46 protein-coding genes and 4 tRNA genes (2 of these 50 running past the window's edge) are annotated in these 57,671 nt (G+C 70.5%); 43 read left to right on the forward strand and 7 right to left on the reverse strand.

Annotated features, from left to right (window positions below; all coding sequences use genetic code 11):
• Positions 1 to 224, reverse strand: the start of a protein-coding gene (locus tag ACIQK6_RS17880; protein WP_329102066.1) for a GNAT family N-acetyltransferase. 322 nt of this gene lie to the left of the window's left edge; the window shows 224 of its 546 coding nt (coding positions 1-224); the start codon lies at positions 222 to 224; the stop codon falls past the left edge of the window.
• A 227-nt stretch (positions 225 to 451) separates the two neighbouring features.
• A tRNA-Gly gene (locus ACIQK6_RS17885) sits at positions 452 to 522 on the reverse strand.
• Between the two features lie 168 nt (positions 523 to 690).
• On the opposite strand from ACIQK6_RS17885, the gene ACIQK6_RS17890 reads away from it, so the two are divergent.
• From ACIQK6_RS17890 to clpX, 5 genes are all read left to right on the forward strand, one after another.
• Positions 691 to 767: transfer RNA gene (locus tag ACIQK6_RS17890), tRNA-Pro, on the forward strand.
• Positions 768 to 931: 164 nt separating this feature from the next.
• The gene (gene tig / locus ACIQK6_RS17895; protein WP_329102068.1) at positions 932 to 2,320 is read left to right on the forward strand and encodes a trigger factor; all 1,389 of its coding nucleotides are present in this window, start codon (positions 932 to 934) and stop codon (positions 2,318 to 2,320) included.
• A gap of 281 nt (positions 2,321 to 2,601) precedes the next feature.
• Entirely contained in the window at positions 2,602 to 3,219 is a 618-nt protein-coding gene (locus ACIQK6_RS17900) for an ATP-dependent Clp protease proteolytic subunit (protein WP_329102070.1), read from the forward strand.
• A gap of 46 nt (positions 3,220 to 3,265) precedes the next feature.
• Complete coding sequence (locus ACIQK6_RS17905; protein ID WP_150257432.1) at positions 3,266 to 3,931, forward strand: ATP-dependent Clp protease proteolytic subunit; 666 nt, start codon at positions 3,266 to 3,268, stop codon at positions 3,929 to 3,931.
• 153 nt (positions 3,932 to 4,084) lie between these two features.
• The gene (gene clpX / locus ACIQK6_RS17910) at positions 4,085 to 5,371 is read left to right on the forward strand and encodes an ATP-dependent Clp protease ATP-binding subunit ClpX (RefSeq protein WP_030008569.1); all 1,287 of its coding nucleotides are present in this window, start codon (positions 4,085 to 4,087) and stop codon (positions 5,369 to 5,371) included.
• 101 nt (positions 5,372 to 5,472) lie between these two features.
• Here the strand turns inward: clpX and ACIQK6_RS17915 are convergent, their stop codons facing one another.
• The gene (locus ACIQK6_RS17915) at positions 5,473 to 6,468 is read right to left on the reverse strand and encodes a hypothetical protein (RefSeq protein ID WP_329102072.1); all 996 of its coding nucleotides are present in this window, start codon (positions 6,466 to 6,468) and stop codon (positions 5,473 to 5,475) included.
• Positions 6,469 to 6,595: 127 nt separating this feature from the next.
• Here ACIQK6_RS17915 and ACIQK6_RS17920 point away from each other — a divergent pair, with 127 nt between their 5' ends.
• Both ACIQK6_RS17920 and ACIQK6_RS17925 read left to right on the forward strand, forming a co-directional pair.
• The gene (locus tag ACIQK6_RS17920; protein WP_329102074.1) at positions 6,596 to 9,217 is read left to right on the forward strand and encodes a valine--tRNA ligase; all 2,622 of its coding nucleotides are present in this window, start codon (positions 6,596 to 6,598) and stop codon (positions 9,215 to 9,217) included.
• Positions 9,218 to 9,396: 179 nt separating this feature from the next.
• Positions 9,397 to 10,545 (forward strand): sensor histidine kinase, encoded by a 1,149-nt coding sequence (locus tag ACIQK6_RS17925; RefSeq protein ID WP_402695064.1) that lies wholly within the window; start codon positions 9,397 to 9,399, stop codon positions 10,543 to 10,545.
• 6 nt (positions 10,546 to 10,551) lie between these two features.
• Here ACIQK6_RS17925 and ACIQK6_RS17930 read toward each other — a convergent pair whose 3' ends face one another.
• A complete protein-coding gene (locus tag ACIQK6_RS17930) occupies positions 10,552 to 11,601 on the reverse strand; it encodes a rod shape-determining protein (RefSeq protein ID WP_402695065.1) in 1,050 nt (349 codons plus the stop codon).
• Positions 11,602 to 11,717: 116 nt separating this feature from the next.
• Between ACIQK6_RS17930 and ACIQK6_RS17935 the strand changes: the two genes are divergently transcribed.
• The 18 genes from ACIQK6_RS17935 (at position 11,718) to galE (ending at position 35,888) form a co-directional block, all read left to right on the forward strand.
• The gene (locus ACIQK6_RS17935; protein WP_402695066.1) at positions 11,718 to 13,256 is read left to right on the forward strand and encodes a bifunctional folylpolyglutamate synthase/dihydrofolate synthase; all 1,539 of its coding nucleotides are present in this window, start codon (positions 11,718 to 11,720) and stop codon (positions 13,254 to 13,256) included.
• 3 nt (positions 13,257 to 13,259) lie between these two features.
• A complete protein-coding gene (locus ACIQK6_RS17940) occupies positions 13,260 to 13,628 on the forward strand; it encodes a DUF4233 domain-containing protein (RefSeq protein ID WP_329102080.1) in 369 nt (122 codons plus the stop codon).
• A gap of 64 nt (positions 13,629 to 13,692) precedes the next feature.
• Positions 13,693 to 14,103: a nucleoside-diphosphate kinase gene (ndk, locus tag ACIQK6_RS17945; RefSeq protein ID WP_329102082.1), complete on the forward strand. Its 411-nt coding sequence runs from the start codon at positions 13,693 to 13,695 to the stop codon at positions 14,101 to 14,103.
• A gap of 296 nt (positions 14,104 to 14,399) precedes the next feature.
• Complete coding sequence (locus ACIQK6_RS17950) at positions 14,400 to 15,419, forward strand: rod shape-determining protein (RefSeq protein WP_329102084.1); 1,020 nt, start codon at positions 14,400 to 14,402, stop codon at positions 15,417 to 15,419.
• A gap of 135 nt (positions 15,420 to 15,554) precedes the next feature.
• Positions 15,555 to 16,502, forward strand: coding sequence for a rod shape-determining protein MreC (gene mreC / locus ACIQK6_RS17955; protein ID WP_402695067.1), 948 nt, complete (start codon positions 15,555 to 15,557; stop codon positions 16,500 to 16,502).
• Positions 16,503 to 16,515: 13 nt separating this feature from the next.
• A complete protein-coding gene (gene mreD, locus ACIQK6_RS17960; RefSeq protein WP_402695068.1) occupies positions 16,516 to 17,223 on the forward strand; it encodes a rod shape-determining protein MreD in 708 nt (235 codons plus the stop codon).
• 13 nt (positions 17,224 to 17,236) lie between these two features.
• Positions 17,237 to 19,417 carry a penicillin-binding protein 2 gene (mrdA, locus tag ACIQK6_RS17965; protein WP_329102090.1) on the forward strand — a complete coding sequence of 727 codons (2,181 nt, stop codon included), beginning with the start codon at positions 17,237 to 17,239 and terminating at the stop codon, positions 19,415 to 19,417.
• 170 nt (positions 19,418 to 19,587) lie between these two features.
• On the forward strand, positions 19,588 to 20,787 hold the full coding sequence (gene rodA / locus ACIQK6_RS17970) for a rod shape-determining protein RodA (RefSeq protein ID WP_402695069.1): 1,200 nt from the start codon (positions 19,588 to 19,590) through the stop codon (positions 20,785 to 20,787).
• Positions 20,788 to 20,836: 49 nt separating this feature from the next.
• Positions 20,837 to 22,357: a CHAD domain-containing protein gene (locus tag ACIQK6_RS17975; RefSeq protein ID WP_402695070.1), complete on the forward strand. Its 1,521-nt coding sequence runs from the start codon at positions 20,837 to 20,839 to the stop codon at positions 22,355 to 22,357.
• 72 nt (positions 22,358 to 22,429) lie between these two features.
• Positions 22,430 to 24,355 carry a TIGR03960 family B12-binding radical SAM protein gene (locus tag ACIQK6_RS17980; protein WP_301371177.1) on the forward strand — a complete coding sequence of 642 codons (1,926 nt, stop codon included), beginning with the start codon at positions 22,430 to 22,432 and terminating at the stop codon, positions 24,353 to 24,355.
• Between the two features lie 63 nt (positions 24,356 to 24,418).
• Positions 24,419 to 25,561 carry a hypothetical protein gene (locus ACIQK6_RS17985; protein ID WP_402695071.1) on the forward strand — a complete coding sequence of 381 codons (1,143 nt, stop codon included), beginning with the start codon at positions 24,419 to 24,421 and terminating at the stop codon, positions 25,559 to 25,561.
• 110 nt (positions 25,562 to 25,671) lie between these two features.
• A complete protein-coding gene (locus ACIQK6_RS17990) occupies positions 25,672 to 26,451 on the forward strand; it encodes a TIGR03936 family radical SAM-associated protein (RefSeq protein ID WP_329102101.1) in 780 nt (259 codons plus the stop codon).
• 235 nt (positions 26,452 to 26,686) lie between these two features.
• Positions 26,687 to 30,583, forward strand: a complete 3,897-nt coding sequence (locus tag ACIQK6_RS17995) for an Rne/Rng family ribonuclease (protein ID WP_329102103.1) — start codon at positions 26,687 to 26,689, stop codon at positions 30,581 to 30,583.
• A gap of 283 nt (positions 30,584 to 30,866) precedes the next feature.
• On the forward strand, positions 30,867 to 31,187 hold the full coding sequence (rplU, locus tag ACIQK6_RS18000; protein ID WP_030013082.1) for a 50S ribosomal protein L21: 321 nt from the start codon (positions 30,867 to 30,869) through the stop codon (positions 31,185 to 31,187).
• A gap of 13 nt (positions 31,188 to 31,200) precedes the next feature.
• Positions 31,201 to 31,455 (forward strand): 50S ribosomal protein L27, encoded by a 255-nt coding sequence (gene rpmA, locus ACIQK6_RS18005; protein WP_030013081.1) that lies wholly within the window; start codon positions 31,201 to 31,203, stop codon positions 31,453 to 31,455.
• A 180-nt stretch (positions 31,456 to 31,635) separates the two neighbouring features.
• Positions 31,636 to 33,081 carry a GTPase ObgE gene (gene obgE, locus ACIQK6_RS18010; protein ID WP_329102105.1) on the forward strand — a complete coding sequence of 482 codons (1,446 nt, stop codon included), beginning with the start codon at positions 31,636 to 31,638 and terminating at the stop codon, positions 33,079 to 33,081.
• A 70-nt stretch (positions 33,082 to 33,151) separates the two neighbouring features.
• Entirely contained in the window at positions 33,152 to 34,774 is a 1,623-nt protein-coding gene (locus ACIQK6_RS18015) for a glycosyltransferase family 2 protein (RefSeq protein ID WP_329102107.1), read from the forward strand.
• Positions 34,775 to 34,874: 100 nt separating this feature from the next.
• Entirely contained in the window at positions 34,875 to 35,888 is a 1,014-nt protein-coding gene (gene galE, locus ACIQK6_RS18020; protein ID WP_402695072.1) for a UDP-glucose 4-epimerase GalE, read from the forward strand.
• Between the two features lie 98 nt (positions 35,889 to 35,986).
• On the opposite strand, the gene ACIQK6_RS18025 is transcribed toward galE, so the two are convergent.
• Both ACIQK6_RS18025 and ACIQK6_RS18030 read right to left on the reverse strand, forming a co-directional pair.
• Positions 35,987 to 37,159 carry a glycosyltransferase gene (locus ACIQK6_RS18025; protein WP_402695073.1) on the reverse strand — a complete coding sequence of 391 codons (1,173 nt, stop codon included), beginning with the start codon at positions 37,157 to 37,159 and terminating at the stop codon, positions 35,987 to 35,989.
• Positions 37,156 to 40,035, reverse strand: coding sequence for a CDP-glycerol glycerophosphotransferase family protein (locus tag ACIQK6_RS18030; RefSeq protein ID WP_402695074.1), 2,880 nt, complete (start codon positions 40,033 to 40,035; stop codon positions 37,156 to 37,158). The genes ACIQK6_RS18025 and ACIQK6_RS18030 overlap by 4 nt, the downstream gene beginning before the upstream one ends.
• A 188-nt stretch (positions 40,036 to 40,223) precedes the next feature.
• Between ACIQK6_RS18030 and ACIQK6_RS18035 the strand changes: the two genes are divergently transcribed.
• From ACIQK6_RS18035 to ACIQK6_RS18065, 7 genes are all read left to right on the forward strand, one after another.
• Positions 40,224 to 41,225, forward strand: a complete 1,002-nt coding sequence (locus ACIQK6_RS18035) for a glycosyltransferase family 2 protein (RefSeq protein ID WP_329102115.1) — start codon at positions 40,224 to 40,226, stop codon at positions 41,223 to 41,225.
• Complete coding sequence (locus ACIQK6_RS18040) at positions 41,222 to 41,653, forward strand: GtrA family protein (protein ID WP_266596542.1); 432 nt, start codon at positions 41,222 to 41,224, stop codon at positions 41,651 to 41,653. Before ACIQK6_RS18035 ends, ACIQK6_RS18040 begins: the two co-directional genes overlap by 4 nt.
• A gap of 106 nt (positions 41,654 to 41,759) precedes the next feature.
• Positions 41,760 to 42,887, forward strand: coding sequence for a glutamate 5-kinase (proB, locus tag ACIQK6_RS18045; protein ID WP_329102118.1), 1,128 nt, complete (start codon positions 41,760 to 41,762; stop codon positions 42,885 to 42,887).
• 34 nt (positions 42,888 to 42,921) lie between these two features.
• On the forward strand, positions 42,922 to 43,389 hold the full coding sequence (locus tag ACIQK6_RS18050) for a hypothetical protein (protein ID WP_402695140.1): 468 nt from the start codon (positions 42,922 to 42,924) through the stop codon (positions 43,387 to 43,389).
• A 234-nt stretch (positions 43,390 to 43,623) separates the two neighbouring features.
• The gene (locus ACIQK6_RS18055) at positions 43,624 to 44,907 is read left to right on the forward strand and encodes a glutamate-5-semialdehyde dehydrogenase (protein WP_329102123.1); all 1,284 of its coding nucleotides are present in this window, start codon (positions 43,624 to 43,626) and stop codon (positions 44,905 to 44,907) included.
• Positions 44,908 to 44,984: 77 nt separating this feature from the next.
• The gene (locus ACIQK6_RS18060) at positions 44,985 to 45,536 is read left to right on the forward strand and encodes a hypothetical protein (protein WP_329102125.1); all 552 of its coding nucleotides are present in this window, start codon (positions 44,985 to 44,987) and stop codon (positions 45,534 to 45,536) included.
• 68 nt (positions 45,537 to 45,604) lie between these two features.
• Positions 45,605 to 46,801, forward strand: a complete 1,197-nt coding sequence (locus tag ACIQK6_RS18065) for a hypothetical protein (RefSeq protein ID WP_329102127.1) — start codon at positions 45,605 to 45,607, stop codon at positions 46,799 to 46,801.
• On the opposite strand, the gene ACIQK6_RS18070 is transcribed toward ACIQK6_RS18065, so the two are convergent.
• A complete protein-coding gene (locus ACIQK6_RS18070) occupies positions 46,785 to 47,861 on the reverse strand; it encodes a M48 family metallopeptidase (protein ID WP_402695075.1) in 1,077 nt (358 codons plus the stop codon). The genes ACIQK6_RS18065 and ACIQK6_RS18070 overlap by 17 nt on opposite strands.
• Positions 47,862 to 48,001: 140 nt before the next feature.
• Here ACIQK6_RS18070 and ACIQK6_RS18075 point away from each other — a divergent pair, with 140 nt between their 5' ends.
• From ACIQK6_RS18075 to ACIQK6_RS18125, 11 genes are all read left to right on the forward strand, one after another.
• Positions 48,002 to 48,169 carry a hypothetical protein gene (locus tag ACIQK6_RS18075; protein ID WP_033224011.1) on the forward strand — a complete coding sequence of 56 codons (168 nt, stop codon included), beginning with the start codon at positions 48,002 to 48,004 and terminating at the stop codon, positions 48,167 to 48,169.
• A gap of 73 nt (positions 48,170 to 48,242) precedes the next feature.
• On the forward strand, positions 48,243 to 48,860 hold the full coding sequence (nadD, locus tag ACIQK6_RS18080) for a nicotinate-nucleotide adenylyltransferase (RefSeq protein ID WP_328790472.1): 618 nt from the start codon (positions 48,243 to 48,245) through the stop codon (positions 48,858 to 48,860).
• Positions 48,861 to 48,884: 24 nt separating this feature from the next.
• A complete protein-coding gene (locus tag ACIQK6_RS18085) occupies positions 48,885 to 50,630 on the forward strand; it encodes an LCP family protein (RefSeq protein WP_402695076.1) in 1,746 nt (581 codons plus the stop codon).
• Between the two features lie 119 nt (positions 50,631 to 50,749).
• Positions 50,750 to 51,196, forward strand: a complete 447-nt coding sequence (rsfS, locus tag ACIQK6_RS18090; protein ID WP_030008628.1) for a ribosome silencing factor — start codon at positions 50,750 to 50,752, stop codon at positions 51,194 to 51,196.
• Positions 51,193 to 51,849, forward strand: a complete 657-nt coding sequence (locus ACIQK6_RS18095; RefSeq protein WP_266602711.1) for a histidine phosphatase family protein — start codon at positions 51,193 to 51,195, stop codon at positions 51,847 to 51,849. Before rsfS ends, ACIQK6_RS18095 begins: the two co-directional genes overlap by 4 nt.
• Before the next feature lie 123 nt (positions 51,850 to 51,972).
• Positions 51,973 to 52,045: transfer RNA gene (locus ACIQK6_RS18100), tRNA-Ala, on the forward strand.
• A gap of 144 nt (positions 52,046 to 52,189) precedes the next feature.
• Complete coding sequence (locus ACIQK6_RS18105) at positions 52,190 to 52,423, forward strand: hypothetical protein (protein WP_008738908.1); 234 nt, start codon at positions 52,190 to 52,192, stop codon at positions 52,421 to 52,423.
• 131 nt (positions 52,424 to 52,554) lie between these two features.
• Positions 52,555 to 52,627, forward strand: a tRNA-Ala gene (locus ACIQK6_RS18110).
• 254 nt (positions 52,628 to 52,881) lie between these two features.
• On the forward strand, positions 52,882 to 55,752 hold the full coding sequence (gene leuS, locus ACIQK6_RS18115) for a leucine--tRNA ligase (protein WP_402695077.1): 2,871 nt from the start codon (positions 52,882 to 52,884) through the stop codon (positions 55,750 to 55,752).
• 130 nt (positions 55,753 to 55,882) lie between these two features.
• Positions 55,883 to 56,650: a hypothetical protein gene (locus ACIQK6_RS18120; RefSeq protein WP_402695078.1), complete on the forward strand. Its 768-nt coding sequence runs from the start codon at positions 55,883 to 55,885 to the stop codon at positions 56,648 to 56,650.
• A 379-nt stretch (positions 56,651 to 57,029) separates the two neighbouring features.
• Positions 57,030 to 57,671: the 5' portion of a DegV family protein gene (locus ACIQK6_RS18125; RefSeq protein WP_329102140.1), read on the forward strand. Its footprint extends 204 nt past the window's final position; 642 of the gene's 846 nt are visible here — the first part of the coding sequence; its start codon is at positions 57,030 to 57,032; the stop codon falls past the right edge of the window.

A 57,671-nucleotide genomic window follows, 5' to 3' on the forward strand; every position in this document is an offset into this window, starting at 1 on the left:
CGGAGGGACGGATCGGGAGCGTCGAGCAGCTCGGCGCGGGCCGTCTCGTAGTCCGATGCGGCCAGCGCTTCGTAGTCGCCGTGCCGGGTGAGGTGCTCGCGATTTCGATCGATGAGCCCGTAGTACTCATCGGCCTGTTCGACACTGAGCACACGCAAGGTCAATCCGGCGACTTCGGTCGTGAGCCCGGTTGCGACGCTCTGGTCGTGATGTCCACGAGCCATGCCGACCGACCCTACGGCAGGACCCTCCCGGACCGGGCCACACGTTCATGATCTTCGGCACACGGGCGGCGCGCCCGCCGCGTCAACGGGCTTCGGCACAAGGAGGTTGAAGACGCGCACGGGCCACGGCACTGCCCGCACCGATCGCGACCGGCTGATCGCGACCCCGGGAACGACGGAGGGCCAGGTCGAGGAGATGCCCTCTGACCTGGCCCTTCGTACTTCTGAGCGGGTGACGGGAATCGAACCCGCGTAGCTAGTTTGGAAGACTAGTGCTCTACCATTGAGCTACACCCGCAATGCGCGCGCCGCAGGTCCGGGGACCTCGGCACGGACAGCATCCTAGCGGGTCGCTCCCGGTGGGTGCACACCACATTCGGCGTCGTGGCGGAGGTCCGCCCGAAATGCCTTCGGAAACCCGGCGCATCAGAGTGTCTCCGGGCATGTACCCTACGTGTCGCACCGACGGGGTGTGGCGCAGCTTGGTAGCGCGTCCGCTTTGGGAGCGGAAGGTCGTCGGTTCGAATCCGGCCACCCCGACCAGCAGCAGTGTCTCCGCAAGATCGCGTTGTGGGCTGATTGCCGCTTGCGGTTACTATGCAAGCTGCGTGCCCGTGTGTCTGATGTACCGGGCCGAAGTCCGCTGAACCGCTGAATCACAGCGCGACGGCAGAATCCCCAGCAGTCAGCCACAAGGAGACCGAACCGTGAAGAGCGCCGTGGAGACCCTGAACCCGACTCGGGTTCGGCTCACTGTTGAGGTGCCCTTCGAGGAGCTCAAGGACAGCCTCGACGCGGCGTACAAGAAGATCAACCAGCAGGTCACGGTGAAGGGCTTCCGCAAGGGCAAGATCCCGGCCCGCGTCATCGACCAGCGCTTCGGCCGCGGTGCGGTGCTGGAGGAGGCCGTCAACGACGCGCTCCCGAAGTTCTACACCGAGGCCGTCAACGAGGCCGACCTGAACCCGCTGGGCCAGCCGGACGTGGACATCACCGAGCTGAAGGACGGCGAGGTCCTCGCCTTCACCGCCGAGGTCGACGTCCGTCCCGAGATCGAGATCCCGGACTTCTCCGGCATCGAGGTCGAGGTCGACGCCATCGAGGTCTCGGACGAGGACGTCGAGAAGTCCGTCGAGCAGCTGCGCGGCCGCTTCGCGTCCACCACGGACGTCGAGCGCGCCGCCGCCGAGGGTGACGTCGTCACCATCGACCTCGAGGCCAAGGTCGACGGCGAGGTGCTGCCCGACGGCGTCGCCTCCGACGTCTCCTACACCATCGGCTCGGGCGAGCTCCTCGAGGGCATCGACGAGGCCGTCACCGGCCTGGAGGCCGGCGGCGAGGCCACCTTCACCTCGCAGCTGAAGGGCGGCTCCGCCGAGGGCAAGGACGCCGAGGTCACCGTCAAGGTCACCAAGGTCTCCGCCAAGGAGCTCCCGGCGCTGGACGACGAGTTCGCGCAGCTCGCGAGCGAGTTCGACACCATCGAGGACCTCAAGGCGGACAGCCGCAAGCGCCTCGAGAACATGAAGCAGTACGACCAGGCCACGCAGGCCCAGGAGCGCGTCCTGGAGAAGCTGCTGGAGCTCGTCGAGGTCCCGATCCCCGAGAAGCTCCTCGCGGACGAGGTCCAGACCCGCAAGCACAACCTGGAGCACCACCAGCTCGGCCAGATGGGTCTGACCATCGAGAAGTACCTGGAGTTCCAGGGCAAGACGGTCGAGGAGTTCGACGCCGAGACCTCCGAGCAGGCGATCAAGGGCATCAAGACCCAGTTCGTCCTCGACGCGCTGGTCAACAAGGAGAAGCTGGGCGTCAACCAGGAGGAGCTCACCGAGCACCTCATGCGCCGCGCCGCTTCCTCCGGCATGTCCCCCGACCAGTTCGCCCAGGCCGTGGTCGAGGGTGGCCAGGTTCCGATGCTGGTCGGCGAGGTCGCCCGCGGCAAGGCCCTCGCGGTCGTCGTCGAGGCCGCCAAGGTCGTCGACACCAACGGCGAGGTCGTGGACATGTCCGACGAGGACGAGGAGCAGGCCGCCGAGACCGTCGAGGCCGCCGTCGACGGCGACGACGAGGTCAAGGCCGAAGAGGCCAAGTAACACCCCGGGCGAAGCCCACTGAGAAGTGCCCCGAAGGGCCCGGACGCAGTCGTGTCCGGGCCCTTCGGTATGGGCCCCGTAAGGCCCCCGGAGCTTGCGCTCCGAGCGAACAGTTCGGGAAGCGGGATGGCGTTGTCCTACCTGCGCGTTAGGGTCCATGAATACGAGGGCACGTGAGTACCCGGGCGCCGGCGGACCCGTCCGCTCCGGCCGGACCGGACCGGACCCCAGAACGAGACGCTGAGACGGCACATGGCCGTCGGAGACGAGCAGGTGGATACGTGACGAATCTGAAGCCTTACGCCGCGGGTGAGCCGTCCATCGGTGGCGGCCTCGGCGACCATGTCTACAACCGGCTGCTCGGCGAGCGCATCATCTTCCTCGGTCAGCAGGTCGACGACGAGATCGCGAACAAGATCACCGCGCAGCTCCTGCTCCTGGCCGCCGAGCCGGAGAAGGACATCTTCCTCTACATCAACAGCCCCGGTGGCTCGGTGACGGCCGGCATGGCCGTCTACGACACCATGCAGTACATCCCGAACGACGTCGTCACCATCGGCATGGGCATGGCGGCCTCCATGGGCCAGTTCCTGCTCACCGGCGGCGCCAAGGGCAAGCGCTTCGCCCTGCCGAACACCGACGTCCTGATGCACCAGGGCTCCGCCGGCATCGGCGGCACCGCCTCCGACATCAAGATCCAGGCCCAGTACCTGCTGCGCACCAAGCAGCGCATGGCCGAGATCACCGCGTTCCACTCGGGTCAGTCCGTCGAGGCGATCATCCGTGACGGTGACCGCGACCGCTGGTTCACCGCCGAGGAGGCCAAGGAGTACGGCCTCATCGACGACATCATGTCGGCCGCGTCCAACGTGCCGGGCGGCGGCGGCACCGGGGCCTGATCCCCCGCCCCGCAACGAAGCCGACAGCCCGCAGAACGCCACCAGGATGGTGAACACCCAGATGCAGAACAACTTCTCCGCGAGCGGCCTCTACACCGGCCCGCAGGTGGACAACCGCTACGTCATCCCGCGCTTCGTCGAGCGCACCTCGCAGGGCGTGCGCGAGTACGACCCGTACGCGAAGCTCTTCGAGGAGCGCGTGATCTTCCTCGGCGTGCAGATCGACGACGCGTCAGCCAACGACGTCATGGCGCAGCTGCTGTGCCTGGAGTCGATGGACCCGGACCGCGACATCTCCATCTACATCAACAGCCCCGGTGGCTCCTTCACCGCGCTGACGGCGATCTACGACACGATGCAGTTCGTGAAGCCGGACATCCAGACGGTCTGCATGGGCCAGGCGGCCTCCGCCGCCGCGGTCCTGCTGGCCGCCGGTACCCCCGGCAAGCGCATGGCCCTGCCGAACGCCCGCGTGCTGATCCACCAGCCCTCCGGTGGCACCGGCCGCGAGCAGCTCTCCGACCTGGAGATCGCGGCCAACGAGATCCTGCGCATGCGCGACCAGCTGGAGACCATGCTGGCCAAGCACTCGACGACGCCGATCGAGAAGATCCGCGACGACATCGAGCGCGACAAGATCCTGACGGCCGAGGACGCCCTCGCGTACGGCCTGATCGACCAGATCGTCTCGACCCGCAAGAACTCCCACTGATCCTTGCCACCAGTTGACACGGGCACATCGTCGGATTCGGCGATGTGAACCACGTCAAGGGGGCCCCGCACGGGGCCCCCGGCAAGGTACCGTCGGATATGAGGCACCAGGAGCGCTGAACCAGGCGTCTCCCAGGCGAAGGGGAAGCACCTCGTGGCACGCATCGGTGACGGCGGCGATCTGCTCAAGTGCTCGTTCTGCGGAAAGAGCCAGAAGCAGGTGAAGAAGCTCATCGCAGGACCCGGTGTTTACATCTGCGACGAGTGCATCGACCTCTGCAACGAGATCATTGAAGAGGAGCTCGCGGAGACCTCCGAGGTCCGGTGGGAGGAACTCCCCAAGCCCCGTGAGATCTACGAGTTCCTGGAGAGCTACGTCGTCGGCCAGGAGCCGGCGAAGAAGGCGCTCTCGGTAGCGGTCTACAACCACTACAAGCGCGTGCAGGCCGGCGAGAACGGCGGCGCGCAGGGCCGGGACGACGCGATCGAGCTCGCCAAGTCCAACATCCTGCTGCTGGGCCCCACGGGCTCGGGCAAGACGCTGCTCGCGCAGACCCTCGCCCGCATGCTGAACGTCCCCTTCGCCATCGCCGACGCGACGGCGCTGACGGAGGCCGGCTACGTCGGCGAGGACGTCGAGAACATCCTGCTGAAGCTGATCCAGGCCGCCGACTACGACGTCAAGAAGGCCGAGACCGGGATCATCTACATCGACGAGATCGACAAGGTGGCCCGCAAGAGCGAGAACCCGTCGATCACGCGCGACGTGAGCGGCGAGGGCGTGCAGCAGGCCCTCCTGAAGATCCTGGAAGGCACGACCGCCTCCGTACCGCCGCAGGGCGGACGGAAGCACCCGCACCAGGAGTTCATCCAGATCGACACGACGAACGTGCTCTTCATCGTGGGCGGCGCCTTCGCCGGCCTGGAGAAGATCATCGAGTCGCGTGCGGGCGCCAAGGGCATCGGCTTCGGGGCGACGATCCGCTCGAAGCGCGAGATCGAGGCCAGTGACCAGTTCCAGGAGGTCATGCCGGAGGACCTGGTGAAGTTCGGGATGATCCCCGAGTTCATCGGCCGCCTCCCCGTGCTGACCTCCGTGCACAACCTGGACCGCGAGGCCCTGCTCCAGATCCTGATCGAGCCGCGCAACGCGCTGGTCAAGCAGTACCAGCGGCTGTTCGAACTCGACGGTGTGGAGCTGGACTTCGAGCGCGAGGCGCTGGAGGCCATCGCGGACCAGGCGATCCTCCGCCAGACGGGCGCGCGCGGCCTGCGCGCCATCATGGAAGAGGTCCTGATGTCGGTGATGTACGAGGTCCCGTCCCGCAAGGACGTGGCCCGCGTGGTCATCACCTCCGAGGTGGTCCGCTCCAACGTCAACCCGACGCTGGTCCCCCGGATCGTCCCGAAGGACCAGGGCCCGCACGAGAAGTCGGCGTAGCCGCAACGAGCACCACACACAGCAGGGGCGCCCCGACCGGGGCGCCCCTGCTGCGTGTGGCGGGAAGCCGCAGGCACCGGCGGCCTCGGGTCCGCGGCCCGTCAGACCTTGGTGCGCGAGGTGTTGTAGAGCTTCGCCGCCACCTCGGACACCTCGTCAAGGGTGCCGCTGCTGCCGCCGGTGAGGCCCACGACCGGGTCGATGATGTTGACTCCGGTCACGGTGGAGTAGTCACCCCAAACGCAGCTGGGGATCTTCGCCTCCTTCGGCATCCCGGGCTTGGGTTCCTTGACCGCGGTCATCTTGATCTCGGCGCACTTCATCACGGCGCCCTTGAAACCGGTCGGGGTGAATTCCTTCGGCGTACCCACCAGCTCGTACTTGACGCCGAGCTTCTCGGCCTCCTTGTTCTGGCCGATACCGGCGTAGTACGTGTCGACGGCCTTCTCCGGGTCGTCCACCTCGCCCCACAGTCCGTTGGCGCTGAGCGACTTGCCCTTGCCGGTCGGGGAGTTCGAGTACGAAGCGGCCGAGTTGTGCGCGTTCTTCACGCCGATGGCCTCGGCCTTCGCCTTCGCCTCCCCGTCCAGCGGGGTTTCGGGCGACGGCTTCGCCTCCTTCGGCTGCGCATACGCATCGACCGTCGCCGGGAAGGCCAGCTTGTGGCCCTTGGTGTCCGCGGAGATGCTGCTGCCCGCGCCGCCGCCCAGGAAGTACCAGCCGCCGCCCGCGATCACCACGACCGCGACGACCGCGCCGATGATCATTCCGGCCTTGGACTTCTTCGGGGGCTGGCCGCCGTACGGGGCCTGCTGCTGCGGGTGGCCGTACGCCGGCGACGGGGGCTGCTGGGGGTGGCCCTGCGGGGGGACGCCCGGCTGCTGCGGGTAGCCGTAGCCCGGCTGCGGGGCCGTGGGCTGGCCGTACGGGTTGGACTGGGGGGCGGGCTGGGAGGCGGGCTGGCCGTACGGGTTGGACTGGGGGGCGGGCTGCGGGGTGGGCTGGCCGTACGGGCCGGGCGGCGGCGGGGGCTGCTGCCCGTACGGTCCCGGCTGCTGAGGCTGCTGTCCGTAGGGCCCTGGCTGGTTGTAGCTCATCCCGCGTCCCCCCATGAGGTTGTTTATGCGTTTCACACATCCTGACGGAAGTCAGGCGCGGGAACGGCGCCGGGCCCCGGGAATACCGGTTTCATGACTGGACTGTTACCGCTCTAAACTGTGCCCCGTGACCGAGAACACGCAGACACCCAGCAGCCCCACCTCCGAACTGCCGACCACGTACGCGCCGGCCGAGGTAGAAGGGAAGCTCTACGAGCGCTGGGTAGAGCGCGGTTACTTCGAGGCGGACGCCAAGAGCGAGAAGCCTCCGTACGCGATCGTCATCCCGCCGCCCAACGTCACCGGCAGCCTGCACCTGGGCCACGCCTTCGAGCACACGCTGATCGACGCCCTCACCCGCCGCAAGCGCATGCAGGGGTACGAGACGCTGTGGCAGCCGGGCATGGACCACGCCGGCATCGCCACCCAGAACGTCGTCGAACGCGAGCTCGCCAAGGAGGGCAAGTCCCGCCACGACCTCGGCCGGGAGGCCTTCGTCGAGCGCGTCTGGCAGTGGAAGGGCGAGTCCGGCGGTCAGATTTCCGGCCAGATGCGCCGCCTCGGCGACGGCGTCGACTGGTCCCGTGAGCGCTTCACCATGGACGAGGGCCTCTCCGAGGCCGTCCAGACCATCTTCAAGAAGCTCTACGACGACGAGCTGATCTACCGCGCCGAGCGCATCATCAACTGGTGCCCCCGCTGCCTGACCGCGATCTCCGACATCGAGGTCGAGTACCAGGACGACGAGGGCGAGCTCGTCTCGATCCGCTACGGCGAGGGCGACGCTTCCATCGTCGTCGCGACCACCCGCGCCGAGACGATGCTGGGTGACACGGCCGTCGCCGTCCACCCCGAGGACGAGCGCTACAAGCACCTCGTCGGCACCGAGATCGAGCTGCCGCTCACCGGCCGCCGCATCCCGGTCGTCGCGGACGAGCACGTCGACCCGGAGTTCGGCACCGGCGCCGTCAAGGTGACCCCGGCGCACGACCCGAACGACTTCGAGATCGGCCAGCGCCACAACCTGCCGAACCTCGCCGTCATGGACGAGCACGCGATCATCACCACGCACGGCCCCTTCCAGGGCCTGGACCGCCTGGAAGCCCGCTCCGCCATCGTCGGCGCGCTGCGCGCCGAGGGCCGGATCGTCGCCGAGAAGCGCCCGTACACGCACTCCGTCGGCCACTGCTCGCGCTGCAAGACCACCATCGAGCCCCGTCTGTCGATGCAGTGGTGGGTCAAGGTCGGCCCGCTCGCCCAGGCTGCCGGTGACGCGGTCCGCAACGGCGAGGTCAAGATCCACCCGCAGGAGATGGAGAAGCGGTACTTCGACTGGGTCGACAACCTCCACGACTGGTGCATCTCGCGCCAGCTGTGGTGGGGTCACCGCATCCCGGTCTGGTACGGCCCGAACGGCGAGGTCGTCTGCGTCGGACCGGACGAGCAGCCGCCCACCGGCGAGGGCTGGACCCAGGACACCGACGTCCTGGACACGTGGTTCTCCTCGGGGCTGTGGCCGTTCTCCACGCTCGGCTGGCCGCAGCAGACCGACAGCCTGGCGAAGTTCTACCCGAACGCCGTCCTGGTCACCGGTTACGACATCCTCTTCTTCTGGGTCGCCCGGATGATGATGTTCGGCCTGTACGCGATGGACGGCACCCCGCCGTTCCACACCATCGCCCTGCACGGCATGGTCCGTGACGAGCGCGGCAAGAAGATGTCGAAGTCCTTCGGCAACGTGGTCAACCCGCTGGACTGGATGGACAAGTACGGTTCCGACGCCGTCCGCTTCACCCTGGCCCGCGGCGCCAACCCGGGTGTCGACGTTCCGATCGGCGAGGACTGGGTCCAGGCCTCCAGCAAGTTCGCCAACAAGATCTGGAACGCCACCCGTTTCGCGATGATGAACGGCGCCACGATCGAGGGTGACCTGCCGCCCGTCGAGCAGCTGTCGGCCACCGACCGCTGGATCCTGTCCCGGCTGAACGAGACGGTCGCGCAGGTCGACGCGTACTACGAGGACTACCAGTTCTCGAAGCTCAGCGAGGCGCTCTACCACTTCGCGTGGGACGAGGTCTTCGACTGGTACGTCGAGCTGTCGAAGACGACCTTCTTCGCGGGCGGCGAGCAGGCCGAGGTCTCCGGCCGCGTCCTCGGCGAGGTCATCGACGTCATGCTGCGGCTGCTGCACCCGGTCGTCCCCTTCGTCACCGAGACGCTGTGGACCACGCTCACCGGCGGCGAGTCCCTCGTCATCGCCGACTGGCCGAAGGACAGAGGCTTCCGCGACGCGGCAGCCGAGGCGGAGATCGCTTCCGTCCAGTCGGTGATCACCGAGGTCCGCCGCTTCCGCAAGGAGCAGGGGCTGCAGGACGGCCAGAAGGTTCCGGCCCGTCTGGAGCTGGGCGCCACCGGGCTGGGCGCCCACGAGGCGGCCATCCGGCAGCTGCTGCGCCTCCAGCCGGAGGGTGACTCCTTCAGCGCCACCGCGACCCTCCCGGTCGCCGGCGGCACCGTCGCCCTCGACCTGTCCGGGACCATCGACGTCGAGGCCGAGCGCAAGCGCCTGACGAAGGACCTGGGCGCCGCCGAGAAGGAGAAGCAGCAGGCCGAGGCGAAGCTGGGGAACGAGGCGTTCATCGCCAAGGCCCCGGACAACGTCGTGGACAAGATCAAGGGCCGGCTCGCCAAGGCCGAGGCGGACATCGCCCGGCTCCAGGCGCAGCTGGCGGGCCTCCCGGCCGCCTAGCGTCCCCGCAGGTTCAGGCGAAGGCCCCCGCGCCGTCGGTCGACGCGGGGGCCTTCGCCGTATCCCTTCCCCGTGCGGGATCCGGTGTCACGGTGAAGACTGTCCGAAGTGCCCTAAATCACTACTTTTTCGGTTCCGGGTGATCCGAACCGCTGCGCTGACCACGGATGATGGAGGGCATGCGCGTCAAGCCCGTCGTCCCGGCCTTCGACCGGCTGGTGGCTCTCGGCCGCCGGCACACCGAGAGTTGGGCCGGGTCGCCGCGGGCCGTGGACGTGCTCACGGCGCTCGGCTGCCTCGGCCTGATGGCCCTCGACCTTCCGGGTCTGGCCGCCGCCGACAACTCGCTGAGCGGGCCCACCGCCGCCGTCGTGCTCGCCCTGGGCTGCGCCACCCTGCTGGTGCGCCGCCGGCAGCCCTGGATCTCGTACCTGGCCGCGCTGCTGTTCATCGGCTGGCTGCACGAGCTCACCCTGATCCAGTTCGCCCTCTACTCGGTCGGCCGCTACCGCGGGCGCCGGGCCGGGATCCTCGCCACGCTCGGCTACGTCGCCTTCGCGCTGGCCATGTTCGTCCTGCCGGGCTGGCCCGAGCCCGCGGGGCAGACCCTCAGCGGGTTCCTCAGCCTGGTCGTGCCCATCGGGGTGCTCGCCTCCGCGGTGGGCATCGCCGCCTACCGGCACGACCTGGTGGGGGAGCTGACCGCCCGGCGGGCCGAGTCGGCCGTGCTCCACGCCGTCCAGCAGGAGCGCACCTCCGTGGCGCGCGACGTCCACGACTTCGTGGGGCGCGAGCTGACCCTGCTCACGGTCCGCTCCGAGGTGCTGTCGATGCGGGCGCGCGAGACGGCGTACGGGCCTGACTTCGAAGAGCTGGCCGACACCGCTCGGCGGGCCCATCTGGTGCTCAACGAGATCATCGTGCAGCGCGGGGAGCGGGCCTCGACCCCGGGTGTGGACGGGCTGCCCGCGCTCGCCGAGGAGAGCGGGCGGGCCGGATCACCGGTCCGGCTCGCGATGGACCAGGACGTGCACAGGCTCTCCCCGCTGCGGCAGGCGGCGGTCTACCGGGTGGTGCAGGAGTGCCTGACCAATGCCGCCAAGCACGCGCACGGGGAGACCATCGACGTGTCGATCACGGCGGACGGCCCCCGGCTGCGGATAGCCGTCAGCAACGCCCTGCCGGCCCGGACCCCGGACCCGGCCCCCGTCTCGGCGGGCTCGGGCACGGCGAGCATGTCTGAGCGCGTGCGCAGCCTGGGCGGGACCCTGACGGCGACGCGCACGCGGGACGCGTACGAGGTCGTCGCCACCCTCCCGCGCGGCTGAAGCCCCCTACGCCTTCGCCGGGGCGAGCAGGCCGCCCAGGGCGTCCAGGTCCTCCACGCAGCGGCCGGAACCCAGCGCCACGCAGTCCAGCGGGTCGTCCGCGACGAAGACCGGGATGCCCGTGGCGGAGGCCATCCGCAGGTCCAGGCCGGGCAGCAGGGCGCCGCCACCGGTCAGCACGATGCCGTGTTCCATCACGTCACCGGAGAGTTCCGGCGGGCACTCCTCCAGGGTGGCGCGGACGGCGGCGATGATCGCCTCGACCGGCTCGTCGAGCGCGGCCCGGACGTCCTGGACGGTCAGCCGGAGGGTCTTGGGCATGCCGCCGACCTTCTCGCGGCCGCGCACGGTGAAGGTGCGCGTCTCCAGCTCAGGGCGGTCCGGGACCGGCCAGGCCGATCCGATGCCGAGCTTGACGTCCTCGGCGGTGCGCTCCCCGATGAGCAGCCCGTGTTCCTTGCGCACGTGGTCCATGACCGCCGCGTCGAGCCGGTCCCCGCCCACGCGCAGCGACCGGGACGTGACGATGCCGCCCAGCGAGATGACGGCGACCTCGGAGGTGCCGCCGCCGATGTCCACGACCATGGAGCCGCGGGGTTCGGCCACGGGCAGCCCGGCGCCGATCGCCGCGGCCATCGGCTCCTCGATCAGGTGCACGACCCTGGCTCCCGCCCGGGTGGACGCCTGGACGATGGCCCGCCGCTCGACCGGGGTGACTCCGGAGGGCACGCAGATCACCATCCGGGTGCGGGGCCGCCGGCCCGGTACGGCCTTGCGGACGAAGTGCCGGATCATCTCCTCCGCGGCCTCGTAGTCGCAGATCACGCCGCCCCTGAGGGGACGGATCGCGGTGATGGAGCCGGGGGTGCGGCCGATGGTCTCCTTGGCGTCCGTACCGACGGCCAGGGTGGTGGTGGTGCCCGCCTTCACGGCGACCACGGACGGCTCATTGAGGACGATCCCGTGCCCCCGTGCGTAGACGAGGGTGTTGGCGGTGCCCAGGTCGATCCCTATGTCGCGGCTGGATGCTGTCTTGTTACTGCTGGCCTGCGGCATTTATTCCCCTATCTCCTGTCGCAAGGCTTGCATAACGATCCGGTCGCTCCTGGGGTCGGAGGTCCCGAAACGGCCGGGCCGAAAGTCCTCCGGGTCCCCGTCCGTAGACTGGCCCTGTGAGTGACCAGCAGCCCGAGAGCCACGACCGCGACGACCACGACGACCTCGCCGCCCCCTTCGACGAGTTCGACCAGATTGTGGCGGAAGAGTCCGACCGCGACCCCGACCTGGCGGTGATCGAGGCCGGCAGCCGCACCCTGCGTGCCCAGGCCGGACCGCCCCAGGGCGACCCGGTACCCGCCCGGCCCGTCGACCCCGAGGTCGCCAGGGCGCTGTTGGAGGTGGAGCAGGAGCTCGCCACCCGTTGGGGCGAGACCAAGCTGGAGCCCTCGGTGTCGCGGATCGCGGCGCTGATGGACGTGCTGGGCGAGCCGCAGCGCGCGTACCCGTCCATCCACGTCACCGGCACCAACGGCAAGACGAGCACGGCCCGCATGATCGAGGCCCTGCTGAACGCCTTCGAGCTGCGCACCGGGCGCTACACCAGCCCGCACGTGCAGTCGATCACCGAGCGGATCAGCCTCGACGGGGCGCCGATCACCGCCGAGCGGTTCGTCGAGACGTACCACGACGTCAAGCCGTACGTGGAGATGGTCGACGCCGCCGAGGAGTACCGGCTGTCCTTCTTCGAGGTGCTCACCGGAATGGCCTACGCGGCCTTCGCGGACACCCCGGTGGACGTGGCCGTGGTCGAGGTCGGCATGGGCGGCAGCTGGGACGCGACCAACGTCATCGACGCGACCGTCGCGGTGGTCACCCCGATCAGCCTGGACCACACCGACCGGCTCGGCTCCACGCCCGGTGAGATCGCTGTGGAGAAGGGTGGCATCGTCAAGCAGGACGCGACCGTGATCCTGGCCCAGCAGCCGGTGGACGCGGCGCAGGTGCTGCTGAAGAAGGCCGTCGAGGTGGACGCGACGGTGGCCCGCGAGGGCATGGAGTTCGGGGTCGTCTCCCGCGAGGTCGCGGTCGGCGGCCAGCAGCTGACGCTGCGCGGTGTGGGCGGCGAGTACGACGGCATCTTCCTGCCGCTGTACGGCGCGCACATGGCGCACAACGCGGCGGTGGCGCTGGCCGCCGTCGAGGCCTTCTTCGGGATCGGCCAGGAGCACGCCCGGGTCCTGGACGTGGACACCGTGCGCAAGGCCTTCGCCTCGGTGTCCTCGCCGGGCCGCATGGAGGTCGTGCGGCGCAGCCCGACGGTGGTCCTGGACGCGGCGCACAACCCGGCGGGCGCGGCGGCCACCGCGGAGGCGGTTACCGAGTCCTTCGGCTTCAGCCGGCTCATCGGTGTGGTCGCCGCGAGTGCGGACAAGGACGTACGCGGGGTGCTGGAGGCCTTCGAGCCGATCCTCGCGGAGGTGGTGGTGACGGAGAACTCCAGCCACCGCTCGATGGGCGCGGACGAGCTGGCGGCCGTCGCGGTCGAGGTCTTCGGCGCGGACCGGGTGCAGGTGGAGCCGCGGCTGGACGACGCCCTGGAGGCGGCGATCACCCTGGCGGAGGAAGAGGCCGAATACGGAGGGGCCGGGGTCCTGGTGACCGGTTCCGTGATCACGGTGGGCGAGGCCCGCCTGCTGCTGAAGAGGGGCTGAGGGATGCGCACGCTGTGTGCGAGCACGCTGATCGGCGAGTTCTTCGTGATCGGCTTCGCGGGGCTGGTGGCGATGAAGAACCCCGATCTGACCCAGGCCACGGTCTGGACGGTGTGCGGGATCACCATGCTGCTGTCGGTGCTGCTGTGCGGGATGTTGTCGCGTCCCGGGGCGGTCCAGCTCGGTTGGGCCCTGCAGATCGGCCTGATCGCGAGCGGGTTCGTCGTGCCGACGATGTTCTTCCTCGGCGCGGTGTTCGCCGGGCTGTGGTGGTGTTCCGTGCACTACGGCCGCAAGATCGACACGATCAAGGCGCGCTGGGCGGCCGCGCAGGAGGCGCAGGGGGCACCCGGGGCGCCTGACGCTGCCTGACGGGTCCCCTGGTCGGCCCTGTAGATTCGCCCTACCGCACCCGTTTGCCGCAAGGAGCCGCAACATGACCCAGCGCACCCTCGTCCTGCTCAAGCCCGACGCCGTCCGTCGTGGTCTGGTCGGCGAGATCATCGGCCGCATCGAGCGGAAGGCCGGCTGGACCATCCCCGCGCTGGAGCTGCGTACGCTGGACCAGGAGATCCTGGAGGCGCACTACGGCGAGCACAAGGGCCGGCCGTTCTACGAGCCCCTCATGGGCTTCATGGCGAGCGGCCCCGTCGTCGCCCTGGTGGTCGAAGGCGAGCGGGTGATCGAGGGTGTCCGCCAGTTGGCCGGACCCACTGACCCGATCGCGGCGGCGCCCGGCTCCATCCGGGGTGACTTCGGCACGATCACGCGTGAGAACCTGATCCACGCCTCGGACTCGGAGGAGTCCGCCGAGCGTGAGCTGAAGCTGTTCTTCCCGGCGCTCTGAGCACTCTTTCCTGACGGAACATCAGCCGAATAGCGCTCACGACCTGGGGCGACCGAAGTAATTTCGGTCGCCCCACGGTATTTCCGGGCCGCAGCGGGAACGCCTGGGCAGGACACGTCGTCACCACTGAGGGGGCGGGTATCCATTCCGGCGGGATTGCCGGAGTCCCGTCGCGCGGTCTTCGTACTTGCGGCACTACGATGGGGCCTCCACCCACACACCCACCTCGCCGACCTGACAGCAGCCGCTATCAACTGGAAGGCCAGACGCTCCTCATGGGGAACAAGGGGAACAAAATGTCGTTCATCGGCCGTGACATGGCGATCGACCTCGGGACCGCCAACACGCTGGTGTACGTGAGGGGCCGGGGGATCGTCCTGAACGAGCCGTCCGTGGTCGCCATCAACACGAACACCGGTGGCATCCTGGCGGTCGGCTCGGAGGCGAAGAAGATGATCGGGCGCACGCCCGGCAACATCGTCGCCGTACGGCCCCTCAAGGACGGAGTCATCGCCGACTTCGAGATCACCGAGCGCATGCTCCGGTACTTCATCCTTAAGATCCACAAGCGCCGCTACCTGGCCCGCCCGCGCGTGGTGGTCTGCGTTCCCTCCGGGATCACGGGAGTGGAGCGACGCGCCGTCATCGAGGCGTCCACGCAGGCCGGCGCCCGCCAGGTGCACATCATCGAAGAGCCCATGGCCGCCGCCATCGGCTCGGGCCTGCCCGTCCACGAGGCCACCGGCAACATGGTCGTGGACATCGGCGGCGGCACCACGGAGGTCGCCGTCATCTCCCTCGGCGGAATCGTCACGGCACAGTCCATCCGAGTGGCCGGCGACGAGCTCGACAACGCGATCATCCAGCACATCAAGAAGGAGTACTCGCTCCTCCTCGGTGAGCGCACGGCCGAGCAGATCAAGATCACCATCGGGTCGGCGTACGACCTCGACCAGGACGAGCACACCGAGATCCGCGGGCGTGACCTCGTCTCGGGCCTGCCCAAGACGGTCGTCATCTCGGCCGCCGAGGTGCGCAAGGCCATCGAGGAGCCGGTCAACTCCATCGTCGACGCGGTCAAGACCACGCTCGACAAGTGCCCGCCTGAGCTCTCCGGCGACATCATGGACCGCGGCATCGTCCTGACCGGCGGCGGCGCGCTGCTGCGCGGCCTCGACGAGCGGCTGCGCCGGGAGACCGGCATGCCGATCCACATCGCGGAGGACCCGCTCGACTCGGTCGCCCTCGGCTCCGGCAAGTGCGTCGAGGAGTTCGAGGCCCTCCAGCAGGTCCTGGACGCCCAGCCCCGTCGCTGACAGACGCCCCTCCCTGCCGGAGGGGCCATGCGGAACACACAAGGATCCGCCGTACGGGTGCTACCGGGCCCGTGCGGCGGATCGTTGATATACAGGCAAAAGAGAAATCCGACGAGGAAGGCACGGCCGCCGCACGTGAGGGACACACGAGAAAGCCGGCTGCTCCTGGTGCTTCTGATCGCCATCGCGTTCGCATTGATCACGGTGGACATCAGGGCAGGCGAGGAGTCGCCGGTCGACGGTGCCCGGCAGGCCGCCGCAGCGGTCTTCGGCCCGGTCGAGGAAGGTGTGGCGACCGCGGTCGATCCGGTCGCCAACGCCATAGGGGCGGTACGGGACTCCGGCGAGCGCCACAACCGCATCGCCACGCTGGAGCGCGAGAACGCGGCGCTGAAGGCCAAGCTGGGCAGCGAGGACCAGACCCGCAGCCGCATCCACGAGCTCGACGAGATGCTCAAGCGGGCCGGCGCCGGGCAGTACGGCATCAAGGGTGCCGAGGTCATCGCCATAGGAGCGGCCCAGGGCTTCTCGTGGACCGTCACCATCGACGCCGGCAGCAAGGACGGCATCGAACGCGACATGACCGTCCTCAACGGGGACGGACTCGTCGGACGGGTCAGCACCGTCGGCCCCGACACCGCCACCGTCGTCCTCGCCAACGACCCCGACTTCACCGTCGGCACCCGGCTGGAGAAGACCGGTGAACTGGGCTTCGCCACCGGCCAGGGCGACCGCCCCCTGTCCGTCCAGATGCTCAACGGCAAGGCCAAGGTCAGCCCCGGCGACCGGCTCGTCACCTTCGGCTCGCGCGGCAACAAGCCCTTCGTGCCCGGCGTGCCGATCGGCGAGGTGGTCAAGGTCGACCCCTCGCGCGGCGACCTGACCCGCACCGTCTGGGTGCGTCCGTTCGTCGGCTTCTCGCGCCTGGACATCGTCGGCGTCGTGGTGATGCCGCCGCGCGAGGACCCCCGCGACGCGGTCCTGCCGCCCAAGCCCGAGGCCCCCAAGCCCACCCCGACGGTCACCGTCACGGTCACCCCGTCCGGGTCCGCCAGCGTGCCCGCCAAGCCGGCCGACGACTAGGAGCAGACCCCGCATGCGCTTCAACCGGATCCTGCTCTCGGCCACGCTCCTCGTGGTCGCGCTCGTCATCCAGGTCACCGTCCTGGGCCGACTCCAACTGCCGGGCGCCGTGCCCGACCTGCTGCTCCTCACGGTCGTCTCGCTCGCCCTCGTGTACGGGCACGTCAGCGGTGCGCTCATCGGCTTCGCCGCCGGTCTCCTCGCCGACCTGGCCCCGCCCGCCGACCACGCCGCCGGGCGGTACGCGCTCGTCCTGTGCGTCATCGGCTACGTCGCCGGACTGACCCGCCCCGACGGCGGCCGGTTCCGTTCCGCCTGGGGCCCGATGCTCACCGTCGTCGCCGCCGCGATCGCCTCCACCCTGCTCTACGCGGGTGTGGGCGCCCTCGTCGGTGACACCGCCGCCCGCCACGTCGGTCTGACCGGGCTGCTGTTCACCGCGACCCTCTACGACCTGCTGCTCGCGCCGTTCACCGTGCCGTGGATCATGGCGCTGGCGCGGAAGGCCGAGAACGACCCGATGGCCGTCGAGGCCGGCGGCGGACCCGCCAACAAGGCCGCCGACGTGTCCGCCGGCTGGCTGGCCGGAGGTACGGGCCTGCGCATCGGCAGCCAGCGCGGCGGCCTGCGCCTGAAGACCGCGCGCTCGCGGGCCAACAAAGCCGTCCGTATAAAGGGGGTCAAGGCGGTCAAGGGTGTGAAGAGCGTCAAAAAGCTGTGAGGGAGGAGCAGTCGTGACCAACGTTCCGGAGACCGGCCGAACCTCCCGGGTGCAGATCAGGCTCGTCATGATCCAGGTGCTCGTCCTCTCGATGTTCCTCACCCTCGGCGGACGGCTCTGGTACCTCCAGATCCGCAACGGCGACGAGTACTACCACGAGGCGAAGAGCAACCACGTCCAGCGGGTCGTCCAACCCGCCGTGCGCGGCTCGATCCTCGACGCCCGCGGGGTCCCGCTCGCCGACAACGAGACCCGCCTCGTCGTCTCCGCCAGCCGTACCGCGCTGATGAAGATGAAGGACAAGGGCAAGGGAGTCATGGCCCGCCTCGCCGACGTCCTGGACATGACCCCCAAGGAGGTCATGGACAAGGTCCGGCTCTGCGACTCCCAGACCCCCGCGCCCTGCTGGAACGGCTCCCCCTACCAGCCGATCCCGGTCACCCTCGAAGCCACCACGCAACAGGCGCTGCAGCTGCGCGAACGCCCGGAGGACTTCCCCGGCATCACCGCCGAGCCCACCGCCGTCCGCCGCTACCCGGCGCCCGGCGGGGCCCGCACCGCACAGGTGCTCGGCTACCTCTCGCCGGTCACCGACGAGGAGATCCAGAAGGCCAAGGACTCCGACTCGCCGCACCTGCGTTCCGACCAGGTCGGGCGCTCCGGCATCGAACGCACCTACGACAGGCAGCTGCGCGGCAAGGCGGAGGTCACCTCGTACGAGGTCGACAACCTCGGCCGGGTCATGGGCCAGACCAAGTCCGACCCGGGCGTGGCCGGATCCACCCTCATCACCAGCATCGACGCCCGGGTCCAGGCCGTCGCCGAGTACGAGCTCCAGGACGCGATGAAGGTCGTCCGCAACGAGACCGACAACATCACCGGCCGCAAGTACGAGGCCGACTCGGGAGCCGTCGTCGTCATGGAGGCCAAGACCGGCCGCATCGTCGCGATGGCCTCCCAGCCCGACTACGACCCCAACACCTGGGTCGGCGGCATCTCCGGCAAGGACTACGCCAAGCTCACCAGCAAGGGCTCCAACTACCCGCTGCTCAACCGGGGCATCCAGGGCATGGCCCCCGCGGGCTCCATCTTCAAGGTGGTCTCCGCGAGCGCGGCCGTCCGGGCCGGCTACAAGTTCGACGACAAGTACAACTGCAGCAGCTCCTACAGCCTCGGCGGCCGGAGCTTCGCGAACTTCGAGTCCAAGGGGCACGGCCCCATCACCCTCGGGGACGCCCTCAAGTTCTCCTGCAACACCGTCTTCTACGCCCTGGGCCACAAGGAGTGGCAGCGCGACGGCGGCCTCAGCCCGAAGAAGGACGCCCACGACTGGTTCTACCGGACCGCGCGGGAGTTCGGACTCGGCTCCGAGACCGGGATCGACCTGCCGAACGAGGTCACCGGCCGGATCCCCGACCGGAAGTGGAAGCAGAACTTCTGGAAGGCCAACAAGAACGCCTGGTGCAAGCAGGGCAAGCGGGGCGGCACCTACGTCGAGCAGATCGCCTACGAGAGCTGCCTCGAAGGCAACCAGCTGAAGGCCTACGACAGCATCAACTTCGCCATCGGCCAGGGCGACGTCCTCGTCACCCCCATCCAGATGGCCACCGCGTACTCCGCCATCAGCAACGGGGGCACCCTCTACAACCCCACGGTCGGCAAGGCCGTGATCAGCCCCGACGGCAAGCACATCGAGATGATCAAGCCCCAGTCGCACGGCCGGCTGCCGATCGACGCCAAGACCATCAGCGACCTCGACGGGGGCCTGCGCTCGGTCGTCGAGCCCGGCGGCACCGCCGCCTGGCGGTTCGGCGGCTGGCCGATGGACAAGATCCCGATGCACGCCAAGACCGGCACCGCCCAGGTCTACGGCAAGCAGACCACGTCATGGCTGGCGACCTACACCAAGGACTTCACGATCGTCATGACGATCTCCCAGGGCGGCACCGGCTCGGGTGCCTCCGGCCCCGCCGTCCGCAACCTCTACAACGCCATCTACGGTCTGACCATGGACGGGAAGCAGGACCTCAAGAAGGCCCTGCTGCTGGGCCCCGAGGCGAAGCTGCCCCGGATCGAGCCCGACGGCTCCATCATTTCCCCGGAGATCCGGCCGTACGTGCCGGCGTCCCCGGAGGATCTGGAACCGGCCGTGCTCGCAGGGCCGCCCGCCCCACCCGCGGCACGCCAGGATTAGGGGGTGTCTTGCCGATCCGGGCGGGCTCGCGGTGGCCGGTGCCGCACCGCGCCGCGTTGTCCTCGGTCGGCGACGCTCCGCGTCGCCTCCCTCGTCCGCCTTGCGCTGCACGGCACCGGCCACCGCTCCCCGATCCGCCCTGATCGACAAGACACCCCCTAAGGGAAGACATGCCGACCGCCAACAAGTTCTCCGTCTCCCGGTACGCGCCCGAGCGCGGGGCGATGGCCAAGCTCACCGCCCGCGACTCGGTAGTGCGCCGGCTCGACTGGCCGATACTCCTCTCCGCGACCGCCCTCTCCTGCATCGGCGCCCTGCTGGTGTGGTCGGCGACCCGCAACAGGACCACGCTGAACCAGGGGGACCCGTACTACTTCCTGGCCCGGCACGCCCTGAACACCGGCATCGGCCTCGTGCTGATGATCGGCACGATCTGGCTCGGCCACCGCACCCTGCGCGGCGCCGTGCCGGTCCTCTACGGGCTCTCCCTGGTGCTGATCCTCGCCGTGCTGACCCCGCTCGGCGCCACCATCAACGGCGCCCACGCGTGGATCGTCATCGGCGGCGGGTTCTCCCTCCAGCCGTCCGAGTTCGTGAAGATCACGATCATCCTGGTGATGGCGATGCTGCTGGCCACCCGGGTGGACGCGGGCGACCTCGCCCACCCCGACCACCGCACGGTCGTCAAGGCGCTCTGCCTGGCCGCGGCCCCGATGGGCATCGTCATGCTGATGCCCGACCTCGGCTCCGTGATGGTCATGATCGTGATCGTGCTCGGCGTGCTGCTGGCCTCCGGCGCCTCCAACCGCTGGGTGCTCGGCCTGCTCGGCGCCGGCGCCGGCGGCGCCGTCCTGATATGGCAGCTCGGCGTGCTCGACGAGTACCAGATCAACCGCTTCGCCGCCTTCGCCAACCCCGAGCTCGACCCGGCGGGCGTCGGCTACAACACCAACCAGGCGCGCATCGCGATCGGCTCGGGCGGTCTGACCGGCTCGGGGCTGTTCAAGGGCTCGCAGACCACCGGCCAGTTCGTGCCCGAGCAGCAGACCGACTTCGTCTTCACCGTGGCGGGGGAGGAGCTCGGCTTCGTCGGGGCGGGACTGATCCTGCTGCTGCTCGGCGTCATCCTGTGGCGGGCCTGCATGATCGCCCGGGAGACCACCGAGCTGTACGGGACGATCGTGTGCGCCGGGATCATCGCCTGGTTCGCCTTCCAGTCCTTCGAGAACATCGGGATGACCCTCGGGATCATGCCGGTGGCCGGGCTCCCCCTGCCGTTCGTGTCGTACGGAGGATCGTCGATGTTCGCCGTGTGGGTGGCGATCGGACTCCTACAGTCGATCAAGGTGCAACGGCCATTGTCAGCCTGATGTTCCGTTCACCCTGCCGACGTGATCCGTTCAGGACTAAGTTCGGTCTATGGCGGACACCAAGCGCGAAATCGAGCGGAAATTCGAGTTCTCCAAGGCCAAATCTGCCCGGCGCGGGGTGCCGGACCTGACGGGCACGGCCGCCATCGCGGCCGTCTCCGACCAGGGCACCATCGACCTCGACGCCGTCTACTACGACACCCCCGATCAGCGGCTCGCCGCCGACGGCCTCACCCTGAGGCGCAGAACCGGCGGCGCGGACGAGGGCTGGCACCTCAAACTGCCCGTCTCCCCGGGCGTGCGCGACGAGATCGGGGCCGCGCTCAGCGACACGGTCCCGCCCTCCCTCGCCGCCCTCGTCCGCTCCCGCGTCCGCGGCGCCGGGCTCCAGCCGCAGGTCAGGCTGGTCTCCTCGCGTCGCGTCAGCCACCTGCTCGACGCCGACGGGGCCCTGCTCGCGGAACTGAGCACCGACGCCGTCCTGGCCGAGCGCGGCGAGAGAACAGCCACCTGGACCGAGGTCGAGGTGGAACTCGCCGACGGCGTCGACCCCGAACTGCTCGACGCCGTGGAGAAGACCTTCCGCAAGGCCGGACTCCGGGTCTCCGACGCCCCCTCGAAGCTCGCCCGGGCCCTCGCCGAGACCGCGGGCGAGCCCCCGGCCCGGCCCGGGGGCGGCGGCCCCGAGGGCACCGCGGGCGCGCACGTGCTCGCGTACCTGCGCGAACAGCGCGACGCGCTCGTCGCCCAGGACCCGGCCGTGCGCCGCGGACTGCCGGACTCCGTCCACCAGATGCGGGTCGCCAGCCGCCGGATCCGCAGCGCCTTCAAGACGTACCGCAAGGTCATCGACCGGGCCGCCACCGACCCGATCGGCGAGGAGCTGCGCTGGCTCGCCGCCGAGCTCGGCGTCGACCGCGACCAGGAGGTCCTGCTGGAGCGGATCCAGACCCACCTCGGCGAGCTGCCCCGCACCCTCCTGATCGGCCCGGTCCGCAGCAGGCTGCGCGTGTGGAACACCGCCCGCCGCTCCGGCTCGCGGCGCCGGGCCCTGGCCGTGCTCGACAGCGCGCGCTACCTGGCCCTGCTGGACTCCCTCGAGGCCCTGCTGGAGGCGCCGCCCCTGCTGACGGGCGCCGCCCGACCCCCGGAAGCGGTCCTGCCGAAGGCGGTGCTCCGCGACTACGCGCGCCTCGCCGTCCGGGTCGAGAGCGCCCTCTCGCTCGCCGAGGGAGAGCAGCGCGACCTGGCCCTGCACGACGCCCGCAAGGCGGCCAAGCGGGTCCGGTACGCGGCCGAGTCGGCCGTTCCCGTGCTCGGCGGACCGGCGAAGAACCTGGCCAAGGCGGGGAAGGCGGTGCAGAACCTGCTCGGCGACCACCAGGACAGCGTGGTGGCCCGCGGCGCCCTGCGCGGCCTCGCCGTCCAGGCGACGGCCGCCGGGGAGTCCGCCTTCACCTGGGGCGTGCTCTACGCACGCGAGGAGGCCCTGGCGGAGCGGCGCGAGAGGGAGCTTCCGGACGTCTGGGCGACGTTCTCCGACCCGGCGCTCCGGGCCGGCCTGGGATGATCATGCGGGTGGGGGCGGCTGAGCCTCAAGGTACGCTTGAGAGCTGCCCCCCGCCCGCTTCACGAAAGTCGCGTGATGACCGAGTCGGTCTTCCCTCAGCTTGAGGCCCTGCTTCCGCATGTGCAGAAGCCCATCCAGTACGTCGGCGGTGAACTCAACTCCACGGTCAAGGAGTGGGAGAGCTGCGACGTCCGCTGGGCTCTCATGTACCCGGACGCGTACGAAGTCGGGCTGCCCAACCAGGGCGTCATGATCCTGTACGAGGTGCTCAACGAGCGCGAGGGCGTCCTCGCCGAGCGCACCTACAGCGTGTGGCCCGACCTCGAAGAACTGATGCGCGAGCACAAGGTGCCGCAGTTCACCGTGGACAGCCACCGCCCGGTCTCCGCCTTCGACGTGTTCGGCCTGTCCTTCTCCACGGAGCTGGGCTACACCAACATGCTCACGGCCCTGGACCTCGCCGGCATCCCGCTGGAGGCCCGCAACCGTACCGTCGACCACCCGATCGTCCTCGCGGGCGGCCACGCGGCCTTCAACCCCGAGCCGATCGCGGAGTTCATCGACTGCGCGGTCATCGGCGACGGCGAGCAGGCCGTCCTCGACATGACCGAGATCATCCGCACCTGGAAGGCCGAAGGGCGGCCGGGCGGGCGCGAAGAGGTCCTCCTCCGTCTCGCCAAGACCGGCAACGTCTACGTGCCGGGCTTCTACGACGTCGAGTACCTGCCGGACGGTCGCATCGGCCGCGTCGTGCCCAACCGCTCCGGCGTGCCGTGGCGCGTGTCCAAGCACACGGTCATGGACCTCGACGAGTGGCCGTACCCCAAGCAGCCCCTGGTCCCGCTCGCCGAGACCGTCCACGAGCGCATGTCCGTGGAGATCTTCCGCGGCTGCACCCGCGGCTGCCGTTTCTGCCAGGCCGGCATGATCACGCGCCCCGTGCGGGAGCGAAGCATCACCGGCATCGGCGAGATGGTGGAGAAGGGTCTGAAGGCCACCGGCTTCGAGGAGGTCGGTCTCCTCTCGCTGTCCTCCGCGGACCACACCGAGATCGCCGACATCGCCAAGGGCCTCGCCGACCGCTACACGGACGACAAGGTGGGCCTGTCCCTGCCGTCGACCCGCGTGGACGCGTTCAACGTGGACCTGGCCAACGAGCTGACCCGCAACGGCCGCCGCTCCGGCCTGACCTTCGCCCCCGAGGGCGGCTCCGAGCGCATGCGCAAGGTCATCAACAAGATGGTCTCGGAAGAGGACCTGATCCGTACCGTCTCCACGGCGTACGGCAACGGCTGGCGGCAGGTGAAGCTGTACTTCATGTGCGGCCTGCCCACCGAGACCGACGAGGACGTGCTCCAGATCGGCGACATGGCGGTCAACGTCATCGCCAAGGGTCGCGAGGTCTCCGGCCAGAACGACATCCGCTGCACGGTGTCCATCGGCGGGTTCGTGCCCAAGCCGCACACCCCGTTCCAGTGGGCGCCGCAGCTGTCGGCCGAGGAGACGGACGCCCGCCTGGGCAAGCTCCGCGACAAGATCCGCGGCGACAAGAAGTACGGCCGCTCCATCGGCTTCCGCTACCACGACGGCAAGCCGGGCATCGTCGAGGGCCTCCTCTCGCGCGGTGACCGCCGCATCGGCGACGTCATCCGCGCCGTGTACGAGTCGGGCGGCCGCTTCGACGGCTGGCGCGAGCACTTCAGCTACGACCGCTGGATGGAGGCGGCCGAGAAGACCCTGCCCGCCTACGGCGTGGACGTGGCCTGGTACACGACCCGCGAGCGCACCTACGAGGAGGTCCTGCCCTGGGACCACCTGGACTCCGGTCTCGACAAGGACTGGCTCTGGGAGGACTGGCAGGACGCCCTCGACGAGACCGAGGTCGACGACTGCCGCTGGACCCCGTGCTTCGACTGCGGCGTGTGTCCTCAGATGCAGACCGAGATCCAGATCGGCCCCACCGGCAAGAAGCTGCTGCCGCTGTCCGTCGTGAAGTAACCCTTGGGTCACGAGAGGCCCCCGCCCGCAACGGGTGGGGGCCTCTGCCGTGTCCTTCCCTGCATGGAAACAGACAAGCGGCCTCCGTCCGGCGGTGGCGACGGGTGCCTGGTGGGTGTCATCAGGATCCCCGTGAAGATCGTCGCCGTACTTGTCGTACTGCCCGTACGAGTGGTCTGGGAACTGCTGGTCGCCGGGGGCCGGGCCGTGCACCGGCACGTCCTCGCGCCGCTGTACGTCCATGTCCTCGCGCCGCTGCTCCGCGCCCTGGGGTGGCTGCTGACCACCCTCCTCAAGCTGGTCTTCGTCTGGCCGTGGGTCGGGCTGTGGCGGTACCTGATCGTTCCGGTCGGCCAGGGGCTCGCATGGGGGTGGCGGGGTCTGTACGACCAGGTGCTGGCGCCGGCCGGGCGGTTCCTGATCGCCTACCTGCTGCGTCCGCTCGGCGCGGCGCTGGCCTGGGTCGGCCGGGGCGGCATGCGCTACCTGCTCGCGCCCCTCGCCAAGGGCGTCGGTTGGATCGGATGGGCCCTGGGCATGACGCTGTTCGTGTGGCCGTGGGTCGGGCTGTGGCGCTACCTGCTCGCGCCCGTCGGCCGCGGGATCGGGTGGCTCGCCGCCGCGGTCTACCGGTACGTGCTGACCCCCGTCGGGCACGGCCTCGTATGGCTGGCGGTCTCGGTGTTCCGGTATCTGTTGCGGCCGGTCGGGCTGGGTCTCGTGTGGTTCGTGGTCGCGGTGTACCGGTACGTGCTGACTCCCGTCGGGCACGGTCTCGTATGGCTGGCGGTCTCGGTGTCCCGGTATCTGTTGCGGCCCGTCGGGCTCGGCATCGTGTGGCTGGCCGTCGCCCTGTACCGGTACGTGCTCGCTCCCGTCGGACGGGTCCTCGTATGGGCCTGGCACGTGGCCGGGCGGATCGTCGGCGCCCTGTGGCGCGGGCTCAAGCGGGTCGGCTGGGTGTTGGTCGGATGGCCCGCCTCCCGGGTGTACCGGCACGTGCTCACCCCCGTCGGGCATGCCGTGCGCGAGGTCTGGCGGACCGGGCGCGCCGCGGTCCGCGAGGCGCGCGCCACCGTACGCCGCGCGCTGTTCGGTGCTCCTCCCGTGGAACCGTCGAGGTCACGGGCGCGTACTCTGGGTAGTACGACAGCCGCCGACGCGGCACCCGCTGACGAGATCTCCCTGCCCCGACGGCAGGGGTGAGCCGGAGCGGGTCGACAGACCTCAGGGCGACGTGCGAGCCGCGGAGCCCCGCACAAGGAGAAGAACCACTGGGCAAGCGACAGCCCGAAGGCCCGCCTCCCGCACCGGTGGTGCAGCGCATCCGACTGCGCTACACCAAGCGCGGCCGCCTCCGGTTCACCAGCCACCGTGACTTCCAGCGTGCCTTCGAGCGGGCCCTGCGCCGCGCCGAGGTGCCGATGGCGTACTCGGCCGGCTTCACCCCGCACCCGCGCGTCTCGTACGCGAACGCCGCCCCGACCGGCACCGGCAGCGAGGCCGAGTACCTGGAGATCGCCCTCGCCGCGCCCCGCGACCCGCAGAAGCTCCGGGAGCTGCTCGACGAGTCGATGCCCACCGGACTCGACATCATCGACGCCGTCGAGGCCCGCACCTCGGGCCTCGCGGACCGGCTGACCGCCTCCGTGTGGGAGCTGCGCCTGGACGGAGTGGAGCTCGCCGAGGCCGAGCGGGCCGTGGAGGTCTTCCTCGCCGCCGAGACCGTGGAGGTGCAGCGCCGGACCAAGAACGGAATGCGGACCTTCGACACGCGTGGCGCGGTCGTCAGTCTCGAAGCGCTTCCCGCCCCGGCTGATAGGCCGCTGGACAATGCCTGTGCGATACTGCGCCTGGTTGTTCGGCATCTGACACCTGCCGTGCGACCCGACGACGTCCTGTCCGGTCTCCGAGCTGTGGCCGACCTGGCGCCGCCGGTCCCCTCAGCGGTGACCAGGCTGGCGCAGGGGCTCTTCGACGAGGAGTCCGGCACGGTGACCGACCCGCTCGCGCCCGACCGCGAGGCTGACACGGCCGCTCCACCCACGGCCGCCGTAGCAGCCGACGCGAAGGCGCCGGAAGGTCCCGCCGCGTAAGGAACGCCGTCGTCGCGCAGCCCTGGTACTCGGGAGCCACCTGGGTCGGGCCGCGCACAGACCTGAAGACTTCCGCCAGGCCGTACGGACAAGACGTACGGAACCGGCGGCCATGGACTACAGCTCCCGTGTGGCGAACGCGCCCCGGAGGCCGGTTCCGCGCTCATTGCGCGGAGCCGTGCCGGACCGGAAGTCAGCCGCGGCGCCCGGGAGCGTGACGGGAGAACCGCCCGCAATGCTCAACAACGAAAACGACATCACTCCTGCTGGTAGCGCCGACAACGGCAGCCCCAGCGACAACCTGCCGCCGCGCCGTCGCCGCCGTGCCGCCTCCCGGCCCGCGGGCCCGCCCGGTGGCGCCGTCGCCGAGACGGCCCCGGTGACCGAGGCCGCCCCGGCCTCCCCCGCAGAAGAGGCCGCTCCGGCCGCCGCCCCCGCTCGCCCCCGCCGCCGCGCGACCCGCGCCGTGGCCGCCCCGGCGACCTCGGCCGCCGAGGCCGTCGTCGCCGAGACCCCGGCCGCCGAGCCCGTGGCCGCGCCGGTCGTCGAAGAGGCTCCGGCCGCTCCGGCCCCGCGCACCCGCCGTCGTGCCACCCGCGCCGTCGCCGCTCCGGAGGCTCCCGCCGCCGAGGCTCCGGCGCCCGTGGTCGAGGAGGAGGCTCCGGCTGCTCCGGCGCCGCGTGCCCGTCGTCGTGCCACCCGCGCTGTCGCGGCTCCGGACACTGAGGCTGCGGCCGTGGTCGAGGCTCCGGCAGTCGAGGTTCCGGCGCCCGTGGTGGAAGAGGCTCCGGCTGCTCCGGCGCCGCGTGCCCGTCGTCGTGCCACCCGCGCCGTCGCCGCTCCGGCCACCGAGGCCGCTGCCGTGGCCGAGGCTCCCGCCGCCGAGCCGGCGCCCGTCGTGGAGGAGGCCCCCAAGGCCGCCCGCGCCGTGACCGTCGCCGACGCCGTGGACTCGCCCAAGCGCGGCGGCCGCCGCCGCGCCACCCGCTCCGCCGCTCCGGCCGCCGCCCCGCAGCCCGTCGCCGAGAGCGCCGAGCCCGCTGCTCCGGCCCGCGCCCGCCGCGCCGCTCGTCCCGCCGTGGCCGTCTTCCAGGCCCCGGTCTTCGCCGAGCCGATGTTCCAGACCCCCGAGACCGCTGCCATGGCCGCCGCTGCCGCTCGCGCCGCCGCCCCGGCCGAAGAGGTCGAGGAGGAAGAGGAGACCGAGCTCGAGGCCGAGGTCACCGCGGCTCCCGTCGCACAGCCCGCCGGTCGCCGCCGGCGCCGTGGGCGCGGCGCCGCCGAGGCCGCTCCGGTCGCCGAGACCGCCCCGGTCTCCCTCCCCGAGGTGCTCGCGGAGGAGCCGGAGGCCGAGGCCGCCGAGCTCGACGAGGAGTCCGCCGAGTTCGAAGAGGGCGACGAGTCGGGCGAGCGCCCGTCGCGCCGCCGTCGTCGCGGTGGCCGTCGTCGCCGTCGCGGTGAGGCCGCCGACCTCGACGAGTCCGCCGAGGACGAGGCCGAGGCCGCCGAGCAGGAGACCGCCGAGCGGGACGCCGAGGAGGAAGAGGACGAGGAGGCCGACGAGGCCCTCGGCTCCAGCTCCAGCCGCCGTCGCCGTCGCCGCCGTCGCCGTAGTGGCGAGGGCCCGGCCGAGACCGCCGAAGCGGGCGACGAGGACGGCGTGCGCACCGTCGTCAAGGTCCGCGAGCCGCGCCCCGCGCGGGAGAAGACCGAGTCCTCCGACGAGGTCCAGTCCATCAAGGGCTCGACCCGCCTGGAGGCGAAGAAGCAGCGCCGCCGCGAGGGCCGCGAGCAGGGCCGCCGCCGGGTGCCGATCATCACCGAGGCCGAGTTCCTGGCCCGCCGCGAGGCCGTCGAGCGCGTCATGGTCGTCCGCCAGGCCGGCGAGCGCACCCAGATCGGCGTCCTCGAGGACAACGTGCTCGTCGAGCACTACGTCAACAAGGAAGAGGCCACCTCGTACGTCGGCAACGTCTACCTGGGCAAGGTCCAGAACGTGCTGCCGTCCATGGAGGCCGCCTTCATCGACATCGGCAAGGGCCGAAACGCCGTCCTGTACGCCGGTGAGGTCAACTTCGAGGCGCTCGGCATGGCCAACGGGCCGCGCCGCATCGAGTCCGCCCTCAAGTCCGGCCAGTCGGTCCTGGTGCAGGTCACCAAGGACCCGATCGGCCACAAGGGCGCCCGCCTGACCAGCCAGGTCTCGCTGCCCGGCCGCTACCTGGTCTACGTGCCCGAGGGCTCGATGACCGGCATCAGCCGCAAGCTGCCCGACACCGAGCGCGCGCGTCTGAAGACCATCCTCAAGAAGATCGTCCCCGAGGACGCGGGCGTCATCGTGCGCACCGCCGCCGAGGGCGCGAGCGAGGACGAGCTGCGCCGCGACGTCGAGCGTCTGCAGGCCCAGTGGGAGGACATCCAGAAGAAGTCGAAGCAGATCTCGACCTCTTCGCCGAGCCTGCTGTACGGCGAGCCGGACATGACCGTCCGCGTCGTGCGCGACATCTTCAACGAGGACTTCTCGAAGGTCATCGTCAGCGGCGACGGCGCCTGGGAGACCATCCACGGCTACGTGAACCACGTGGCCCCGGACCTGGCCGACCGGCTGTCCCGCTGGACCTCCGAGGTCGACGTCTTCGCGACGTACCGGATCGACGAGCAGCTCGCCAAGGCGCTCGACCGCAAGGTGTGGCTGCCCTCGGGCGGCTCGCTTGTGATCGACAAGACCGAGGCGATGATCGTCATCGACGTCAACACCGGCAAGTTCACCGGTCAGGGCGGCAACCTCGAAGAGACCGTCACCAGGAACAACCTGGAGGCGGCCGAGGAGATCGTGCGCCAGCTGCGGCTGCGCGACCTGGGCGGCATCGTCGTCATCGACTTCATCGACATGGTCCTGGAGTCCAACCGCGACCTGGTCCTGCGGCGCATGCTGGAGTGCCTGGGCCGCGACCGTACGAAGCACCAGGTGGCCGAGGTCACCTCGCTGGGCCTGGTCCAGATGACCCGCAAGCGGGTGGGCCAGGGTCTGCTGGAGTCCTTCTCCGAGACCTGCGTCCACTGCAACGGCCGCGGTGTCATCGTGCACATGGAGCAGCCGACCGCGATCGGTGGCGGTGGCAACGGCAAGCGCTCCAAGCGCCGCGGCGGCCGTGCCGAGTTCGACCAGCACGACCACGAGGTCGAGACGGTCGAGGCGGTCGAGCCCGAGGCCTTCGAGTCCGAGGCGGAGGTGGCTGCCGAGGCGGCCGCGCCGCGCGCCCTGCCCGAGCCGGAGTTCGTCGCGGACGAGGAGCTCTACAGCAGCCCGGCCGAGGCCGAGGCCGCTGCGGGCATCAGCGGTCGCCGCAACCGGCGCCGTGCCACCCGTAAGGCCACCGCTCCGGCGGGCGCCCCGCGCGGTGCGGTCGCCCCGGCCCAGGCTCCGGTGCAGGCCCCGGCCCCCGTGGTCGTGGACGAGCCGGTGACCGAGCCGGCCGAGACGGTGCTGGAGCCCGCTCCCGAGTTCGTCGCCGAGACCGCCCCGGCCGCCCCGGTCGCGGAGGTCGTGGAGACGGTCGAGGAGGCCGCGCCGAAGGGCCGTACCCGTCGCCGCGCGACCCGTAAGGCCACCGCGCCGGCGGGCGCCCCGGCCCCCGCGGCCGAGGTGGCACCGGAGCCGGAGCCGGTCGTCGTGCCGGAGCCGGAGCCCGTCGTCGAGCCGGAGCCCGAGGCCGTCGCCGTCGCCGAGGTCGAGGAGGCCCCCGTCGCGGAGGCCGCTCCGGCCCGTCCGCGCCGTCGTGCCACCCGCAAGGCCACCGCGCCCGCCGGTTCCCCGGCCGGCGCGGCAGAGGCCGCCGTGGTGGTCGTCGAGGCCCCGTCGCCCGCCGAGGAGGCAGCCGAGGCGCCCGCCGAGGAAGCCGCACCGGCGGTCGAGGAAGCCGCACCGGCCAAGAAGGCCGCCAAGAAGGCCCCGGCCAAGAAGGCGACCGCGGCGAAGAAGGCCCCGGCCAAGAAGGCGGCGGCCGCCAAGAAGACCGTGGCCAAGAAGGCGGCCACGACCAAGAAGACCGCGGCGAAGCGGGCGACGAAGAAGACCGCGGCGGCGGAGCAGCAGACGCCTCCGTCCGTGTCGGCTCCGACCGAAGCCTGATCCACCGCTGAGTGACACAGCGTCCGTGGGCCCCGCCGAGTGGCGGGGCCCACGGCCGTACGGGCCCGGTTTGACCCTCCGGAACCGGCCCCGTAACCTAGACCGTCGGCGTGTCTTAGAGAGCGCCGCGCTCCTGAGCACCTTCCTCACGTTCCGCACGCGCAAGCGGCGGGCGCGAGAGGCCGCTCGTCCAATCCGGATCGGTGCGGTTCCGTCTTCTCGGCGGGGCTTGCCTGAGCGGCTGGCTTCAGGAGCATCCGTCCCGAGTGAGAGAGAGATCCGCGTGTACGCCATCGTGCGCAGCGGTGGTCGCCAGCACAAGGTTGCTGTCGGCGACATCGTTGAGGTTGACAAGATTTCCACTGCCAAGGTTGGCGACACGGTCGAGCTCTCGACCCTGCTCGTTGTCGACGGCGAAGCCGTGACCAGCGACCCGTGGGTCCTGGCCGGCATCAAGGTCACGGCCGAGGTTGTGGACCACCACAAGGGCGCCAAGATCGACATCCTGCGCTACAAGAACAAGACCGGCTACCGCCGTCGCCAGGGTCACCGCCAGCAGTACACGGCGATCAAGGTCACCGGTATCCCCGCGGCTGCGAAGTAAGAGGGACTGAGACATGGCACACAAGAAGGGCGCATCGTCCACCCGGAACGGGCGCGACTCCAATGCCCAGCGGCTCGGCGTGAAGCGCTTCGGCGGTCAGGTCGTTTCCGCTGGTGAGATCCTCGTCCGCCAGCGCGGCACCCACTTCCACCCGGGTTCGGGTGTCGGTCGTGGTGGCGACGACACGCTGTTCGCGCTGCAGGCCGGTTCGGTCGAGTTCGGCACGCACCGTGGCCGCAAGGTCGTCAACATCGTTCCGGCCGCCTGATCCAGCTCCTGCTGATCTAGCGCGTTCGTAACTTCCCGAGGGCGGATCTCAGCTCTTCCCGGCGCAAGCCGGGAAGAGAGGTCCGCCCTCGGCGCGTTGTCATACAGACCACGTTTTAATGGGCAGGGGTAGTCATACGTCCTGCCCGGGACATTCCCGTATGTATCTGGAGGAACACCCATGACCACCTTCGTGGACCGCGTCGAGCTGCACGTCGCCGCGGGTAACGGGGGCCACGGCTGCGCCTCCGTTCACCGGGAGAAGTTCAAGCCGCTCGGCGGCCCCGACGGTGGAAACGGCGGCCGTGGCGGCGACGTCATCCTGGTGGTGGAGCAGGCGATCACCACGCTGCTGGACTACCACCACAGCCCCCACCGCAAGGCCACGAACGGCAAGCCCGGCGAGGGCGGCAACCGCTCCGGCAAGGACGGCCAGGACCTGGTCCTGCCCGTGCCGGACGGCACCGTCGTCCTCGACAAGGAGGGCAACGTCCTCGCGGACCTGGTCGGCCAGGGAACCACCTACGTGGCCGCCGAGGGCGGTCGCGGCGGTCTCGGCAACGCCGCGCTCTCCTCCGCCCGCCGCAAGGCCCCCGGCTTCGCGCTCCTCGGTGTCCCCGGCACCACCGGCGACATCGTCCTGGAGCTCAAGACCGTCGCCGACGTGGCGCTGGTCGGCTTCCCGAGCGCCGGCAAGTCCTCGCTGATCTCGGTGCTCTCCTCCGCCAAGCCGAAGATCGCGGACTACCCCTTCACCACCCTCGTCCCGAACCTGGGCGTCGTCACGGCCGGTTCCACGGTCTACACGATCGCCGACGTCCCGGGCCTGATCCCCGGCGCCAGCCAGGGCCGTGGCCTGGGCCTGGAGTTCCTGCGGCACGTCGAGCGCTGCTCGGTGCTGGTGCACGTCCTGGACACCGCCACGCTGGAGTCCGACCGCGACCCGATCGCCGACCTCGACGTCATCGAGGAGGAGCTCAAGCTCTACGGCGGCGGCCTGGAGAAGCGTCCGCGCCTCGTCGTCCTCAACAAGGTCGACATCCCGGACGGCCAGGAGCTCGCCGACATGGTCCGCCCGGACCTGGAGGCCCGCGGCTACAAGGTCTTCGAGGTCTCCGCGGTCGCCCGTACGGGTCTGAAGGAGCTTTCCTACTTCCTCGCCGAGGTCATCGCCAAGGCCCGCGCCCGCAAGCCGAAGGAGGAGGCGACCCGCATCGTCATCCGCCCGAAGGCCGTGGACGACGCCGGTTTCACCGTCACCTACGACGAGGTCGAGGACGTCTACAAGGTGCGCGGCGAGAAGCCGGAGCGCTGGGTCCGCCAGACCGACTTCAACAACGACGAGGCCGTCGGCTACCTGGCCGACCGCCTCAACCGCCTCGGTGTCGAGGACGCGCTCAAGAAGGCCGGCGCCCGCGCCGGTGACGGCGTGGCCATCGGCTCCGACGAGAACGCGGTCGTCTTCGACTGGGAGCCGACCATGATGGCCGGCGCCGAGATGCTGGGCCGCCGCGGCGAGGACCACCGGATGGACGCGCCGCGCCCGGCCACGACGCGCCGCAAGGAGAAGGAAGCCAAGCGCGGGGACTCGGCGCAGCAGGAATACGACGAATTCCGGCCGTTCTGATCCCCTCGCGAGGGACTTGTGCCCGGAAGGTTTGAATGCGCCTTTACGTGGGTCGCCTAGGATCTTCCGGGTGAACAGCAGCAACCTACCCACCGTGTCCGTCGTGGTCATCGCGTACAACGACGCCGGTCTCGTGGGCGAGGCCGTTTCCTCGGCCCTCGCCCAGGGCCCGGTGGTCGCCGAGGTCATCGCGGTGAACGACGCCTCGTCCGACGGCACCGCACGGGTGCTGGACGAACTGGCCGCAGAGCACCCCCGCCTCAAGGTCGTGCACCGGACGGAGAACAGCGGGGGGTGCGGCACCCCGCGCAACGACGGGATCGCGACTGCTTCCGGCCGGTACGTGCTCTTCCTCGACAGCGACGACGTCCTGCCGCCGGGGGCCGCCGAAGCCCTCGTGCGCACCGCCGAGGAACACCGCGCCCCGGTCACCGTCGGCGCGGCGGTACGGCGCGAGCTACCCCAGCACCACGACGTCCCGTGGATGCCGGGGCTGCACACGCCGGGCGAGGTGATCGAGCGGCCGGTGGACCGGCCCGAGCTCGTCCGCGACACCCTCTGCGTCAACAAGCTGTACGAGCGCGCCTTCCTCCAGGAGCACGGCCTGCGCTTCCCCGATGGCCGGTTCATCTACGAGGACTTCGTCTTCACCGCCCGCGTGCTCGCCGCGGCCCCCCGCATCGCCGTCACCGGCGACCTCGTCTACGTCTGGCACGTGCGCCGCAGCGCGGCCCAGGTGTCGATCTCCCTGGACCGCAAGGACGTCGGGAACTGGCGCTCCCGCATCGAGGCCCACCGCACGGCCGCCCGGATCCTCGCCGAGGCCTCCCCGGTGCTGGGCAGCGCCTGCCGGGTGAAGTTCCTCGAGTACGACCTGCGCATGTACCTGCGCGAGCTCGGCCGGGACCCCGAGTACCAGGCCGCCTGGTGGACCCTGACCCGCGAATACGTCGACACCTTCCCCGAGGCCGACATCGAGTCCGCCGCGGCCCACGCCCGCTGGATCGTTTCCGTGCTGCGCGCCACCGCGACCCCGCCCGCCGATGTCGAGCGGCTCACCCGGCTGGCCGCCGAACCGCCGCGGCTGCTGCCCCCGTACGCGACCGGTCCCACCGGAGTTCCGGTGTGGAGCGAGGAGCTCCCGGTCGAGCTGGCGGGTCTCTCCGCGCTGCCGGTCGGCGAGCTGCCCGTCACCGTCGACGCCGAACCGGCCGGCCGCGCCGCCGTCCGGATCCGCGTGCACGACCTGTACGGGCGCCTCGCCGAGGCCGGGCCCGTCACCGCGCAGCTGAGCTTCAAGCTCCGTGCGGGCGGCGAGGCGGTCTTCGCGCAGCCGGTCGAGCTGCACTCCGACCCCGACCGCAGCGGCGGCTGGATCGCCGTGTTGCCGTTCCGCCTCGCCGATTTGGCCGTCACGGGCCGCCGCCAGGGGGTGCGCAGGATGCAGGCGTGGAACGTCGGGGTGGGCGTGCAGTGTGCCGACGGGAGCTCGGTGTTCACCTCCTTGCGCCCCCGGGGCCGACTGCTTCGCCGTCGGGCGCTGCCCAGCAGCCGGTACGGTGTGCTGCTGGCGCAGCCCTACCGGACGGGGGCCGGCGCCCTCGCGCTGCGCCTCGCGCCCGGCGCCGAGGGCGCGCTGTACCTCGTGCGCAACCGCCTCGACCGGGCCCGGGCGGGCCGTGGGGCGGGCTGAGGCCCCGTAGGCGGTCCCGGCCGCAGGCCTGCACACCGCCGCGCCCTCGATCCCGAAGTCGGACAGGACCAAGAAGTCGGACAGGACCAAGGAGACACACATGACGTTTCTGATCACCGGTGGCGCCGGATACATCGGCGCGCACGTCGTCCGCGCGATGCGGCTCGCGGGGGAGGAGGTCGTCGTCTTCGACGACCTCTCCACGGGCGACGAGGACCGCGTACCGGAAGGCGTCCCGCTGGTGGTCGGCTCCGTCCTCGACCGGCTGGCCGTGGAGGAGGTCATCCGCAAGCACAAGATCACCGGCGTGGTGCACCTGGCGGGCAAGAAGCAGGTCGGCGAGTCCGTCGAGAAGCCGATGTACTACTACCACGAGAACGTGCAGGGCCTGGCCGTCCTGCTCCAGGCCGTGGCCGACGCGGGCGTCCGCAACTTCCTCTTCTCCTCCTCCGCCTCCGTCTACGGCATGCCCGACGTGGACCTGGTCACCGAGGACACCCCGTGCAAGCCGCTGAGCCCCTACGGCGAGACCAAGCTGGCCGGAGAGTGGCTGGTGCGCGCCGCGGGCAGGGCGCACGGCATCTCCACCGCCTGCCTGCGCTACTTCAACGTGGCGGGCGCCGCGACCCCCGAGCTCGCCGACACCGGCGTCTTCAACCTGGTCCCGATGGTCTTCGAGCGCTACGACGCCGGCCAGGGCGCCAAGATCTTCGGTGACGACTACCCGACCCCCGACGGCACCTGCATCCGCGACTACATCCATGTCGAGGACCTCGCGGAGGCCCACGTGGCGGCCGCCCGCAAGCTCGCCGAGTGGGCCGCGGCCGGCGACTACAAGGACCTCACCGTCAACATCGGGCGCGGCGAGGGCGTCTCGGTCGCCGAGATGGTCGCGCTCATGAACAAGAGCACCGGGCACGACATCGCCCCCGTGATCAGCCCGCGCCGCCCCGGCGACCCGGCGAAGGTCGTGGCCTCGGCCGACAAGATCACCGGGGAGCTGGGCTGGAAGGCCCGGCACGACGTCCGCGAGATGGTCGTCTCCGCCTGGGCGGGCTGGGAGGCCAACAAGGTGGCCCGCAAGGACGTCCACCGGGACGTCCACAAGCCCTGACCGGCCGGGAAGACGAACCGCACGTGCCGTATGTGAAGCAGCCCGCCCCGGACGCGTCCGGGGCGGGCTGCTTCACATCGGTGCCGTGGAAGGTGCGGTCAGCGCTCCAGGAAGGAGAACAGCTCTTCCCACCGGTCGGTGATCTCGGGGCTGGAGTAACGCTTGACCGAACGGAAGGCGTTGTCCCCGAGCCGGTCGCGCAGCTCGCGGTCGGCCATCAGCTCGCGCAGGTGCCCGGCCAGCTCCATCGTGTTGCCCAGCCGGGCCAGCAGCCCGTCCTCGCCGTGCTCGACGATCTCCCGTACGCCCGGCGCGCAGTCGAAGGCGGCCGGCGGCACGCCCGCCGCCATCGCTTCCAGCAGCGTGATCGGGAAGCCCTCGGCCCGTGAGGCCTGGGCGAAGACCGAGGCTCCGCGCAGGGCGCCCAGTACGTCGGCGGTGCTTCCCATCCACTCCACGGAGTCGTCCAGGCCCAGCGAGGTGCAGTACGCCTTCAGCGTCGCCTCCTCCGTGCCCGCCCCGTAGATCCGCAGGGTCCAGTCGGGGTGGTGCGGTGCGACGTCCGCCCAGGTGTCGAGCAGCAGGTCGACGCCCTTCTCGAAGGCGAGGCGGCCGACGCACGCCACGACCTTCTCCGTGCGGGGCGCGGGGGAGTCGGGCATGAAGGGCAGCGGGTTCGGCATGCTCCCCACGTTCTCCATGCCGGCCCGGATCCACAGGTCCGCGTCCTCGGCGGTGAGCACCAGCAGCCGGTCGACCTGCGGGTAGAAGCGGCGGACCCGCTCCCCGCGGGTGGACTTCTGGCTGGCCTCGAAGGACTCGTGGCTCATCCCGATGACGGTGAGCCCCTTGGTGTCGGCGAGCGCCACCCACTCCATCGCCCAGACCTGGGTGACGATGACGACACCGCCCGGACGGGCTGCCCGCAGCAGTTCGCTCAGCCGCTCCGCCTTGACCCGCATCTGCGCCCGCCGGGCTGCCTGGCGGCGCCGCTCGGGCGCGTTCAGCCGGCCCTTGATCCCGCGCAGCCGGCGGGCCGACGGCGGGTGTGCGTCGTAGAGCGTGGTCATCTCGTACGGCAGACCCTGCGGCAGCTTCTGCCGGATGTCGTCGGCGACCGGGGCGATGCCCACGATGTGCACCCGGTGGCCGCGGTCGGTGAACTGCCGGGCCATCTGGTGCGACCAGGTGGTCACGCCGCCGATCTCGTCGACGTTGTTGGAGACGATGAAGATGTCACGGCCGCCCGGGGTGGCGGTCTGCTGGCTCACTTGCCGCTCCTGGTGAAGAACTTCTCTACGATCTGGCGGGCTGCGTCCCCGCGGTCGTACTCGCCGAACTCGGCGAGGAAACGCTGCCGTGCCTGGGCGTACTTGACGTCGGCCTCCTCGAAGGCCGCGAGGGCCTGGAGGAGTTCGTCCGCCGTGGCCACCACCGGGCCCGGGGCCTTCTCCTTCAGGTCGAAGTACGTGCCGCGGATGTCGGTGGCGTACTTCTCGTAGTCGTACGCGAAGAACAGCATCGGCCGGTCCAGGACCGCGTAGTCGAACATCACGGACGAGTAGTCGGTGATCAGACCGTCGGCGAGGGCCAGCAGCGGGGTGATGTCGTGGTGCCGGGACACGTCGATGACGCGGCCCGCGACGGACGGCGGCAGCGAGACGCTGTTGAGGTAGTGGGTCCGCACCAGCAGCGTGAAGCGGTCGCCGAGCCGGTCCGCGAACTCCTCCACGTCGAAGGGGAAGGCGAAGCCCTCCACCGCGCCGTCCGCGCCCGCCCGGAAGGTCGGCGCGTACAGCAGCACCTTCTTGTCCGGGTCGATGCCGAGCTCGCCCGCGAGGGGCCCGCGCACCCGCTCACCGCTGTTCGACTCGGCCCGGTGCACCTCGACGAGGGCGTCGTTGCGCGGGTAGCCCGTGCGCAGCAGCACCTCGTCGCGCAGCCGGAAGCCCTTGGCGAGGGTGCGGGTGTCGTGCTCGGAGCGGATCAGGAAGTGGTCGAAGCGGTCCACGGCCGCCTGGAAACGGGCCTGGCCGGCCCGGCCCTGCGCCTTGGTCCGGGGCTCGTGGAAGCCCATCCGCTTGAGCGCCGAGCCGTGCCAGGTCTGGATGTACGTGGTGCCCGGGCGCTTGGCCAGCGCCAGCGGGAAGCCCTGGTTGTCGACCCAGTACTCGGCCTGCGCGAGGGCGCGCAGGTACGGCCAGCTCCAGCGCTTGACCAGGGTGGCCTCCTTGGGGAAGCCGGTGGGCTTGGCGCCCGCGTACGACCAGATCGCCTCGAACGGCGCGCCCTGGCGGACCAGCTCCTCGTAGATCGCCTTGGGGCTGTCGCTGTACTGCTTGCCCATGTGGCTCTCGAAGACGACCGTGCCCTTCTTGATCGGCAGCTTCGAGAAGACCTCGTGGTAGACCTTCACCTTCTGCTCGCCGGAGCCCATGTTGCGGCGGGCCCGCAGTGCCTTGCGCAGGCCCCGCTTGACCACGCCGGCCGCCTTGCCCTGTATGGCGTTGTTGATCAGCGACTGGGTGCGGACGGCGGCGGCGCCCTCGGCGCTCAGCACGTAGCTGAGATTGCCCTTCTTGGTCATCTGGGGCCCGAAGCGGTCGGAGACCAACCGGGTCAGCCGCGGGCGCACGCGCAGCCGGGCCGCCGACTCCAGGTCGACCCCGCCGATCGCGACACGAGTGGTGATCCGTTCGCCGCCCGCGGTCAGCTTGAGGCGGACGTCCCAGACGGCGTCGATGATGCCGAGCGGACGGACCGTGCTCGCGACGTCGGCGGTGCCGGTCCACTCGATCGTGTCACCGGCGTGGCGGACGGTTTCCACCGGGAAGCTGAAGGAGCGCACGCCGATCTGCCGGCGGGCCCGGAACTCCAGCGTGGCCTTCAGCGCCGCGTCGGCCGGGATCCGGCCCAGCGGGTTCACCACGGAGCCGGACAGGGTGACCGTGCCGCGGCCGTCGTCCTCGTAGGAGGTGAGCCGGTTGCCCAGGGTGAGGGAGGTGAGCGGCGTGGTGTGGAAGGCCTGCTCGGTGACGTCCAGTATCCGGCGGGCCTCGGCACCGTCGGGACCGTCGATGTGCTGCGCGCACCAGTAGACGCGCCCGTCGCGCTCGGCGAGGGGGGAGGTGAGCCGGCCCTTGTTGGTCATGGCGTCGGCGGCCGGGAGCAGGTTGTCCCAGTCCTCCTTGCCCAGCAGGTACGCGCAGATCGCCTGGAGGTACGTGACGTTCTCGTACGCCGCCGGGTCGATCCCCTCCAGGTAGCCGTTGGCGAGGCGGGCGAACTCCTGGCGGTATTCGTCGCTCAGCAGCGGCAGGTCGCGCAGGTGCAGGACGAGGTCGTGCTTGAGGAACTTGGCGTCCTTCGCGGACTTGATGTCCGTGTGGCCCTTTTCGGCCAACAGGGCGTCGACGCGGCGGTGGATCTCCATCCGGTGGACGAAGTTCGCGATCTCGTGGCGCCGGTTGCTGATCGACAGGGCCGCGGCCTTCTCGACCACGTTCCAGTAGTAGACGTGGTTCGGGATCAGCGTGATGCGGCGGGCGGCCACGTAGGCCTGCGCGGAGAACAGCAGGTCCTCGTAGTGGATGCCGACCGGGAACTCCAGTCCCTGCTCCAGCAGGAACGCGCGCCGGTAGCACTTGTTCGTGGAGAGGGTGTCGTAGACCAGCAGGTCGGGATACTCGGTGATCGACTCCAGGGTGCGGGTGCGCGAGTAGATCCAGGGGTACCACTCGGTGGTCTTGCCCCACCGGTTGTCGAGGTGCACGCGTACGCACATGCCCGCGACCAGGTCGGATCCGGTCCGCTCGGCGGCGTCCAGCATGTTCCGGCAGGCGTTGCGCTCCAGCACGTCGTCGCTGTCGAGGAACATCACGTACGTTCCGGTGGCCTGCTGGATGCCGTGGTTGCGCGGCGCACCGCAGCCGCCGCTGTTCTCCGGCAGCTGGAAGGCGCGCACCCTCCCCGGATGTGCAGATTCCAGTTCCTGGGCGACCGCGTACGAGCGGTCCTTGCTGCAGTCGTCGACGATCACGACTTCGACGCTGTGCAGGGTCTGGTCCAGAACCGACCGGACTGCTGTCGGCAGACGCTCTGCGTCGTTGTAGACGATGACGACCACGGAGACGTCGGGCACGTGCACCTCGATCCCTTCGTTTCGTTTCGTTTCGTTCAGCTGATTCCGCTTATCTCGTCCACGCTACCGTGTGCCGCCCTCGACTCCCGCAGCCCGACTCCCGCTCGACCCTCGCCGTGCATACTTCTAAGGAAGAGGTGTGAGGAGGGTCCGGCCGCCGACAATCACCCGTTCGGATCCAGCAGGAAGTGTTCATGACGAAGCTGTCCGTAGTTGTCCCCTGCTTCAACGAAGAAGCCGTCATCGACAGCTTCGATGTGGAGATCCGGAGGGTCCTGGACGCCCTCCCCGTCGAGTACGAGGTCTGCTACGTCGACGACGGAAGCCGCGACGGCACCCTCGACAAGCTCCGGAAGATCGCCGCCGAACACGGCGAAGAGACCCGCTACGTCTCCTTCAGCCGGAACTTCGGCAAGGAGGCCGGCATGCTCGCGGGTCTGCGCGAGGCCACGGGCGACGCCGTAGTGATCATGGATGCGGACCTCCAGCACCCGCCGGAGCTCATCGCGACCATGCTGGAGCACTACCGGCAGGGACACGACCAGATCATCGCCCGCCGCACGCGCGAGGGCGACAAGAAGCTCCGCTCCGCCCTCAGCAGCCTCTACTACCGGGGCGTCAACCGCTGGGTCGACGTGGAGCTCACCGACGGCGTCGGTGACTTCCGCATGCTTTCGCGCCCGGCCGTGGACGCCCTGCTGTCGCTGCCGGAGTACAACCGCTTCTCCAAGGGGCTGTTCTCCTGGATCGGCTTCGACACCGTCCACTTCGACTACCGCAACGCGCAGCGCGAGGCCGGCGAGACGAAGTGGAAGTTCGGCGCCCTGCTGAACTACGGCATGGACGGCCTGATCTCCTTCAACAACAAGCCGCTGCGCATCGGGATCTGGTTCGGCGTGTCGCTGGTCGCCCTGACCGGCCTGTACGCCCTGTGGATCACGATCATGGCGATCACCAACGGCGTCGAGTCCCCGGGGTACGTCACCCTCGTGGCCATCATCACAGGCCTGGGCGGCGTACAGTTGATCATGTTGGGCCTGATCGGCGAGTACATCGGCCGCATCTACTACGAGGCCAAGCGCAGGCCGCACTTCCTGGTGAAGGAAGCGCACGGAGCACAGCCGCTCCCGCGGACCGACGACCGGCCGGCGGCCCCGGTCGCAGAGCCTACGATCGTGGAGCGCAGCGCCCGATGAGCCGCAAGGACCAGCTCGGCCAGGTGTTCAGATTCGCCCTCGTGGGCGGAGTCAACACCGGCACCTTCTTCGTCATCTACCTGCTCCTGCACCCGTGGATGCCGTACTTCGCCGCCTACTCCCTCGCCTTCGTCCTGGCGATGGTCGGCTCGTTCTTCATGAACACCTACTTCACCTACCGGACCCGGCCGACCTGGAAGAAGTTCTTCCTCTTCCCGCTGACGAACATCACCAACTTCGTCATCCAGTCCGTCGGCCTCTACGCGCTGGTGACCTGGGCCGGGATGGACACCCGGATCGCCCCCCTGGTCGCAGCGGTCGTGGCCATCCCGTTCACCTTCCTGCTCTCCCGCAAGATCCTCGTCCCGGGTGCCGCCCGGGCCGAGGAGGCCCCCGTCGTGGAGGCGGGGTCCTCGTCCAGGGTCTGAAACCCCCGCGCAGCCCCGCGCGCCCACCCCGTAGATTGAGACGGCAGGCATCTCGGCGACGCGCATTTCGCCGACGGGCATTTCGGCAAGGGGCAAGGGGACAGACGTGTCAGCGGCTAGGCAAGGTGTCGTGGACGCCCGCAGGATCGTGGTCAAGGTCGGCTCCTCCTCCCTGACCACCGCGGCCGGCGGACTCGACGCGGACCGGGTGGACGCGCTCGTCGACGTCCTCGCCAAGGCCCGCAGCGGAGGCGAGAAGGAGATCGTCCTCGTCTCCAGCGGAGCCATCGCCGCCGGACTCTCGCCGCTCGGCCTGCGCCGGCGGCCCAAGGACCTGGCCCGGCAGCAGGCCGCCGCGAGCGTCGGCCAGGGCCTGCTCGTCGCCCGCTACACCGCCTCCTTCGCCCGGTACGGCGTCCGCGTCGGCCAGGTGCTCCTCACCACCGACGACACCAGCCGCCGGGCCCACTACCGCAACGCCTACCGCACCCTCGACCAGCTGCTCGCCATGGGCGCCCTCCCCGTGGTCAACGAGAACGACACCGTCGCCACGGACGAGATCCGCTTCGGCGACAACGACCGGCTGGCGGCCCTCGTCGCCCACCTCGTCCGTGCCGACCTCCTCGTCCTCCTCTCGGACGTGGACGGCCTCTACGACGGCGACCCCTCCCAGCCCGGCACCACGCGCATCGAAGAGGTCCGCGGGCCCGAGGACATCGCGCACGTCTCCATCGGCAGCGCCGGCAAGGCCGGCGTGGGCACCGGAGGCATGGTCACCAAGGTCGAGGCGGCCCGGATCGCGGCCGCGGCCGGGATCCCCGTGGTGCTGACCTCCGCGAGCCAGGCCGCCGACGCGCTGGCCGGACGGGGGACCGGCACGCTGTTCCACGCCACCGGGCGCCGCTCGGCGGACCGGCTGCTCTGGCTCCAGCACGCGTCGACCCCGCAGGGGCACCTGGTCCTGGACGACGGCGCCGTCCGCGCGGTCACCAAGCGCGGGAGCTCGCTGCTGCCCGCCGGGATCGCGGCGGTCGAAGGCGACTTCGTCGCCGGGGACCCGGTGGAACTGCGCTCCGCGGACGGCCGCGCCGTGGCCCGGGGCCTGGTCAACTTCGACGCCAAGGAACTCCCGCAGCTCCTCGGCCGCTCCACTCGCGAGCTCGCGCGGGAACTCGGACCCGCGTACGAGCGGGAGGTCGTCCACCGGGACGATCTCGTCCTGCTGGAGGGCTGAGGTTCGGTAAAAGCGGAGCGCGGCGGCCCGTGGACTGGTCAACTGTGAGGGGCGGGCGGACCCGCGCGGCGGAGACAGGAGGCGACTGGTGAGACGAGCGCTGACCAGCGTCGGCACGGGGGACGGTGACGGCGGCGGTGGCGGGGAGGAGCAGGATCACGCATCGCGCCTGTGGCACGTGACCCTGAGCGTCTCCGGCAAGCCGGCCCGGCTGTCCGAGGTCCGGCGCGGGCTGGAGCAACTGGCCCACGACCATCCCTTCCTGCTGACCAGCCGGTACGCCGAGGACCACGCGGAGATCCGGTACTGGGAAGAGGCCCGGGACCTCCACGACGCGGCGGCCGTCGCCCTGCGCCTGTGGGGCGAGCACCGCTCCTCGGCGCAGCTCCCGCCCTGGGAGATCGTCGGCCTGGAGGTCATCGACCGCGCCACCTACCACCAGCGCGTGGCGGAGGGCTACGGCCCGCCCCCGGCCCACCCGGTGGGCGTCCACCCGTACTAGCCCCGGCTCTTTCAGCCCCTCCGGCGTTTGAGGAGCTGGGTCCGGGTGGAGCCCCGCGTACCTTTCAGCCCGTCCGGCGATTGAGGACCGGGTCCGGGCAGGGCCCGGGGAAACGGCGAAAGGGCGGGGCGGGGAGAGGGCCCCGCGCAGCGGCCCCGTAGACGGCCGGCGCCCGCCGTCTCGGGGGGTGGAACCCAGACGGCGGCGTACCGCCGGGGGATTACCCTGGGCGGCATGACCTCGCTCGATGCCGCCACCGCCACCTCGCCCGTCCTCGCCACCGCGCAGCGGTCCCGCACCGCCGCCGCGGCGATCGCCCCACTCCCGCGGTCCGCCAAGGACACCGCCCTGCTGGCGATCGCGGACGCGCTGGAGGCCCGTACGGCCGAAATCATCGCCGCCAATGCCGTGGACACGGACAAGGCCCGCGCCGCCGGCACCAGCGAGACCGTCATCGACCGCCTCACCCTCACCCGGGAGCGGGTCGCCGCCATCGCCTCCGACGTCCGCGACGTCGCCGCCCTCCCCGACCCCGTCGGCGAGGTCGTCCGCGGCAACACCCTCCCCAACGGCATCGACCTCCGGCAGATCCGCGTCCCGCTCGGCGTCGTCGGCATCATCTACGAGGCCCGCCCCAACGTCACCGTCGACGCCGCCGCCCTCTGCCTCAAGTCCGGCAACGCGGTCCTGCTGCGCGGCAGTTCCTCCGCGTACTCTTCCAACACCGCCCTCGTCGCCATCCTGCGGGACGCGGTCGAGAGCGTCGGCCTGCCCGCCGACGCGATCCAGCTCGTCCCCGGCGAGTCCCGCGACTCCGTCCGCGAGCTGATGCGCGCCCGCGGCCTCGTCGACGTGCTCATCCCGCGCGGCGGCGCCTCCCTCATCAAGACCGTGGTCGAGGAATCCACCGTCCCGGTCATCGAGACCGGTACCGGCAACTGCCACGTCTACGTCGATGCCCAGGCCGACCTGGACATGGCGGTGGACATCCTCATCAACTCCAAGGCCCAGCGGCCCTCCGTCTGCAACTCCGCCGAGACCCTCCTCGTCCACCGCGATATCGCCGACGCCTTCCTGCCGCGCGCCCTCGACGCGCTCGCCGACGCCGGCGTCACCGTGCACGGCGATGCCCGGGTCCTCGGCGCCGCCGAAGGCAGCAAGGTCACCGCCCTGCCCGCCACGGACGAGGACTGGGCGGCCGAGTACCTGTCCTACGACATCGCCGCGGCAGTCGTGGACTCCCTCGACGACGCCGTCACCCACATCCGCCGCTGGACCTCCGGTCACACCGAGGCGATCGTCACCACCTCGCAGGCCGCCGCGCGCCGCTTCACCCAGCTGGTCGACTCGACCACGGTCGCCGTGAATGCATCCACTCGGTTCACGGACGGTGGCCAGTTCGGCTTCGGTGCGGAGATCGGCATTTCCACCCAGAAGCTGCACGCCAGGGGCCCGATGGGCCTTCCCGAGCTGACGTCCACCAAGTACATCGTCACCGGCGACGGTCACGTTCGGTAGTGACACCTCCAGCACGGTGTGGCCGAAATTCGGCGCACACCCTGCCCAAGGCGGCTCCCCAGGTCTAGGCTGTTGCCGTGCCGGACGACGTGGGGGGCAAGCCGTTCCCGGACGACGGGGAGCCCGACGACGACCGCGGAGGCGCGGATTTCGACTTCGCCTCCGTGGTGTTCGACGAGGACTTCGTCCGGAACGCCGAGATCCAGGAACCGAGCGCCGCCGAGCGCCAACGGGCGGCCGACCGAGCGCGCGCGGAGGCCGAAGCCGCCCGTGCCGTGGCCGGCGGCTGGACGGTCGACGAGGACCACGACAGCTACGGATACGGCCACCCCGACGGGTACGACGACGACCACGGCTGGGATCACGACCGCGGCTACGGATACCCGGACGGTCCGTACGGAGCCTACGGCGGCAGTCTGCGCCCCTACCGCGGCCGCGCACCCTGGCTGCGCCCCGTCGCGTGGGTGCTCGCCTTCCTGATGGGCCTCGGCATGGTCGCGCTCGCCTTCAGCGCCGTGTACCGCAGTGCCTCGGGCGAGGCGGACCCCGCTCCGGCTCCCGCCAGCACTCCCAGGGGTGAAGTCACCGGCGTCGGCGCGTTTACGTACCCCTCCGTTCGCCAACCCTGAAGGTACGACCCCACTCGCATACGCCGGAGCTGGGGGCTTCTCTGAAGCGGGGACAGCGGGGAGAAGCGATGGCCGTGCCAGGAGATCCACCCAACAGCACCCCCGAGGGCATGGGCGGGGGCGACGACGACTTCCGGCCGGACGAGTACCGGTCGGACGAGTACCGGTCGGTGGTGTTCGACGAGGACTTCGTCCGTGCCGCCCGGCTCCAGGAGTACTCCGCGCAGGAACGCATGGGCGAACACGCCCGTGCCGTGCGCAGCCGATCCATCTGGTCCGGTGGCGGCTCCACGTCCCGGACCAGCACCCCCGGCCGGGGTGCACGGCAGGGCATGTTGCTCGTGCTGCTCATCGCCACGGCCTTCGCCTTCGCCGTCTACATGGGGCTGCGCAACCCCTACGTACCTCCGTCCGGGGGACCCGCCCAGGCGCTCAGCAGCACCGTGGTCCCGCTCGCGCCGACCACCGACGTGCCCGGCGGGCGCCCCACCGAGCTGTACGCGAAGAGCCCCGCCGCCGACTACCGGGTCGGAGCGGCCGGCATCACGCTGCCCGCCGTGCGCCGCACGCACCACTTCACCGACGCCCAGGTCGTCGCCGCGCTGTCCATCGCCAAGGACTACCTGGTGCAGTCCTCGCTGGACCCCGACATCCTCGCCGGAGCGGCCTCCCGCCCGGTGCGCGTCCTGCTCGACCCCGACCAGCTGGCGCAGTTCGAACGCAGCATGACCTCGCCCTCCGGCGACGGCCGTCACGCGGCCACCGGCTGGCTGGTCCGCTTCGACCGGGACACCGCCGTCGTGGCCGACCCCCGGGTCCGGGTGAGCGGCACGCTCGCCTTCGAGGAGGTGGCCCCCGACGTCCTGGAGGTCACCACCGACCACACCTTCGTCTACGCCGTACGGCCCGCCACCGGATCCCCGGCCGCGGCCGACGGCGCCTCGCTCTTCACCGTCCGGCGCGAGCTGCGGCTGCGCTTCGACCGCGAGGACCTGACGGCCCGCCGGCTGGAGCTGGCCTCGGCCTACGTGATGGCCGGGCCGCAGGACTGCTCCGCCGACCCGGCCGGGGCCTTCCGTCCGCTCCTGGCCGGAGCCGGCCCGACCACGGTGGGCCCGGCCGCGAGCGACCCGTACGCCAGCGGCCGACCGCGGCGCACGGCCGGGCTGTGCGGTGTCCTGGCCTCGCCCGCGACCCCGGCCGTGAGCCCGCCCGCGACACCGCCCTCGCCCCCGCAGGCCGCTCCCGTCAGCCCTGCTCCGTAGGTCCTGCCTTGTCCTGCGGAGCGGTGCCGGCTCCGGTTCCGGCACCCGTGAACTTGTCGCGGAGCTTGCCACCCACGTCGGCCGCCCCGCCCGCGAGGTCACCGACGAACTTGAACAGCGGGTCCTTGCTGGTGCGCACCGCATCGGCGTAGTGCGCGGCGGACTGGCGGAAGGAGTCGGTCACCGAGGCGTCCTTGTCCTCCTCCCGCCGCGGGTAGTGGCCGTCCATGATCCGCTGGTGGTCGCGGCTCTCCGCCCACTTCTTCAGCTCGGCCGCCCGCACCGTGGTGAAGGGGTGCGTCCGGGGCAGCAGGTTGAGGATCTTCAGCACGGAGTCGCGCAGATCGCCGCTCGACTCGTACTCCTCGGCCTGGGCCAGGAAGGCGTCCACGTTCATCTCGTGGAGGTGATTGCCGCCCGCGATCTTCATCAGCCCCCGCATCGAGGCCTGCACATCTTGTCCCACCAGCAGCCCGGCCCGGTCGGCCGAGAGCTCCGACTTGCGGAACCACTCCCGCAGCGCGGTCACGATCGTCATGATCGCCACGTTTCCCAGCGGGATCCACGCGATCTTCAGCGCCAGGTTGGTCAGGAACAGCAGGATCGTGCGGTAGACGGCGTGCCCCGACAGGGCGTGGCCCACCTCGTGGCCCACCACCGCACGCATCTCCTCCTCGTCGAGCAGCTCGACGAGGCCCGTGGTCACCACGATGATCGGCTCGTCCAGTCCGATGCACATGGCGTTGGGGTTCGGGTCCTGCTGCACGTACATCTGCGGGACCTTCTCCAGGTCCAGGATGTAACAGGCGTCGCGCAGCATGGCGTACAGGTGCGGGAACTGCGTCTCGCCCACGCGGACCGACTCCGACAAGAACATCAGCCGCAGGCTCCGCTCCGGAAGCAGCCCGCTCAGCGCCTTGAACACCGTGTCGAAGCCGCTCAGCTTGCGCAGTGCCACCAGCGCGGAGCGGTCCGCCGGATGCTCGTACGCCCGTGACGAGATGCCGGGGAACCGCCTGCGATCCCGTGCCGGCACCTTCTCGAACCCTGTTTCCGTCATTGCGCCCTCCCCTGGATGGACCTGCTCGTCCCTGCGTCTATCCTCTCCAACGCCTGAGTCGGCGTGAGCGTGCCCCAGGCCCCCGCATACGATGTGAGCGAAGTCTCCGCCCGCTCCCCGACTCGATAGGTATCTGCCTGATGAGCCTCTCCACCACCGCCCACAACCTGGTCGTCCTCGCCTCGGAGGGGGCCGAGCAGCACGGCGGCAACCACGACAGCCTGAACCCGTACCTGACCGGCGGCGGTGCCTTCGTCATCCTGATGCTGATGCTCTGGGTCACCACGCGCCTGAACCGCGACCGCTGAACCGGCTGATCAGGCTGATCCGGCCGAACCCGTCGAGAACGACGCGTCCCCCGGGCCAGTAGGCTCTGCGCTCATGGGAGAGCAGGAGATGCCTACCGGTCCGGTCAAGCGCCGGCTCGGCGTGATGGGCGGGACATTCGACCCGATCCATCACGGACACCTGGTGGCCGCCAGCGAGGTGGCCGCCCTTTTCCACCTCGACGAGGTGATGTTCGTGCCGACCGGCGAGCCGTGGCAGAAGTCGCAGCGGGCCGTTTCGCCGGCCGAGGACCGCTACCTGATGACGGTCATCGCCACGGCCTCGAACCCCCAGTTCTCGGTGAGCCGCATCGACATCGACCGCGGCGGGCCGACGTACACCATCGACACCCTGCGGGACCTGAAGGCGCAGAACGACGACGCCGACCTGTTCTTCATCACCGGTGCCGACGCGCTCGCGCAGATCCTGACCTGGCGCAACGCCGAAGAGCTCTTCTCGCTCTCCCACTTCATCGGAGTCACCCGGCCGGGCCACGTGCTCACCGACGACGGGCTCCCGAAGGGCGGCGTCTCCCTGGTGGAGGTGCCCGCGCTCGCGATCTCGTCCACCGACTGCCGCGCGAGGGTGGCCCAAGGGGATCCCGTCTGGTATTTGGTGCCGGACGGCGTCGTGCGCTACATCGATAAGCGTGAGCTGTACCGGGGAGCCTGAGCTTCCGGAGAGAGGGGCCCCGCGGTGAACGACCGACAGGATCCGTACGACCCGCATGCCGCCCAGGAGCAGCAGTTCGTCGGCTACGACGCGTACGGGCGGCCGGTGTACGGCCAGGTGCCCGCGCAGCCCGCCCAACCCGCTCCGGCCGTCCCGCAGCAGTACGGGCAGCAGTACGAGCAGCAGCAGTACGGCTACGACTACCAGGGCTACGGCCAGCAGCAGCCGCAACAGCAGTACTACTCGCAGCAGCCGGCCGCCCAGGAGTACGGGCAGCAGGAGTACACCCAGGCGCCCGCCTACGGGTACGACACGCAGCAGACCCAGCAGTGGATCCCGCAACAGACCGCCCCGGAGCCCCCGGCCCCCGCCGAGCGGCCGGCCGCCCAGGTCCCCGAGCCGCGCCGGCCGAACGCCGAAGACGGCGGCGCGCGGGGCGACGAGCAGGACCGCGACCACGACGGCGAGCACGACGGCGAGCACGACGGCGAGCCCCGGGCGGACCGGGACTACCGCACCGAGATGTTCGCCTTCATCGACCAGCCGGACGAGGACTCCGAGGACGTCATCGACTGGCTCAAGTTCACCGAGAGCCGCACCGAACGCCGCGAGGAGGCCCGCCGCCGCGGCCGCAACCGGGTGGTGGCGCTGATCGTCGTCCTCGCCCTGTTCGTCGTCGGCGGACTCGGCTACCTCTGGTACGCGGGCAAGCTGCCCTTCCTCGACGGCCCCGGCGAGAAGAAGACCGGCGCGAGCGCCGACGCCGGCCCGCAGAAGCGGGACATCATCGTCGTCCACCTGCACAACACCAAGAAGGGCGGCACCTCCTCGGCGCTGCTCGTCGACAACGTCACCACCAAGCAGGGCGCCACCGTCCTGCTCCCGAACAACCTTTCCGTCACCGGCCAGGACGGGACGGCGACGGGGCTCGGCAAGTCGGTCGAGGAAGGCGGTCTCGGCACCCGCGAGGCCCTCGACTCCGTGCTGGGCACCCGCATCGGCGGCACCTGGCGCCTGGACACCCCCTTCCTGGAGAGCCTGGTCGAGCTGATCGGCGGCATCGAGGTCGACACCGACACCGCGGTCCCGGCCGACGACGCGGCCAAGACCCCGGCCGTGGCCCAGGGCCAGAAGCAGAGCCTCAGCGGCCGGATGGCCGTCGCGTACGCCACGTTCCGCGGGCAGGGCGAACCGGAGGCCAAGCAGCTGGAACGCGTGGGCAAGGTGCTCCAGGCGGTGCTGCGCAAGGTTCCGAGCGACCCGAAGGCGGCGGCGGTGACCGTCGAGAGCGTCGGTCAGATCCTCGACCCGGCCCTGAACGCGCAGACCCTCGGGGGCCTGCTGTCCCGGCTCGGCGCGCACGCCAAGGTGGGCGCGTACCGCACGGACGTCCTCGCGGTGAAGGCGGACGGAACGCTCACGGACGACGCGAACAAGTCGGTCGTCAAGGAGGTGCTGGGCGGCTCCGGCGCCGCCGCTCAGCCGGGTGCGGCCCCGCGCGTCGGCCTCAAGGACGCCACCGGCGACGAGAAGACGCAGGTCGCGGCGAAGGCGGCGCTGGTGAACGGCGGCTACGCCTTCGTCGACGGCGGCAAGGCCGACAAGACGGCGGCCACCTCGCAGATCACCTACCAGGATGATGCGCAGCGGGACCGCGCGATCGAGGTCGCCAAGACGCTGGGACTGCCCGAGACGGCCGTGAAGAAGGCCGAGAACGCGGTGAACGCGGAGGTCGTGGTGATCCTGGGCAAGGACTACAAGGCGTCCTGACCGGGCTCCGGAGCGGCCCCGAAGGAGGCTTTCGCCCGCGCGCGACGCTGCGCGCGGGCGGTGTCGGCGGTACATGAGACCCTTGTAAGGATCTGCCCGCCAACCCGAAAGCATGGCCAGTGACCGCCACGGACCGCTCCATCGAGCTCATCACCGCCGCCGCCCAGGCCGCGGCCGACCGGCTCGCGCACGACATCATCGCGTACGACGTCAGCGACGTGCTGTCGATCACCGACGCCTTCCTGCTCGCCTCGGCGCCCAACGACCGCCAGGTCAAGTCGATCGTCGACGAGATCGAGGAGCGCCTGCTGAAGGAGCTCGGCGCCAAGCCGGTGCGCCGCGAGGGTGACCGCGACGCCCGCTGGATCCTGCTCGACTACGTCGACATCGTCGTCCACGTCCAGCACAGCGAGGAGCGTGTCTTCTACGCGCTGGAGCGCCTGTGGAAGGACTGCCCCGAGATCGAGCTCCCCGAGGACGCCAAGCTCACCATCGGCAAGGCCGAGGAGCACGCCAAGCTGCGCGAGGCGGCGGGCGACGACGAACTGGACGGTGATCTGTTCTGAGCGCGACCACCTCGGGCAAGTCCGGCAGGAAGATCGTCCTCTGGCGGCACGGCCAGACCTCGTGGAACCTGGAGCGCCGCTTCCAGGGCTCCACGGACATCGAGCTGACCGAGGCGGGTGTGGCGCAGGCGCGCCGCTCCGCGCGGTTGCTCGCCTCGCTGAAGCCGGATGCCATCGTCGCCTCCGACCTGCAGCGCGCCTCTGCCACGGCTGCCGAGCTGGCGGCCCTCACGGGGCTGACGGTGTCGCACGACGCGGCGCTGCGCGAGACGTACGCCGGCGAGTGGCAGGGCCTCACGCACGACGAGATCCTTGAGAAGTACGGCGAGCAGTACGCGGCGTGGAAGCGCGGCGAACCGGTCCGCCGGGGCGGTGGCGAGCTGGAGACCGAGGTCGCTGACCGCGCCGCGCCGGTGGTGCTGGAACACGTCGACCGGCTGCCGCGGTCCGGCACCCTCGTCGTGGTCAGCCACGGCGGCACCATCCGTACGACGATCGGGCGCCTGCTGGGCCTGAACGCGTACGACTGGGAGGGCCTCGGCGGGCTCTCCAACTGCTGCTGGTCCGTGCTCGGCGAGGGCGCGCGCGGTTGGCGCCTGCTGGAGCACAACGCCGGCACGCTGCCGGAACCGGTGCTCGGCGACGACGACTGAGCGGCCTTCTGCCGCTCCCCGGCGGGGCTGCCACCCGGATTTCACTTTCCGGCTGGTCACAGGCTAGAGTTCTTCTTGTTCGCAGCGCAGAACACCGGAGACGGGGGGAGCGCAGCGGAGAGCGGGGCTATAGCTCAGTTGGTAGAGCGCCTGCATGGCATGCAGGAGGTCAGGAGTTCAATTCTCCTTAGCTCCACAATCAGGATCCCGTCCCCAACAGGGGGCGGGATCCTTGCTTTTGTACCCATTGTGTTTGCTGACCTCGCCCGCACCGGCATGGCAGAATCGTGACCGCCGGAGGGGGAGACGACGGCCCGACGCGGGAGGGAGTCGCTGACGGATGGGTGCACACCGGCGCCGGTGCGACTGGTGCAACAACGGCACGCCGATCGTGCGGGACATGGACCCGGTCAACCCCGACTACCAGTACTGGTGCGAGGAATGCGCTCGGGCGCTGATCATAAAAGGCGACCCGATCGAGACGTATCGCGAGCTGGAAGGGGAGCCGATCTACGGCCGGCTGCTCGACGAGCACTGCACGCTCAAGCGGTTCTACCAGTTCGCGAGGGCGTGACAAGTTGGCTTAAATCGGACATGGCTTCTGGTCGGTGGAAACCGATTTTTGGACCGGGGCCATGACCGTGTAATGTTTGGGACGTCGCCAAGGGAAACCGGCAAGGGAAACCGAAGCGGCAAGCGCAACAAGGGGCTATAGCTCAGTTGGTAGAGCGCCTGCATGGCATGCAGGAGGTCAGGAGTTCAATTCTCCTTAGCTCCACAGTGAAGAAGCGGGCCACCCGGATCGGGTGGCCCGCTTCTCGTTGTGTCGACGGATGGAACGGCCGAGCGTCAGAAGGGGCCGCTGCGGTACCCTGACGCCATGCGTGCCGTACGCCTTCTGCTTACCGAGCCGCGCTGATCAGCGCCGACCCACGAGAGGTCGGCATCGGCGCGGCGTCCCCTCCTGTGCGAGGGGTTTTTTCGTTTGGGCAGGCAGAGACGGCGAAGACGATCGATGGAGCTTCAGAAATCATGAGCGAGACGAACACCCCGGCCCCCGAGGCGGCCGAGGCGCACCGCTACACGGCTGCCATGGCCGCCGACATCGAGGCACGCTGGCAGGACGTCTGGGACGCGCAGGGCACGTACGAGGCCCCGAACCCCACCGGCGACCTGGCCGGGGACCCCGCGGTGGTCGCACGGCCCAAGAAGTTCATCATGGACATGTTCCCGTACCCCTCCGGTGCTGGCCTGCACGTCGGACACCCGCTCGGGTACATCGCCACCGACGTCTTCGCCCGCCACCAGCGGATGACCGGCCACAACGTCCTGCACACCCTGGGCTTCGACGCCTTCGGCCTGCCGGCGGAGCAGTACGCCGTGCAGACCGGCACGCACCCGCGCGTCTCGACCGAGGCCAACATCGAGAACATGAAGGTCCAGCTGCGCCGGCTGGGCCTGGGCCACGACAAGCGCCGGTCGTTCGCCACGATCGACCCGGACTACTACAAGTGGACCCAGTGGATCTTCCTGCAGATCTACAACTCCTGGTACGACGCCGACGCGAAGAAGGCCCGGCCGATCACCGAGCTGGTCGCCGCCTTCGAGGACGGCTCCCGCGAGGTCCCCGGCGGCCGCGCCTGGGCCGGGCTGACCGCGACCGAGCGGGCCGACGTGCTGAACGAGCACCGGCTGGCGTACTCCTCGGACGCGCCGGTGAACTGGTGCCCCGGGCTGGGCACCGTACTGGCCAACGAGGAGGTCACCGCCGACGGCCGGTCCGAGCGCGGCAACTTCCCCGTCTTCAAGTCCCGGCTGAGCCAGTGGAACATGCGGATCACCGCCTACGCCGACCGGCTGATCGACGACCTGGACGCGCTGGACTGGCCCGAGGCCATCAAGCTGCAGCAGCGGAACTGGATCGGCCGCAGCGAGGGCGCGCGCGTCGACTTCGCACTGGGCGATGAGGCCATCACCGTCTTCACCACCCGTCCGGACACCCTGTTCGGCGCCACCTACATGGTGCTGGCGCCCGAACACCCGCTGGTGGAGAAGTTCATCCCGGCCGCCTGGCCCGAGGGCACCCACGAGGTCTGGACCGGCGGGCACGCCACGCCGGCCGAGGCCGTCAGCGCCTACCGCAAGCAGGCCGCCGCGAAGTCGGACGTCGAGCGGCAGGCCGAGGCCAAGGACAAGACCGGTGTCTTCACCGGCGAGTACGCGATCAACCCGGTCAGCGGCGACAAGGTCCCGGTCTTCATCGCCGACTACGTGCTGATGGGCTACGGCACCGGCGCGATCATGGCCGTCCCGGCGCACGACAGCCGCGACTTCGAGTTCGCGCGCGCCTTCGAGCTGCCGATGCGCTGCGTCGTGGAGCCCTCCGACGGGCGCGGCACCGACCCGGCCGAGTGGGACGACGCCTTCGTCTCCTACGACGCGAAGCTGGTCAACTCGACGGGCGAGGGCATCGCCCTGGACGGCCTGGGCGTCGTAGAGGCGAAGGCCGCGATCACCGACTGGCTGACCGAGCGCGGCATCGGCGAGGGGACGGTCAACTTCCGACTGCGCGACTGGCTGTTCAGCCGTCAGCGGTACTGGGGCGAGCCCTTCCCGATCGTCTACGACGAGGACGGCGTCGCGCACCCGCTGCCCGAGTCGATGCTGCCCCTGGAACTGCCGGAGGTCGAGGACTACTCCCCGCGCACCTTCGAGCCGGACGACGCCGCGTCCAAGCCGGAGACCCCGCTGTCGCGCAACGGCGAATGGGTGAACGTGGAGCTGGACCTGGGCGACGGCCGGGGCGTGCGCTCCTTCCGCCGCGAGACCAACACCATGCCCAACTGGGCCGGTTCCTGCTGGTACGAGCTGCGCTACCTGGACCCGAACAACGCCTCGGCCCTGGTGGACCCGGAGATCGAGCAGTACTGGATGGGCCCGCGCGAGGGCGCGCCGCACGGCGGTGTCGACCTGTACGTGGGCGGTGCCGAGCACGCGGTGCTGCACCTGCTGTACGCCCGCTTCTGGTCGAAGGTGCTGTTCGACCTGGGTCACGTCTCCTCGGCGGAGCCGTTCCACAAGCTCTTCAACCAGGGCATGATCCAGGCGTACGCGTACACCGACGCGCGCGGTGTCTACGTGCCCGCAGCCGAGGTCGAGGAGCGCGACGGCGGCTACTTCTACCAGGACCAGCCGGTCAAGCGTGAGCACGGAAAGATGGGCAAGTCCCTGAAGAACGCCGTCACGCCGGACGAGATCTGCGAGGAGTACGGCGCGGACACGCTGCGCCTGTACGAGATGGCGATGGGTCCGCTGGACGTCTCCCGTCCGTGGGACACCCGGGCCGTGGTGGGCCAGTACCGGCTGCTGCAGCGCCTGTGGCGCAACATCGTGGACGAGGAGACCGGCGCGGTCACCGTCGTGGACGGTGAGCCGGACGAGGCGACCCTGCGCGCGCTGCACAAGGCGATCGACGGGGCCGGCTCGGACCTGACCGGGCTGCGCTTCAACACCGCCATCGCGAAGATCACCGAGCTGAACAACGCGCTGACGAAGGCGGGCCGCCCGCTGGAGCGCTCGGTCGCCGAGGCCCTGGTGCTGCTGGTCGCCCCGCTGGCCCCGCACATCGCGGAGGAGCTGTGGCACCGCCTGGGGCACAGCGAGTCCGTGGTCCACCAGGACTTCCCGGTCGCGGACCCGGCGTACGTCGTGGACGAGAGCGTGACGTGCGTGGTGCAGGTCAAGGGCAAGGTCAAGGCGCGGCTGGAGGTGCCGCCGACGATCTCCGACGCGGACCTGGAGCAGCTGGCCGTGACCGATGAGGGCGTTGTGGCGGCGCTGGGCGGCGCGGAGATCCGCAAGGTGATCGTGCGCGCGCCGAAGCTGGTGAACATCGTCACCTGAGGGCGCACCCCCGCATAGGGGGGATCCCGTACGGGCAGGTTGGGGGTTCGATTGGAACCCCTGGCCTGCCCGTGGCGTTTACCGTGGAGGGGACGGAAAAGAGCCGTCGGGTTCTGGGGAAGGGATGCTCATGGAGGCCGCGTTGATCATCTTCGCGCTGATGGTGCTTTTCACCTTCCTGGGGTTGGGCGTGTACGCGACCGTCAAGGTGGTGCAGGCGACCAAGCGCGGTGTGGACCGGACCATCACGCAGGCGCGCCGGACCGTGGAGGACACCACCCTGCGCGCCAAGAGCTTCGGCCAGGTCGGGGTCACGGGGGCGCTGGCGCAGCTGCGGCTCGACCTGCGGACTTCGATGCGCGCCACGGAGCAGGCACTGCAGGACGGGGTCCGGGTGGACGCCTCGCTGCACGAGTCGATCGCGCTGTTCGAGCGGCTGAGCGCGCACGGGCGCGAGCTCGACGACGAGCTGAAGCGGCTCGAGCAGGACCCGGACCGCGGGCGGATCGCGGAGCGCCTGCCGGATCTGCGGGAGCGGACGGCCAAGATCAAGCAGGCCGCGGACTCGCTGCGGTGGGCCGCGCGGGACCGGGCCCAGCGCTTCGCACAGGACGACCTGTCCACGCTGTCGGCGCAGATCGAGGTCGAGTCCGACGCGCTGCGGGACTGGTCGCCGGAGCCGGTGGACGACCTCGCGGCGGCGGCCGCGGCGTGGGACGCGGCGCAGGCGAACGGGGCCGCGACGGGGCGGCCGCAGGCACCGGGGAGCGCTCCGGGGCAGCCTGCGGACGCGGCGAGCCCGACGTGGGGCGCGGATCAACCGCAAGCCCTGAATCCGGCCGCTCCGGCGCCGCAGTACCCCTGGCAGAAGGCGCGCCGACCGGAGAGCACCACCTGAGGCGGGGCGTGCAGGGGCCCGTACCGTAGGCTCCCGCCCCTTCAGAGGGCCTCGTCCGTCGGTCAGGCGGGGCTCGCGGCGTGTCCGGCACGCACGCCCGCTCGTGGTGTTCTCGTTGGGCGCTGACGTGCCGCGCCCGCTGCTTCCGCGCCGGCTGCCTTCACGTCGACTGCTCCTCGGACGTGCGGGCGCGCGCACCGGACGCCGTTCCCCGATCCGACCCGGCCCGACCCGATCCGGCTTTACCCGGCCCGGCCCGGCCCGGCCCGGCCCGGCCCGGCCCGGCCCGGCCCGGTCCGACGCCCTAGCATCCCCCGCCGACGGTCGCGTCGTGGGGCCGGGCTGCCGTCATGCCCCGACGGGCGGTAACCTCCGGCTCATGTCCCGCCATGTCGCCATCGTCACCGATTCCACGGCCTACCTGCCCCGACCGGCCATGGCGCGGCACGGAATCACCGCCGTCCCGCTCACCGTCGTGCTCGGCGGCGAGGCACTCGAGGAAGGCACCGAGATCTCGGCGCGCAGCCTGGCCCTGGCCCTGCAGAAGCGCCGCTCGGTCACTACCTCGCGCCCGAGCACGGAGGAGTTCGTCCGGGCCTACCGGGAGGCGGCGGACGCCGGGGCGACGGGCATCGTCAGCCTGCACCTGTCCGCCGAGTTCTCCGGCACCTACGACGCGGCCGTGGTCGCCGCCAGGACCGCACCCGTTCCGGTCCGCGTCCTGGACACCGGCATGGTCGCGATGGCCCTCGGTTTCTGCGCGCTCGCCGCCGCCGAGGTCGCCGAGGCGGGCGGATCCGTGGACGAGGCCGTGGCGGCCGCAGAGAAGCGCGCGGCGGACATGGCCGCGTACTTCTACGTCGACACCCTCGACTACCTCCGCCGCGGCGGCCGGATCGGGGCCGCGCAGGCCCTCCTCGGCTCCGCCCTGGCGGTGAAGCCCCTGCTGACGCTGGACGGCGGGCGGATCGAGATGCTGGAGAAGGTCCGTACGTCGGCCAAGGCCATCGCCCGCCTGGAA

The organism is Streptomyces sp. NPDC091682 (assembly GCF_044756625.1).
Classification (GTDB): Bacteria; Actinomycetota; Actinomycetes; order Streptomycetales; family Streptomycetaceae; genus Streptomyces.

Excerpts from the sequence above, each read along its gene's own strand:
- rodA (WP_402695069.1), top strand. The coding sequence starts at position 19,588 with ATGCCGACCGCCAACAAGTTCTCCGTCTCCCGGTACGCGCCCGAGCGC.
- ACIQK6_RS18055 (WP_329102123.1), top strand. The coding sequence starts at position 43,624 with ATGACCTCGCTCGATGCCGCCACCGCCACCTCGCCCGTCCTCGCCACC.
- ACIQK6_RS18105 (WP_008738908.1), top strand. The coding sequence starts at position 52,190 with ATGGGTGCACACCGGCGCCGGTGCGACTGGTGCAACAACGGCACGCCG.
- rpmA (WP_030013081.1), top strand. The coding sequence starts at position 31,201 with ATGGCACACAAGAAGGGCGCATCGTCCACCCGGAACGGGCGCGACTCC.
- ACIQK6_RS18065 (WP_329102127.1), top strand. The coding sequence starts at position 45,605 with ATGGCCGTGCCAGGAGATCCACCCAACAGCACCCCCGAGGGCATGGGC.
- ACIQK6_RS18040 (WP_266596542.1), top strand. The coding sequence starts at position 41,222 with ATGAGCCGCAAGGACCAGCTCGGCCAGGTGTTCAGATTCGCCCTCGTG.
- ACIQK6_RS17950 (WP_329102084.1), top strand. The coding sequence starts at position 14,400 with ATGTCGTTCATCGGCCGTGACATGGCGATCGACCTCGGGACCGCCAAC.
- ACIQK6_RS17930 (WP_402695065.1), bottom strand. The coding sequence starts at position 11,601 with ATGCCGCAGGCCAGCAGTAACAAGACAGCATCCAGCCGCGACATAGGG.
- ACIQK6_RS18070 (WP_402695075.1), bottom strand. The coding sequence starts at position 47,861 with ATGACGGAAACAGGGTTCGAGAAGGTGCCGGCACGGGATCGCAGGCGG.
- ACIQK6_RS17995 (WP_329102103.1), top strand. The coding sequence starts at position 26,687 with ATGCTCAACAACGAAAACGACATCACTCCTGCTGGTAGCGCCGACAAC.
- ACIQK6_RS17975 (WP_402695070.1), top strand. The coding sequence starts at position 20,837 with ATGGCGGACACCAAGCGCGAAATCGAGCGGAAATTCGAGTTCTCCAAG.
- ndk (WP_329102082.1), top strand. The coding sequence starts at position 13,693 with ATGACCCAGCGCACCCTCGTCCTGCTCAAGCCCGACGCCGTCCGTCGT.
- ACIQK6_RS18075 (WP_033224011.1), top strand. The coding sequence starts at position 48,002 with ATGAGCCTCTCCACCACCGCCCACAACCTGGTCGTCCTCGCCTCGGAG.
- ACIQK6_RS17985 (WP_402695071.1), top strand. The coding sequence starts at position 24,419 with ATGGAAACAGACAAGCGGCCTCCGTCCGGCGGTGGCGACGGGTGCCTG.
- obgE (WP_329102105.1), top strand. The coding sequence starts at position 31,636 with ATGACCACCTTCGTGGACCGCGTCGAGCTGCACGTCGCCGCGGGTAAC.
- galE (WP_402695072.1), top strand. The coding sequence starts at position 34,875 with ATGACGTTTCTGATCACCGGTGGCGCCGGATACATCGGCGCGCACGTC.
- ACIQK6_RS18035 (WP_329102115.1), top strand. The coding sequence starts at position 40,224 with ATGACGAAGCTGTCCGTAGTTGTCCCCTGCTTCAACGAAGAAGCCGTC.
- ACIQK6_RS17915 (WP_329102072.1), bottom strand. The coding sequence starts at position 6,468 with ATGAGCTACAACCAGCCAGGGCCCTACGGACAGCAGCCTCAGCAGCCG.
- ACIQK6_RS17905 (WP_150257432.1), top strand. The coding sequence starts at position 3,266 with ATGGTGAACACCCAGATGCAGAACAACTTCTCCGCGAGCGGCCTCTAC.
- ACIQK6_RS17925 (WP_402695064.1), top strand. The coding sequence starts at position 9,397 with ATGCGCGTCAAGCCCGTCGTCCCGGCCTTCGACCGGCTGGTGGCTCTC.
- leuS (WP_402695077.1), top strand. The coding sequence starts at position 52,882 with ATGAGCGAGACGAACACCCCGGCCCCCGAGGCGGCCGAGGCGCACCGC.
- nadD (WP_328790472.1), top strand. The coding sequence starts at position 48,243 with ATGGGAGAGCAGGAGATGCCTACCGGTCCGGTCAAGCGCCGGCTCGGC.
- ACIQK6_RS17940 (WP_329102080.1), top strand. The coding sequence starts at position 13,260 with ATGCGCACGCTGTGTGCGAGCACGCTGATCGGCGAGTTCTTCGTGATC.
- ACIQK6_RS18120 (WP_402695078.1), top strand. The coding sequence starts at position 55,883 with ATGGAGGCCGCGTTGATCATCTTCGCGCTGATGGTGCTTTTCACCTTC.
- mreD (WP_402695068.1), top strand. The coding sequence starts at position 16,516 with ATGCGCTTCAACCGGATCCTGCTCTCGGCCACGCTCCTCGTGGTCGCG.